The 57671-nt window shown below is 66.1% G+C and carries 49 protein-coding genes (2 of these 49 cut by a window edge); 24 read left to right on the plus strand and 25 right to left on the minus strand.

Features of this window, described 5'->3' with window-relative positions; translation table 11 throughout:
- The 20 genes from NFG57_RS19975 to flgB form a co-directional block, all read right to left on the minus strand.
- Nucleotides 1-2630, minus strand: partial view of a cellulose synthase subunit BcsC-related outer membrane protein gene (locus NFG57_RS19975; RefSeq protein ID WP_348815037.1) — the 5' portion only. 1285 nt of this gene lie to the left of the window's left edge; 2630 of the gene's 3915 nt are visible here — the first part of the coding sequence; the start codon lies at nucleotides 2628-2630; its stop codon lies off the left edge, out of view.
- Entirely contained in the window at nucleotides 2627-7237 is a 4611-nt protein-coding gene (gene bcsA, locus NFG57_RS19980; RefSeq protein WP_348815038.1) for a UDP-forming cellulose synthase catalytic subunit, read from the minus strand. Before bcsA ends, NFG57_RS19975 begins: the two co-directional genes overlap by 4 nt.
- A gap of 7 nt (nucleotides 7238-7244) precedes the next feature.
- On the minus strand, nucleotides 7245-8021 hold the full coding sequence (gene bcsQ, locus NFG57_RS19985) for a cellulose biosynthesis protein BcsQ (RefSeq protein ID WP_045994298.1): 777 nt from the start codon (nucleotides 8019-8021) through the stop codon (nucleotides 7245-7247).
- Nucleotides 8018-8560, minus strand: a complete 543-nt coding sequence (locus tag NFG57_RS19990; protein ID WP_348815039.1) for a hypothetical protein — start codon at nucleotides 8558-8560, stop codon at nucleotides 8018-8020. Before NFG57_RS19990 ends, bcsQ begins: the two co-directional genes overlap by 4 nt.
- Nucleotides 8561-8999: 439 nt before the next feature.
- Entirely contained in the window at nucleotides 9000-9827 is an 828-nt protein-coding gene (gene cysQ / locus NFG57_RS19995) for a 3'(2'),5'-bisphosphate nucleotidase CysQ (RefSeq protein ID WP_348815040.1), read from the minus strand.
- Between the two features lie 164 nt (nucleotides 9828-9991).
- Complete coding sequence (locus tag NFG57_RS20000) at nucleotides 9992-11299, minus strand: arsenic transporter (protein WP_348815041.1); 1308 nt, start codon at nucleotides 11297-11299, stop codon at nucleotides 9992-9994.
- 13 nt (nucleotides 11300-11312) lie between these two features.
- The gene (gene arsH, locus NFG57_RS20005; protein WP_222516316.1) at nucleotides 11313-12041 is read right to left on the minus strand and encodes an arsenical resistance protein ArsH; all 729 of its coding nucleotides are present in this window, start codon (nucleotides 12039-12041) and stop codon (nucleotides 11313-11315) included.
- Complete coding sequence (arsC, locus tag NFG57_RS20010; RefSeq protein WP_348815042.1) at nucleotides 12038-12463, minus strand: arsenate reductase (glutaredoxin); 426 nt, start codon at nucleotides 12461-12463, stop codon at nucleotides 12038-12040. Before arsC ends, arsH begins: the two co-directional genes overlap by 4 nt.
- A 43-nt stretch (nucleotides 12464-12506) precedes the next feature.
- Complete coding sequence (locus NFG57_RS20015; RefSeq protein ID WP_348815043.1) at nucleotides 12507-12869, minus strand: metalloregulator ArsR/SmtB family transcription factor; 363 nt, start codon at nucleotides 12867-12869, stop codon at nucleotides 12507-12509.
- A gap of 197 nt (nucleotides 12870-13066) precedes the next feature.
- Nucleotides 13067-14299: a flagellar hook-associated protein FlgL gene (gene flgL, locus NFG57_RS20020; protein WP_348815044.1), complete on the minus strand. Its 1233-nt coding sequence runs from the start codon at nucleotides 14297-14299 to the stop codon at nucleotides 13067-13069.
- A 12-nt stretch (nucleotides 14300-14311) separates the two neighbouring features.
- On the minus strand, nucleotides 14312-15955 hold the full coding sequence (gene flgK, locus NFG57_RS20025; RefSeq protein ID WP_348815045.1) for a flagellar hook-associated protein FlgK: 1644 nt from the start codon (nucleotides 15953-15955) through the stop codon (nucleotides 14312-14314).
- Nucleotides 15956-16192: 237 nt separating this feature from the next.
- Nucleotides 16193-17293, minus strand: coding sequence for a flagellar assembly peptidoglycan hydrolase FlgJ (flgJ, locus tag NFG57_RS20030; RefSeq protein WP_348816207.1), 1101 nt, complete (start codon nucleotides 17291-17293; stop codon nucleotides 16193-16195).
- 110 nt (nucleotides 17294-17403) lie between these two features.
- Nucleotides 17404-18495, minus strand: coding sequence for a flagellar basal body P-ring protein FlgI (locus tag NFG57_RS20035; RefSeq protein WP_274601887.1), 1092 nt, complete (start codon nucleotides 18493-18495; stop codon nucleotides 17404-17406).
- Between the two features lie 58 nt (nucleotides 18496-18553).
- Nucleotides 18554-19276 carry a flagellar basal body L-ring protein FlgH gene (locus NFG57_RS20040; protein WP_124804608.1) on the minus strand — a complete coding sequence of 241 codons (723 nt, stop codon included), beginning with the start codon at nucleotides 19274-19276 and terminating at the stop codon, nucleotides 18554-18556.
- A 96-nt stretch (nucleotides 19277-19372) separates the two neighbouring features.
- A complete protein-coding gene (gene flgG / locus NFG57_RS20045) occupies nucleotides 19373-20155 on the minus strand; it encodes a flagellar basal-body rod protein FlgG (RefSeq protein WP_045992588.1) in 783 nt (260 codons plus the stop codon).
- A gap of 73 nt (nucleotides 20156-20228) precedes the next feature.
- Nucleotides 20229-20984, minus strand: coding sequence for a flagellar basal-body rod protein FlgF (gene flgF, locus NFG57_RS20050; RefSeq protein ID WP_045992587.1), 756 nt, complete (start codon nucleotides 20982-20984; stop codon nucleotides 20229-20231).
- 59 nt (nucleotides 20985-21043) lie between these two features.
- Nucleotides 21044-22300, minus strand: coding sequence for a flagellar hook protein FlgE (gene flgE / locus NFG57_RS20055; RefSeq protein ID WP_108132051.1), 1257 nt, complete (start codon nucleotides 22298-22300; stop codon nucleotides 21044-21046).
- Nucleotides 22301-22356: 56 nt separating this feature from the next.
- The gene (gene flgD, locus NFG57_RS20060) at nucleotides 22357-23052 is read right to left on the minus strand and encodes a flagellar hook assembly protein FlgD (RefSeq protein WP_045992585.1); all 696 of its coding nucleotides are present in this window, start codon (nucleotides 23050-23052) and stop codon (nucleotides 22357-22359) included.
- 4 nt (nucleotides 23053-23056) lie between these two features.
- The gene (flgC, locus tag NFG57_RS20065) at nucleotides 23057-23461 is read right to left on the minus strand and encodes a flagellar basal body rod protein FlgC (RefSeq protein WP_045992584.1); all 405 of its coding nucleotides are present in this window, start codon (nucleotides 23459-23461) and stop codon (nucleotides 23057-23059) included.
- A gap of 39 nt (nucleotides 23462-23500) precedes the next feature.
- Nucleotides 23501-23917: a flagellar basal body rod protein FlgB gene (gene flgB / locus NFG57_RS20070; protein WP_108132049.1), complete on the minus strand. Its 417-nt coding sequence runs from the start codon at nucleotides 23915-23917 to the stop codon at nucleotides 23501-23503.
- A gap of 252 nt (nucleotides 23918-24169) precedes the next feature.
- Here flgB and flgA point away from each other — a divergent pair, with 252 nt between their 5' ends.
- The 3 genes from flgA (at nucleotide 24170) to flgN (ending at nucleotide 26024) form a co-directional block, all read left to right on the plus strand.
- Nucleotides 24170-24943, plus strand: a complete 774-nt coding sequence (flgA, locus tag NFG57_RS20075; RefSeq protein ID WP_348815046.1) for a flagellar basal body P-ring formation chaperone FlgA — start codon at nucleotides 24170-24172, stop codon at nucleotides 24941-24943.
- A gap of 329 nt (nucleotides 24944-25272) precedes the next feature.
- The gene (gene flgM, locus NFG57_RS20080) at nucleotides 25273-25578 is read left to right on the plus strand and encodes a flagellar biosynthesis anti-sigma factor FlgM (RefSeq protein ID WP_348815047.1); all 306 of its coding nucleotides are present in this window, start codon (nucleotides 25273-25275) and stop codon (nucleotides 25576-25578) included.
- Entirely contained in the window at nucleotides 25575-26024 is a 450-nt protein-coding gene (gene flgN, locus NFG57_RS20085; RefSeq protein ID WP_348815048.1) for a flagellar export chaperone FlgN, read from the plus strand. The genes flgM and flgN overlap by 4 nt, the downstream gene beginning before the upstream one ends.
- Before the next feature lie 158 nt (nucleotides 26025-26182).
- On the opposite strand, the gene NFG57_RS20090 is transcribed toward flgN, so the two are convergent.
- The 5 genes from NFG57_RS20090 to NFG57_RS20110 all read right to left on the minus strand — a co-directional run bounded on the left by NFG57_RS20090 (nucleotide 26183) and on the right by NFG57_RS20110 (nucleotide 31691).
- Nucleotides 26183-28000 (minus strand): EAL domain-containing protein, encoded by a 1818-nt coding sequence (locus NFG57_RS20090; RefSeq protein ID WP_348815049.1) that lies wholly within the window; start codon nucleotides 27998-28000, stop codon nucleotides 26183-26185.
- A 133-nt stretch (nucleotides 28001-28133) separates the two neighbouring features.
- Nucleotides 28134-28880 (minus strand): SDR family oxidoreductase, encoded by a 747-nt coding sequence (locus NFG57_RS20095; RefSeq protein ID WP_213230184.1) that lies wholly within the window; start codon nucleotides 28878-28880, stop codon nucleotides 28134-28136.
- A gap of 3 nt (nucleotides 28881-28883) precedes the next feature.
- Nucleotides 28884-29171, minus strand: a complete 288-nt coding sequence (locus tag NFG57_RS20100; RefSeq protein ID WP_348815050.1) for a fumarylacetoacetate hydrolase family protein — start codon at nucleotides 29169-29171, stop codon at nucleotides 28884-28886.
- A 298-nt stretch (nucleotides 29172-29469) separates the two neighbouring features.
- Nucleotides 29470-29736: a hypothetical protein gene (locus NFG57_RS20105; RefSeq protein WP_348815051.1), complete on the minus strand. Its 267-nt coding sequence runs from the start codon at nucleotides 29734-29736 to the stop codon at nucleotides 29470-29472.
- A gap of 206 nt (nucleotides 29737-29942) precedes the next feature.
- The gene (locus NFG57_RS20110) at nucleotides 29943-31691 is read right to left on the minus strand and encodes a flagellin (protein WP_348815052.1); all 1749 of its coding nucleotides are present in this window, start codon (nucleotides 31689-31691) and stop codon (nucleotides 29943-29945) included.
- Between the two features lie 649 nt (nucleotides 31692-32340).
- On the opposite strand from NFG57_RS20110, the gene NFG57_RS20115 reads away from it, so the two are divergent.
- The 21 genes from NFG57_RS20115 to flhB form a co-directional block, all read left to right on the plus strand.
- Nucleotides 32341-36333: an EAL domain-containing protein gene (locus NFG57_RS20115; protein WP_348815053.1), complete on the plus strand. Its 3993-nt coding sequence runs from the start codon at nucleotides 32341-32343 to the stop codon at nucleotides 36331-36333.
- A 129-nt stretch (nucleotides 36334-36462) separates the two neighbouring features.
- Nucleotides 36463-38214, plus strand: coding sequence for a PilZ domain-containing protein (locus tag NFG57_RS20120; protein WP_348815054.1), 1752 nt, complete (start codon nucleotides 36463-36465; stop codon nucleotides 38212-38214).
- A gap of 118 nt (nucleotides 38215-38332) precedes the next feature.
- The gene (gene fliD, locus NFG57_RS20125; protein ID WP_348815055.1) at nucleotides 38333-39739 is read left to right on the plus strand and encodes a flagellar filament capping protein FliD; all 1407 of its coding nucleotides are present in this window, start codon (nucleotides 38333-38335) and stop codon (nucleotides 39737-39739) included.
- A gap of 36 nt (nucleotides 39740-39775) precedes the next feature.
- Nucleotides 39776-40186, plus strand: a complete 411-nt coding sequence (gene fliS, locus NFG57_RS20130; protein ID WP_045994764.1) for a flagellar export chaperone FliS — start codon at nucleotides 39776-39778, stop codon at nucleotides 40184-40186.
- Between the two features lie 16 nt (nucleotides 40187-40202).
- Entirely contained in the window at nucleotides 40203-40646 is a 444-nt protein-coding gene (gene fliT / locus NFG57_RS20135; RefSeq protein WP_348815056.1) for a flagellar protein FliT, read from the plus strand.
- A complete protein-coding gene (locus tag NFG57_RS20140) occupies nucleotides 40643-41998 on the plus strand; it encodes a flagellar hook-length control protein FliK (protein WP_348815057.1) in 1356 nt (451 codons plus the stop codon). Before fliT ends, NFG57_RS20140 begins: the two co-directional genes overlap by 4 nt.
- Nucleotides 41995-42285, plus strand: a complete 291-nt coding sequence (locus NFG57_RS20145) for an EscU/YscU/HrcU family type III secretion system export apparatus switch protein (protein ID WP_045994767.1) — start codon at nucleotides 41995-41997, stop codon at nucleotides 42283-42285. The genes NFG57_RS20140 and NFG57_RS20145 overlap by 4 nt, the downstream gene beginning before the upstream one ends.
- Nucleotides 42286-42575: 290 nt before the next feature.
- Nucleotides 42576-42902 (plus strand): flagellar transcriptional regulator FlhD, encoded by a 327-nt coding sequence (locus NFG57_RS20150; RefSeq protein WP_045994768.1) that lies wholly within the window; start codon nucleotides 42576-42578, stop codon nucleotides 42900-42902.
- On the plus strand, nucleotides 42899-43486 hold the full coding sequence (gene flhC / locus NFG57_RS20155) for a flagellar transcriptional regulator FlhC (protein WP_045994769.1): 588 nt from the start codon (nucleotides 42899-42901) through the stop codon (nucleotides 43484-43486). The genes NFG57_RS20150 and flhC overlap by 4 nt, the downstream gene beginning before the upstream one ends.
- Nucleotides 43487-43819: 333 nt before the next feature.
- Nucleotides 43820-44692: a flagellar motor stator protein MotA gene (gene motA, locus NFG57_RS20160; RefSeq protein WP_045994770.1), complete on the plus strand. Its 873-nt coding sequence runs from the start codon at nucleotides 43820-43822 to the stop codon at nucleotides 44690-44692.
- Entirely contained in the window at nucleotides 44689-45660 is a 972-nt protein-coding gene (motB, locus tag NFG57_RS20165) for a flagellar motor protein MotB (protein WP_083970640.1), read from the plus strand. Before motA ends, motB begins: the two co-directional genes overlap by 4 nt.
- Nucleotides 45661-45683: 23 nt before the next feature.
- Complete coding sequence (cheA, locus tag NFG57_RS20170) at nucleotides 45684-47924, plus strand: chemotaxis protein CheA (RefSeq protein ID WP_348815058.1); 2241 nt, start codon at nucleotides 45684-45686, stop codon at nucleotides 47922-47924.
- Nucleotides 47921-48424, plus strand: a complete 504-nt coding sequence (locus tag NFG57_RS20175) for a chemotaxis protein CheW (protein ID WP_045992359.1) — start codon at nucleotides 47921-47923, stop codon at nucleotides 48422-48424. The genes cheA and NFG57_RS20175 overlap by 4 nt, the downstream gene beginning before the upstream one ends.
- Nucleotides 48425-48489: 65 nt before the next feature.
- Nucleotides 48490-50244, plus strand: coding sequence for a methyl-accepting chemotaxis protein (locus NFG57_RS20180; protein ID WP_348815059.1), 1755 nt, complete (start codon nucleotides 48490-48492; stop codon nucleotides 50242-50244).
- 92 nt (nucleotides 50245-50336) lie between these two features.
- On the plus strand, nucleotides 50337-52484 hold the full coding sequence (locus tag NFG57_RS20185) for a methyl-accepting chemotaxis protein (protein ID WP_348815060.1): 2148 nt from the start codon (nucleotides 50337-50339) through the stop codon (nucleotides 52482-52484).
- Nucleotides 52481-53353, plus strand: a complete 873-nt coding sequence (locus NFG57_RS20190; RefSeq protein WP_108132027.1) for a CheR family methyltransferase — start codon at nucleotides 52481-52483, stop codon at nucleotides 53351-53353. The genes NFG57_RS20185 and NFG57_RS20190 overlap by 4 nt, the downstream gene beginning before the upstream one ends.
- Nucleotides 53354-53422: 69 nt before the next feature.
- A complete protein-coding gene (locus NFG57_RS20195) occupies nucleotides 53423-54481 on the plus strand; it encodes a chemotaxis response regulator protein-glutamate methylesterase (RefSeq protein WP_045992355.1) in 1059 nt (352 codons plus the stop codon).
- A 41-nt stretch (nucleotides 54482-54522) separates the two neighbouring features.
- Nucleotides 54523-56256: a methyl-accepting chemotaxis protein gene (locus NFG57_RS20200; protein WP_348815061.1), complete on the plus strand. Its 1734-nt coding sequence runs from the start codon at nucleotides 54523-54525 to the stop codon at nucleotides 56254-56256.
- 41 nt (nucleotides 56257-56297) lie between these two features.
- A complete protein-coding gene (gene cheY / locus NFG57_RS20205) occupies nucleotides 56298-56687 on the plus strand; it encodes a chemotaxis response regulator CheY (protein WP_045992353.1) in 390 nt (129 codons plus the stop codon).
- A 26-nt stretch (nucleotides 56688-56713) separates the two neighbouring features.
- Entirely contained in the window at nucleotides 56714-57376 is a 663-nt protein-coding gene (cheZ, locus tag NFG57_RS20210; protein ID WP_045992352.1) for a protein phosphatase CheZ, read from the plus strand.
- 161 nt (nucleotides 57377-57537) lie between these two features.
- Nucleotides 57538-57671, plus strand: partial view of a flagellar biosynthesis protein FlhB gene (gene flhB / locus NFG57_RS20215; protein WP_348815062.1) — the 5' portion only. 1045 nt of this gene lie beyond the right edge of the window; the window shows 134 of its 1179 coding nt (coding positions 1-134); the start codon lies at nucleotides 57538-57540; its stop codon lies beyond the right edge, outside the window.

Below are 57671 nucleotides of genomic sequence, written 5' to 3' on the forward strand. Positions count from 1 at the left end.
CCAGCCCCTGATCCCGTCCCTGAGCCAGCGCCCGCGGACAACGAGCCGCCAGGCAGCCAGGCGGGTCGTCCGCCACCAGCGCCACCACTGGCGTTCTCGAAGGGGTTGTCGCCGGTGGTCGAGGCCAGCGCCAGCGACTGCTGCGGATCGGCGCGCAGCTCGCTGCGCGCCTCACGCAATAGCGCCAGGGCCTGGCGGTCCTGTCCCTGGGCCCGGGCCAGCCCCGCCCGCGACAGCAGCCAGCGAGGTCGATCCTGAGCGTTGGCCGGCGGCGCCACCAAAAGCCGCGACGCTCGCATGCTATCGCCCTGGGCCAGGGCCGCATCCGCGGCCCCCAGGCGAGCGTCATCGCTCTCGGGAAAACGGCTCAGCGTGTAGTCGTAGAGCTGCCCCGCCTGACGCTGGCGCCCCCCGTCCTGATACAGCCGCGCCATCGCCAGCAGTAGCGCCTGATCCTCGGGGCGCTCGCGCAGGGCGCTGGCCAGCACATCATAGGCGCTGGCCAGCTGGCCCTGCTGGCGCAGCCGGTCCGCCTGGGCGACACGGGCGCCGATCATCGCTTCGTCCAGCGCCGCACGCGCCGCCAGGCCAAAGTCGTCGCGCGCCTCGAGTCGCTGCACCAGCGCCTTGGCCTGGCGGTCGCGGCCGGCGCTCGCCAGCACCGCCACGTAGCCGGTGTAGGCTTCCACCGGCGCGTCCAGCTCGCCGGCGGTATCGGCCTCGACCAGCTCGAGGGCCCGGCTGGTCAGGCCCATCTGCTGATAGCGCTGGGCCACCTCGGCGCGGACTCCCGGATCGCTGGTGCTGGTCAGTACCTCATCGAGACGCTCCAGCGCCGAGGCGCGATCTCCCCGGTTCCAGGCCGCTTCGGCGGCCGCCAATGCCGACTGAGCCTCGGCCTGATCGGCCAGTCGCTGGATGTCCTCGTCGCGCAGCGCCAGCGGGATCGCCGCCAGATAGCGTCGGGCCTGGTCCCAGTCGCCCTGTTCACTGGCATACAGCGCCGCGGCCTGAAGCTGGGGCGCGCTGGCCTCGCTCAGGTTGAGCGGGCGAACCAGGTGACCAGCCTCGTCGACGCGCCCCTGGCGGTCCAGCAGCCGAGCCAGATCCAGACGTACCCAAGGATCCGCGGGTGCCAGCGCCAACGCTTCGCGAAGGGTCGCTTCCGCCTCGCTGGCGCTCTGACCGGCGGCCTGCTGCCGCAGCGCCTGGGCCCGGGCGGCGCCCAGGTCGCCAAGCTGGGCACGAGCGCTGGCCGGCAGACTGGCGGCCAGCGCCTCGGCCTCGGACCAGCGCTGCTGGCGTCGATAGACGTCGACCAGACCGAGCCGTGCCGAGGTGTCATTGCCCAGGCTGAGGTAACGTTGTTCGGCCTGATCGAGACGTCCCTGGCGCTTGAGCAGATCGGCCTGCAGCAAGGTCGCCGCCCGCGCCCCGTCGCCACCACCGCGGGTCAGCGGTGTCACCAGTTCGAGCGCACGATCCAGTCGTCCCGCCCTGGCCTGGGCCCGCGCCTCCCCCAGTCGAGCATAGAAGGCCGCGCTTTCGTAGGCGGCCTGCCATTGGTCGCGTCGCTCGGGTGCCAGCCGGATCGCCTGCTCCAGCGCGTCTCGCGCCTCGGCGAAACGTTGCTGGCGCAGCAGGGTCAGCCCCAGTCCGCCCTGGGCGTCGGCGTCGTCCGGGGTCTGCTCGAGCACCTGCTGGAACTGCGCCTCGGCCTGGTCCAGCCGCTGCTGCTCCAGGCTGTCGTACCCCTGAGCCCTGGCCTGGGCCGCCTCACGTTCCGGCGGCAGGGTCATCTTGTCGGCGAACAGCTCGGCGATCTGGCTATCCTCAGGGTGCGCCTGCTGATAGGCGGCATACAGATGTTCGTCTGCGGGGGTCGCCTCGAGCCACTCCAGCGCCTGACGCCAGGCGCGATCGGCGGCCGCATCGCCGGTCGCAGCGCGCTCGGCCAGGCGCTCGATACCCTGGCGACGCGTGGCTTCACGATAGCTCAGCACCTGGCCCAGCGCGGTGGCCAACGCCGGCTCGTCGGGATGTTCACGCGCCATCGCCGCCAGGCGGTCGCGAGCCTCGCTCCAGCCATTGTCGGTGCCGGCCAGGGTCAGGTAGACCTCCGGCGCCAGCCTCGGCGGAACCGCGTCGCCCTCGAGCACCGCCCGATAACTGGCCATGGCCTCGGCGTAGTCGCCCGCCGCCGCCTGGGAGCGGGCCTCGGCCAGCCGCTGGCCGTCGGCACGCCGCAGCTTCTGTTCCTGCGCCAGCGCCTCGACCCGGTCATCCTCCGGGGCCACCTCGGCCAACCGTGCCTGCCAGCGGCTGGCCTTCTCCATATCGCCATCGGTCAGCGCATATTCCGCCAGCAGGTAGAGGGCACGCCGGTTGCCCGGGTCGGCATCGAGCACCCGCTCGAGGGACTGTTCGGCCAGATCGGCGCGCTGCCGATCCCGCCAGAAGCGAGCCTGCTCGAACAGCGGCGCCAGGGCCTGATCGGTCCCCTGGGCCTGGGCCGGACTCTGGTCCTGCGCCAGCACCGGAAGGGAAGACAGCGTCAATGACAGCAGGGAGCACGACAGCAGTCCTGCCGCACCGGCGCGGCGAGCCTTGAACAAACGCAAGTGTTTCATCGGCGTGGCGCTCCCCTGGTGTTGTCACTCTGTCCCTTGCCGTCGGCCACCGGGGTGTCGACGCGGCCTCCAGGAGCGTCGGCCTGGTCTTCAGGAGCGTCGGCCTGGCCCCCCTGCAGGCGCCGTGCAGCACGGCGAGCCAGTCCCCGGTGGCAGACCAGCCCCAGCAGTGTCACCACCACCAGCAGCAGAACCGCCATGGCCACCAGGTTCTGGCCCAGCATCCAGCGCAACCTCATGTGCCAGGGCATCTCACCGACGCCCTGACGCGGCCCTGCGCGAAAGCTCTCGGCACTGCCCTCGACAGGAATCAGCGCCAGATCGCCATACACCGAGCGGCTTACCTCATCGTCGCCCAGTCGCGCCACCAGCGACGGCAGCGCCTCGGCGTCGTCGGCGACCGCCGCGACCACGAAGCGCGAACGGTTCAAGGGTGACGGCAGGCTGACCAGCCCCTGGGACACCTCGCTGTCCTGCAGCGCCTGGGCGGCCTCTCGCCACAGCGGCCGCCAGTCACCCAACAGCCAGTAGCGCCAGCGTTCCATCCAGGGCACCTCGGCCACCGTCAGACGCCCTTCGTCGGCCCGGTAAACGCCGGCGTCGAACAGCGACGTCTGCGCCAGGCTGGCGAGGTCGGCGACCACCAGCAGATCCTTATCGACCAGATCACCGGTGAGGGAAAGTCCTCGACGCACCTCGATGCCAAGGGCGGGATAACCGGTAGCGCCGGCGATACGGCCCACGCTGGTCAACAGCGCCGACAGCTCGCTCTCGTCGGGGGCCTCGGGCACCAGCGCCACGCTGGCGCCAAGATCCGCCTGACGCGAGAACGGAAACCCCGCGCTGACGAAGGACGACAGCGACGGCATGACGCTGAAGTGCTCTGCCCGCCGCAGGTCCAGCGTGGTGGTGGGCAGGATTCGGCTGATAGCGTCCTCACCCAGCCCGGGCGCGCAGTCGACCCCGTCTGCCACCGCCAGGTGAAAGTAGAACTGCAGGCGATTGTTGCCGTAGAGCAGGTCCCTGGGCAGCAGGACCTCGGCGCTCTGCTCCCGGCCGGCGCCTACCAGGCGTTGCCACAGCCGCTCCAGCGCCTTGCCCGACTCCACCGGCAAGGCCGCGAGATATTCGCCGTTGAGGCTGACATCGAGGCTCGAGGCGATGGGGTCGAGCCAGGGCTCGTCGGGAAAACGATAGTCGACCCTCAGCCGATAGTTCTGACCGGGCCACAGAAACAGATCCGGCGGCACCCTCAGGCTCAGGGCGTGCTCCCGGGCGGACAGCCCGCGTGCCACGAAGCCCTCGGGTTCGCCCAATGTGGCCAGGCTGGCCGGGGTTTCGACATCGACCCAGCGCGGCGCGTCATAGGGCTCGCGAGGGGCTGGCGGGCTCAGTCGTTCGTCATCCAGGCGCAGCCGTTCGCCGCTCAACGTCACCGGCGCTGCGCTATCGCGACTCTCCCCGAGTCCCGACAGCGCCAGGCCGCGGGCGGCCCGGGCCACCTCGACGTCACTGTTGCCCACCACCAGCAGCAGCTTGAACAGCGGGTTGCGCGGATTGGGACGCATCAACAGGGTCGGCCCCTCGACCTGCGGCAGGGTCAAGCCCGCCAGGCGCTGTCCCGAGCGCCCGATCACCACCGCGTTGTCCAGCGGCAGGCGATCGTAAAGTGCATCGACCTGTAGCTGCCCGGCCTCGGCGTAGCGTCCGAAGTGCGAGGCAATGATGGCCGCCCCGCGCAACTGGGCCTCAGACGCATCGCGGGCCATCACCATCGCCACCCGACTGACATCCGCCGTCGCGGCATCGATGAAGGGCCTCGGCAGGCGGGCCAGCTCGTCGGGGGTCGGCAGCCGCTGCAGGGTCAAGGCCAGCCTGGATTCGGGGGCGATCTCCACCCTGCCGACGGCCTGGTCATCACCGTGGCACTGCTGGGTCGCCTGCCCCAGCAGGCGAAACTCCAGGCGATTGAAGGGCAGGATCAGGGCCGAAGGGATATCCAGGCGCTGGGTCATGCCGCCGGCGTTGAACTGGTCAAGGTCGATGGTCTGAAGCGTCTCGCCGTTGAGCAGCACCCCGAGTTGGCTGCCGGCCGGCAGGTCACTGTGTGACAACGACAGCGACAGCGACGCAGCCACCGCCACCTCATCATCGCGCAGCGAGAATGCAGTGCCCGAAAGCCGGGTGTTCGGGGTCAGGCGCAAGGTCTCGTCAGCGGCCAGCAGCGGGATCGACAACTCGCGCCGGGTCGGTTGCAACGGCTGGCTGACACTGTCCAGATCCAGCCGGCCGTCCTCGCCGAAACGCAGCGGAGGCAACGTCTCGCCCGGTACCGAGGTGTCACCCGGCACGTCACCAAAACCGCCTGCCTCGTGCGTCACGCCGATCGTCGGCGCCGGGACCTGGGCCCAGACCCGGTGCGAGACCATCAATACCCCGAGCACGATGGTGGCCACCAGCATCACCGGCGCCAGCCAACCTCGGCTAAAGCGCCCCTGGGTCAGCCCCCGCACAGGGCTACGGAAGTGCAGCCCCTTCTGCTGCCACTGGTGGAAGAACAGTCCCACCACCGAGCGCACCACATGCCACAGTGACGCCAATGGCCGGTCCTGGGGGTGCGGTGCCTCGGGAATCCAGGCGTCGGCACGCCCCATGACCACCCGCACCAGTTCTCTGCGCTGACGCAGCGGCAACTCATCAAAACGAAAGCGCAGTGAGTCATCGGCACCGGAAGCATTGACCGAACACACGGGGAACATCAGCCCCCGTCGATTGAAGGTGATCTCCAGGCACTCCACCTCGCTGCCCAGGGCCGAGCGCTTGCCCTCCACCAGGGCGCCCCCCATGGACAGGTTGGCGGTCCAGCTCTGCACCGCATGGCCACTGGCCAGGTGCAACACCACCGGAAGACGCGCCTCGACCCGCACCGAGCGCCGCAGCTGGCGCGTTTCCCGCGCCACCGCGATGGCCGCCAGCAGCACCAGAATGCTGACGGAGGCCCACATCACGTTGAACAGCATGACGCTGGTCTGGACATCGAACAGATCATTCCAGAAGACCCGCACCAGCCCCCACACCACCGCCGCCACCAACAGGCCAAGCACGAACAGATGGGGACGCACCGCCTCACCGTCGAAGTAGCCCTCCTCCAGCAGTCCGCCCTTTTCGGTGACATTGAACTTGCCCCGACGCGGGCTGAGCAGAGTCACCAGGGTCGGCTTGAGCAAGTGAAAGGCCAGCACGCTTTCGTAGATCTCGCCCCAGAAGGAGTAGCGGAAGCGCCCCACCAGCCGCGAGTTGGTGTAGATCGCGTGAAACAGATGCGGCAAAGCGTAGACGGCGATCATCTGCGGCGACGAGGCAATGACGTGCAGATCAAACAACAGGTAGGCCAGGGGTGCGGTCAGGAACACCAGGCGAGGCATGGCGAACTGGAAATGCAGCATGGCGTTGAGGTAGCAAAGCCGCTGCGGCAGGCGCAGACCACGCCCCCACAACGGATTGTCCAGCCGGAAGATCTGGGTCATGCCCCTGGCCCAGCGGGCCCGCTGGCCGATGTGCAGAGACAGTCGCTCGGTGGCCAGGCCAGCGGCCAGGCGCACCCCCAGGAAGGCCGTGTTCCAGCCACGCCGCTGCAGCTTGAGGGCGGTATGGGCATCCTCGGTCACGGTTTCCACCGCGAAGCCGCCGATCTCTTCCAGCGCGCTACGCCGCATCAGTGCACAGGAACCACAGAAGAAGGCCGCATTCCAGTAGTCGTTGCCCTTCTGCACCGGCCCATAGAACAGCTCCCCTTCGTTGGGGATGTCCGCCCCGGCGACGAGGTTGCGCTCGAACGGATCCGGGGAATAGAAGTGGTGAGGCGTCTGCAGCAGTGCCAACCGCTCGTCGGCGACAAACTCCCCCACCGTGGCCTGCAGAAAGGCCCGGGTCGCCACATGGTCGCAGTCGAATACGCAGATCAGCTCGCCGTCTGTCAGCCCCATGGCGTGATTGAGGTTGCCCGCCTTGGCGTGGCTGTTGTCTTCCCGGGTGATGTAGCCGACGCCCACCGCCGCGGCGAAGGCGCCGAACTCGGGTCGCTTGCCATCGTCCAGCACATAGATACGCATGCGATCCGCCGGGTAATCGATGTTCTGGGCGGCCAGCACCGTGTCCCGCACCACCTCGAGACTCTCGTTATAGGTGGGGATGTAGATGTCCACCGTCGGCCAGCGCGTCGCATCCGGCGGCATCGGCCGGATCGCCCGCTCCAGCGGCCAGGCGATCTGGAAGTACCCCAGCACCAGGATCACCCAGGCGTAGCACTCGGCGGCCAGCAGACCGTAGCCGAACACCGCCTCGACCTGGGTATCGAACACCAGCGTCTCGCTCAGACGCCAATACAGGTAGCGGGTAGAGACCAGCACCGACAGCAGCATCATCGCCTGGCGTACCCAGCCACCACGAAGGCGAGCCAGCACCAGCAACGCCAGCATGCCGACACCGGCGAACACCAGCTGGCGCTCCAGGGTCAACGGCGTGGTGACAAGCAGGGCAGCCAAAGGCGCCCCCAGGATCAGCGCCAGCAGACGCGCGCCCAGTGACGCAGAGGAAGAGACGTTCATGGGCATCCTATAGCGCCGGGGCGACCACCCCATGGGACTGGAGTGAGGGGAGCAGACGACTGACGCTGCGGGCCAGGGTGTCGATATCGTGGGCCGCCGCCGAGGCTGGCGCGTAGTCGAAGATCGACTGCTCACAGGCCAGCGCCTCGGGAATCGCCTCGTCACGATGCACGTTGCCGAGCAACGGACTGCCCAGGCGATCCTGCAGGAAGTCGGCCACGTCGCTGGAAAGCCTGCGGCGTCGATCCACCTGATTGATGATGTAGTAGGGTCTGACACCAGGCCCCATGAAGTCGCCGCCTTCGATACGCGGCAACACCGACAGCGAGGCACTGTCGGCCAGCAGCACCGCCACCTGGATGGCATCGGCAGCGCCCATGGCGGTTAGGCTCGGCGACGGCCCAGGCGGTAGATCCGCCAGCACCACACAGCGTGGCTCGTTCAGCAGAGGCCCCAGACGCTGGGCCACCGCTTCGGGGTGCGCGCTGAGCCAGGACTCGAACGCCAGGCGCTGGGCGTCGCTGACCTCACCATAGGGCAACAGCTCGATACCGCTGGCACTGGGCACCAGCAGGCGTCGCCAGTCATCGATCTCCACGGCCTGGGCGACAAAACCTCGCCCCTCGCCGAATCCCAGCCCGAAGTGCAGTCGCAGAGCGTTCTGCACGTCGAAGTCGATGACCACCACCCGGTGCCCGAGACGCTTGAGGGCGTGAGCCAGATTGGCGGTCAGCGTTGTCTTGCCGACGCCGCCCTTGGGCGACGACAGGGAAACCAGATTCATTGAGAGATTCGTTTGAGCAGAGGTTTCAGCGGCGTTTCCTTGCCGGTAGCGGCCTCGGACGACGCCTTGTCCGAGGCACTGCGAAACAGATGGCCAAAGCGCCCGGCAGGCGGCACACGAGCCTCCCCCGGAGGCGAGGCCTCGCCCACGCTCAAGGCGTTGGTGGCAGGCGCCTGGTGCTCGACCCGCCGCCCAGCGGGTGGTTCGCTGCGCTCAGCGACGGCAGAGGGGGCGGGCCGGGCGGCAGGACCAGAGGCAGGCTCGGGGGCCGGGGCTGCGGGAAGCTTTTCCAGCGTCGCCCAGGCCTTCCCCTTGCGCGCAGGGGCCACCTCGGCTGCCGTTTGCAAGGGCTCTGGGCGAGCACCTGACTCGGCGCGTGACGGCCTGTCACCAGGATCGACGTCGTGGCCCGAGAGCTGGCCAAGCAGCCCCCAGCGTGGCTGCCCCGCCTCCTCATTGGTGCGACCAAACGCCTGGTAGCCTGCGGTATCGGAACCGGTCTTGCGCAGGAAATCCTGGATATCGTCCGAGGCACTCATCTTCCGTCTCCAACGGGCCAAGGCACGCATCTCCCATGCCTGGTCCGTCACGGCACCGGCAAGAGAGAATGCGGGAAAGATGCTTCGACCAACGAAGCACATGTCGACCAAAGAGGCATATTACTACCACTTTTGTGCCGCTACCGCAGCAAGCGATCTCTCAACGCGCCTTGCGACAATTGCCTGATTCCTCGCCACTTCTCAAGCAAAGCCACGCCAGAGCCTACCTTCAGGCGGGCCGACGGCCGCGCCTCCAGTAAGCAAAAACTCAGAAAAATGAGTGAGAAACCTATAGGGCCAGGACAGCCAGGGATAGCGTACCGCCAAGGGCCACAGCCCTCGGGACACCTGAAACCGCAGAAAGAAAACGATCGATGTGGCAAAAAAAGGCCGATCCGAGCCATGGCCCGAATCGGCATAATTTTCTAGAATTCAAGCGCTACTGTGCCAGGGCGGCAACCAATGCCTGCTCCCAGCGCGCGTCGCGCTGGCCACACACGACAAAGAACGGATTGAGCAGCGACTCACCACGATTGCAGCGCAGCGGCTCCAGGGTCCCTGCGTCCAGCACCTGTCCACCGGCGGCGGTGACCACCGCCTGGGCAGCGGCGGTGTCCCACTCGCAGGTCGGTGCCAGGCGCGGGTAGAGATCGGCCTTTCCCTCCGCCACCAGGCACAGCTTCAGCGAGCTACCCATCGAGGTGCACTCGGTGGCCGGCAAGCGTGCACAGAAAGCTTCGAAGGCCTCGGCACCGTGGCGGCGGCTACCCACCACCACCCAGGGGGACTCGGCGGGGTTCGGCAGTTCACGCGCATGGATCGGCTCGCGCGACTCGCCCTCGGATCGCCAGGCGCCATTGTCCTGTTCACCGAACCAGGTCACCCCCAGCACCGGCGCGTGGACCACCCCGAGCACCGGGACGCCATGCTCGATCAGCGCCACATTGAGGGTGAATTCACCGTTGCGATTGACGAACTCCTTGGTGCCATCCAGCGGGTCCACCAGCCAATAGCACGACCAGCCGAGACGTGTCTCGGTGGCGATCTCCCCGGATTCCTCGGACAGCACCGGCACCTCCGGCGTCAGTCGTCCCAGCAGCGCCACCAGGGCGTGGTGGGCGGCCAGATCGGCCTCGGTCAATGGGCTATCGTCGTCCTTGTGCTCGACCTCGAAGTCGCGCTGATAGATCTCGAGCACCAGTCGACCGGCCTCTTCCACGCCGGCAACCAGGGCATCCTTGTGTTCACTGCTCAGAGAAACGGGCACGCAAGACTCCTTGATATAAGGCCCGGTCGGGGTCGACACGACGGGCCGATACACAGTACCGGGAAGGCCAGGCCTTCCCGGAAATCGATGGTGCCAAGCTTAGCGTGAGTGGCGTATCGAGCGCAGCGCTGCAAGCGGATCGGCACGGGTCCGACGCCGCACCCTCAGGACGAGATCAGCGGCAGCCACAGCCATAGCGCCAGCAGTGCGGCCAGCAGCACCGGCGGGGTCAGCTTGAGCCCGACCTTCATGTACTGACCCCAGCTGATGTGGGTGCCCTTTTCCGCCAGCACGTGCAGCCACAGCAGGGTGGCCAGGCTACCGATGGGGGTGAACTTGGGCCCCAGGTCGTTACCGATGACGTTGGCGTAGATCATCAGCTCCCGGGTCAGGTCGCCGACCTGGGCCTGGTCGATGGCGAGTGCCCCCACCAGGGTGGAGGGCATGTTGTTCATGATCGAGGCCAGCAGCGCCGAGGCCACACCGGTACCCAGCGTCGCCACCAGGGTGCCCTGCTGGCCGAGCCAGGTCAGCAGGGCGCTGGCATCCTCGGTCAGCCAGGCGTTGCCGAGCCCGTAGACCACTAGGTACATGCCTACCGAGAACAGCACGATCTGCCAGGGCGCGCCCTTGAACACCCGCGACAGCGAGATCACCGTGCTGCCCCCGGCCTGGTGCCAGCGACCGGCCAGGGCGACCAGCACCAGCGCCGCGCTGCCGGTCACCAGCGCCACCGGCACGCCCAGCGGCGCGGTGACGAAGAACGCCACCAGCAACGTCGCCAGCACCGGGAAGGCGGCGCGGAACACCAGCGGGTCGCGGATGGCGTGGCTTGGCGCCTCTAGGCGTTCGACGTCGTACTGCTCGGGTATATCGCTGCGGAACATCCAGGTCAGCACCAGCAGGGTCGCCCCCAGCGAGACCAGGTCCACCGGCACCATCACCATGGCGTAGTGGTTGAACGAGATATCGAAGAAGTTCGCGCTGACGATATTGACCAGGTTGGAGATGATCAGCGGCAGGCTGGTGGAGTCGGCGACGAAGCCGGTGGCGATGATGAAGGCCAGCGACGACTGGGGCGAGAACTTCAGGCGCAGCAGGATCGCCATGACGATGGGGGTCAGCAGCAGCGCAGCCCCGTCATTGGCGAAGAAGGCCGCGATCACCGCCCCCAGCAGCACGATCAGCGGAAACAGGCGGCGTCCGTTGCCACCGCCCCAGCGCGCCACGTGCAGCGCCGCCCAGGAGAAGAACCCGGCCTCGTCGAGGATCAAGGAGATCAGGATCAGGGCGACAAAGGTGAAGGTCGCGTCCCACACGATGTCCCACACCACCAGCACATCGGGCAATTGCACCACCCCGACGGCCAGGGCCACCGCGGCGCCCCCCAGGGCGCTGGTACCGATACCTAGGCCCTTTGGCTGCCAGATCACCAGCACCAGGGTCACGACGAAGATGGCGAATGCCAGCATGGAAAACTCCCTGTCAGAGACTGTCCTGATTGACCCGCGAAGACACCTGCTCGGCGCTTTCGACCCGCTCGGAGTAACGCTGGGTCAGGTAACCGTCACGGCCACGGTTGAGCCAGGTGAACTTCATCAGCTCCTCGCACACGTCGACCACGCGCAGATACAGCGGGGACAAGCGCATCCGCCCCGCCTCATTGAATTCGTTGAAGGCCTTGGGCACCGACGATTGATTGGGGATGGTCAACATGCGCATCCAGCGCCCCAGCTGGCGCATCTGGTTCACCGTGTTGAAGCTCTGGCTGCCACCACACACCTGCATCAGCGCCAGGGTCTTGCCCTGGGTCGGGCGAACCCCGCCGAGTGACAGCGGAATCCAGTCGATCTGGGCCTTCATCACCGCCGTCATGGCGCCGTGGCGCTCGGGACTGACCCACAGCATGCCCTCGGCCCAGCTCGCCAGATCGCGCAGCTCGGCGACCTTGGGGTGGTCGGCCTCGGCGCCATCGGGCAGCGGCAGCCCCTGGGGCGAGAAGGTACGCACCTCGGCGCCGAAGGCCGCGAGCAAGCGCCCGGCCTCCTCGGCCAAGAGCCGCGAGTAGGAACGCTCGCGCAGCGAGCCGTACAGCACCAGGATGCGAGGCGCATGGCGTGGCGCGCTGGGCGGGGCCAGCTCGTCCACGGCGATAGGCCGCCACAGCTCCGGATCGATGTTGGGCAGGTCCTTGAGCAGGGTATCGGGGCTCATGTGCGGTTTGCCTCCAGCGTGACGGTCTCGCCGTCTTCCTTGGTGAAGCTGTCGCCCTCGATGGCCGACAGCGGCGCCTCGACCAGCGCCAGTACCCGCTCGGAGGGACGGCACAGCGCCGCGCCCCTGGTGGTCACCACGATGGGTCGGTTGATCAGGATGGGGTGAGCCATCATGGCGTCGATCAAGGCCTCGTCGTCGAGGCGGTCATCGCCGAGGCCCAGCTCGTCGTAGGGCGTGCCCTTCTGGCGCAGCAGTGCCCTGGGCGTGATGCCCATGGCCTCGATCAGCTCGCCCAGCCGCTCGCGGCTGGGCGGTGTCTTCAGGTATTCGATGACCTCGGGCGATTCGCCGGAGGCCTTGAGCATGGCCAGCACGTTGCGCGAGGTGCCGCAGGCCGGGTTGTGGTAGATCAATGTCATGGGGTCTCCGGGAGGCGCTCTTGGCTATCGAGGCTGTCGTGGCTCAGAAGGTCCTGGTGTCGTCACCGGTGGCGGGGCCCAGCAGGTCGGCCAGGGGGTTGCACACCTCGGGCCGGCTGGCGCAGCAGTCGCGCACCAGAAAGTCGAGGGTGGCCACCATGTGCGCCAGGTCCGCCCGATAGACGATGGAGCGGCTTTCCCGGCGCTGGCTGACCAGCCCCGCCCGGCTGAGCACGCCAAGGTGGGCCGACAGGGTGTTGTGGGGCACCTCCAGGCGGCGGGCCAGCTCGCCGGCAGGCAGGCCTTCGGGCTCGTGGCGCACCAGCAGGCGAAAGGCAGCGAGCCGGGTGGGCTGAGACAGCGCAGCGAAGGTGTCGAGGGTCGGTTGCAGATCGTCTTTGTCCATATGTCCGGAATTATGGACATATTGATGTGCGGGTCAAGTACTTCTTGATCCAGGGCATCTCGCTTGCCGTCATCCTGGCCAAGAACGACAAAGCGGCGACGTCCAGGGAAGGACGCGCCGCTTTTTGGTTGAGGGGGCTGTCACACGACAACGGTCGAGTCGTGCTACCTGCGCGCTATACCAGCGCTACATCGACCCTACATATAGTTGAACAGCGACAGGTCGCGGATGCCGATAAAGGCCTGCTGGGCGGCCTGCATGCCCACCTGACGCATGCTGTACTCGGAGATTGCCTGGTTGTAGTCCAGATCGACCAGATCCGACATGGTCTGGGCGTAGTTGAGCTCGCGGTTGCCGCTCACCGAGTCGATGACGTCGAGCTCGTTGAGCCGCGCGCCGACCGAGGCCCGCTTGGTCAACACGTTGTCGAGACTGGCGTCCAGCTCGCGCATGGCGCCGTTCAGGGTGTTATGCAGCGTCGCCTGCTTTGCGGGGGTGTCGGCCGGGGCTTCCAGCACCGCCAGCACCTTCTCGAAGGTGGTGAAGACGTTGGTGTTCATGGTGTCGGCGGGGCCGAAGGTCACGCTGTCATCGGTCGCAGGCGCGCCTTCAAGCTCCAGGCGCAGGCCACCCACCTCGACGCTGGTGCCTTCGGGGTCGTAGGGCTGATCTTCCAGGGCCGCACCGGCGCTGACCCAGGAGCCATCGTCTTGTTCGACCTTGACGCTGTAGGTGGGAGCGTCGTCGGTACCACCGAACTCCACCTGGTAACGCTTGCCGTAGCCGGCGTCGCTGTTGTCGACCACATCGGGGCCGGCGAAGGTCACACTGCCGCTGTTGTCACCCTGCTCGGCCACGTAGCCCGCACCGCTGGGCACGCTGGTGAAGATGTCGGCGCCGGTATCCCCCACCGACATCAGTCGCGAGGCGTCCACCTGCTGCTCGCGCACCTTGTCACCGCCCACGTACTCGATGCCGTTACCGCTGTCGGTGAAGGGCTCGGCGCCATCGGCGTAGCCACCGAACAGGTAGCGACCGTTGCCGTCGGTGGCGTTGGCCTGACCGATCAGCGTCTCGTAGACGCCGCGCAGTTCACTGGCGATGGACTGCCGGTCGGCATCGCTCAGGGTGTCGTTGGAGGCCTGGATCACCAGCGCCTTGGCGCTGGCCAGGGCGTCGCTTGCGCTGTTGAGCACGCTTTCTTCCTGGGACAGGGCGTTGCGCGCGCTGACCCGGGCATCGGTGTACTGCTGGGTCACCGCCTGGGCCTGGCTGACCGCCACCGCCCGGGACGCCGCCTGGGGGTCGTCGGAGGGATTGACCACCCGCTTGCCGCTGGCGAGCTGCTGGCTCAGGTGAAGAAACTCGGACTGCTGACGGTTGAGCGAGCTGACGCTCTGGTCGTACATGGTGACGGTGCTGATACGCATGCTCTGCTCTCCTTAGCCGCGCAGTCCGAGGATGGTGTCGACCACCGAGGTGGCGGTGTCGATGACCTTGGCGTTGGCCTGGTAGTACTGCTGATAGCGGATCAGGTTGGCCGCTTCCTCATCCAGGTTGACCCCGGACTCGGACAGCTTCACCGCGCTCAACTGCTCGGTCAGCCCCTGCTGGGCCGCCAGATTGACCTGCACCACGTTGGTACGGTTACCCACGTCTCCGACCAGCGAGGCGTAGGCCTGGCTCAGGGTGGCACTGCCGCCCACGCTCATCTCGTCCTGCAGCCCCTGCAGGGCCAGGGCGTTCTCGTTGTCGCCGCTAGCGCCGGTTTCCCCGGCGGCGGCGATCTTGTCGGGATCGCTGATGGCGGTATCGAAGCCACCCGCGGCGCGGCGCACCGGCTGCACCTCGAAGCGATCGCCGTCGGCCAGGGCGCTGGGGTCATCGATGCCGAGCGTCACGCCGCCAAAGGTCAGGGTGTTCTCGGTGGCGTCGAAGCTCGCGTCCACCGCCTCGCCGGTGTCCTTGCGGGTGACCTCGAAGGTCGGCGGCGAGGCCGAAGCGTCGCTGACCTTGACCTCGTAGTCGGCCGCCTCGAGGTCTTCGATCTTGTCGATGTTGAAGCTCGCGGTGACCGTGGCGCCGCCGCTGTTGGCGTCGTTGGCAAAGACCCGCGGTTCGCCGATGTCGAACATGTCGCCACCGCTATTGCCATCCAGATCGTAGCCATCGGCGTGCTGTTTATTGAAGGCCACCGCCATGGACACCGCCAGCTGGCCGATCTGGTTCTGGGTGCGATCCAGGGTCTCGGAGCGGAACTGGATCAGCCCGCCGAGCGAGCCGCCCTGCAGGCTGGCCTCATCGAGTCGCTGCAGGCCGCCGCCGGGGTCCTGGTAGCCCACCACCACCCGCTGGGGATCGCTGGCCGAGGCCACCGCTTTCAACTGGTAGGACTCGGTGCCGGCCACCAGCGGCTGTCCGCCGGGCAGGCTGACCCGATAGGAGGAACCGTCCTGCACCGTCAATTCCACCCCGATACGCTCGCTCATCTCGGTGACCAGCTGGTCACGCTGGTTGAGCAGCGCGTTGGGGGCCTCGCCGGTCTTGGCCTTGGCCAGGGAAATCTCGCGGTTGAGCGAGGCCAGCTGCTCGCTCTGGTTGTTGATCTGGGTGATCTCGTCGCGGATCTGGCTGTTGATACCGTCCTGCATGTCCTGCAGGTAGCTGTCGAAGGCGCGGAACTGGGCGCTCAGGGTGTCCGCCGCGCCCAGCACGCCCTGACGGGCGGCAGGGTCCGAGGGGGCCGAGGCCAGGTCTTCCAACGACGAGAAGAAGTTCTGCATCAGCGGTGCCAGACCGGCGTCCTGATCGGCCAGCAGGCTGTCGATCTGGTTGATCTGGGTCTGGTAGGCGTCCAGCGCCGAGCTTGAGCTCACCGCACCATTGAGCTGGTCGGCCACGTACTGGTTGAACTGACGCTCGATGTCGTTGACCTGGACGCCCTGGGTCCCGCCGCTGCCCTCGCCCAGCACCGTGATCTCGCGGTTGTAGCCCGGTGTATAGACGTTGCTGATGTTGTTGCTGGTGGTGGTCAGGGCGTTCTGGGCGGCATTCAGGCCGCTCAAGCCGATGGAGAACATGCTCATGGTGGAATTCCTTTCGCCGATAGCCTGTTTATCGGCCGAATGGCCGCTGGCTTGAGAGCCTCGGTGCCGCAAAAACCATTAATTTTCCGGGCGACTAGGCGCTGTCCGAAAAGTCGACGAGCGAAGGTTAGACAAGGCAAAAATCGGTGAGAAAGCGCAGTTTACGGGGTGTGAATGAGCATTTTGATCCGATTTTTAACGCCGTATTACCGAGCGCAGGCACTTTTCAGACAAGCCCTAGAAGACCTGGGTGGGGTTGGCGCTTATATCCGCCCTGGCCAGCCAGTCGCTGCCACGCTCACCCGCGGTGGCACCCGCATCCACCTTCTTGGCGGCTTCTGCTGGCGATGCGCCGACATTCGCGGGTCGAGCCTCGCCGGCCGCCACGCGGGTGGCGCCTGCGCCGTCATCGATCGGGCCGAAGGTGTGCATCACCGCGATCAGCTTGGCGGCGTAGGCCGGGTCGGTGGCGTAGCCGCCCCGCTGCAGCGCGTGGGCCGCGGCCTCGGCGTCCGGCGCGGTGGTGACCTCGGCGTAGCGGGAGTTGTTGCTGATCAGCCTGGCGTAGTCGGTGAAGGCTTCCTCGAACGAGCCGTAGACCCGGAAGTCATCGCGAATACGCTGGCGCTGGCCGTCTTCCACCTCATGGGTGGTAATACGGGTGGTGGGGCCGTCCCAACTGCTGCCGGCCTTGATGCCGAACAGGTTGTGACTGTTGTTACCGTCGGCGGTGGCGATCTCGTGGCGGCCCCAGCCGGTCTCCAGTGCCGCCTGGGCCAGGATCAATTCCGCCGGCACGCCGGAGGCGCGGCTGGCGGCCTGGGCCGGGGCGGCCAGCTTGTCGAGGAAGGCCTGGACGTGCGCCGGGGTGTCGCGGGCCTCGCGCCCGCTGATGCGCTCCTCGGCTTGGGCGGTGGTCATGCCCTGGCTGACGGCGCCCAGCTCGTCGAGGAAGTTGGTCGGCGCCTCGACCTCGCTGTCTGCCGGCGCGTCCGCTCTCAGGGCGTTGGACAGCGGACGCGGCGTGCCACGGGGAATCCCCGCGATCAGTGCCTCGACATCCTTGGCCTGGCTGGCCTCGGGGCCACGTAGCTGGGCCATGAGCTGGTCGGCCAGGCCGATGCCGCGGCTGGCCATGGTCTGGGACCACTGCTGGTCGAGCAGCGTCTGGTAGAACTGGGTCTGCTTCGAGTCGGTCAGGCCAGAAGACGGCACGGCGTCGCGCATGCTCTTCATCATCATGTTGATGAACATCGCCTCGAACTGGCGCGCCGCCTCCGCCGCCGCCGCCGGGTCCTGCTGGCGGGCGCTGGTCTTGAGTCGCGCCAGCCCCTGCATGTCCAAGGCGAAGCCGGCCTGGCCGACGCTGCCGGTGGCCCGGCTGGCGCCGGACAGGGCAGCACCCGAGAGTCCTGTTGTGGACCCAGATGAAAGATCCGAGATAGCCATCAGATGATCTCCAGCTCGGCTCTGAGCGATCCCGCGGCCTTGAGCGCCTCGAGGATCGACATCAGGTCGTTGGGGGTCGCGCCGAGGGCGTTGAGGGCGTCCACCACGTCGAGCAGATTGGCGCCTTCGACCACCTGCAGGGTGCCCTGACCCTCGTCGATGGTGATATCGGAGTCCGGTACCACCGTGGTCTCGCCGCCACGGCTGAAGGGCGCCGGCTGGCTGACGCCGAAGGCGGTGTCGATGACGATGGACAGGTTGCCGTGAGCCACGGCGGCGCGCTTTAGCGTCACGCTGCCGTTGAGCACGATGGAGCCGGTGCGCGAATTCAGCACCACCTTGGCCCGGGCCGGCATCGGGGTGACGTCGACGTTCTCGACACGGGCCATGAAGTTGACCCGGGAGTTGGCGTTGGTCGGCCCGTTCAGGGCGATGACCCCGCCGTTTCTGGCCGAGGCCACCGGGTAGTCGAAGGTGTCGTTGATCGCACGGACCACGCGCTCGGCGGTACCGAAGTCGGCCTGGTTGAGCTGCAGTTCCAGCACGCCGTCACGGCTGCCCAGCGCCAGCGGCACCGTCTGCTCGACCATGGCGCCACCGGCGATGCGCCCGGCCGCCTGGTGGCTGATCTGCACGCTGGAGCCGGCGGACTCAGCGCCGGCGCCGTTGATCAACAGGTTGCCCTGGGCCAGGGCGTAGACGTCGCCATCGGCGCCCTTCAATGGCGTCATCAACAGGGTACCGCCGCGCAGGCTGCGGGCATTACCGATGGAAGACACCACCACGTCGAGGCGCTGGCCGGGCTGGGCGAACGGAGGAAGGTCCGCGGTGACCATCACCGCCGCCACGTTGCGCAACTGCATGTTGGTGCCCGGCGGCACGGTGATGCCGAGCTGGGACAGCATGTTGTTGAGGCTCTGGCCGGTGAACGGCGCCTGCATGGTCTGGTCACCGGAGCCGTCCAGGCCCACCACCAGGCCGTAGCCCACCAGCTGGTTGTCGCGCACCCCGGCGAAGCTGGCCAGGTCGCGGACCTTCTCGGCGCGAGCCAGGTGGGAGAAGGCCGACAGCGCGATCAGCAACACCAGCATCAGGCTGCCGAGGGTCAGGGTGGGGCGACGGGAGACAGGGTTTCTCATCATGCTCGGCCTAGAAGGGGGAAACGTTCAGGAAGAACCGCTGCATCCAGCCCATGTGCTGCGCCTCGTTGATGTAGCCGTTGCCCACGTACTCGATGCGCGCATCGGCCACCGCCGTGGACGGCACGGTGTTCTGGGTGGTGATGAAACGCGGATTGACCACCCCGCCGAAGCGGATGAACTCGGTGCCCTGGTTGATCGCGATCTGCTTCTCGCCGCGCACCCTGAGGTTGCCGTTGTTCATCACCTCGATCACCGAGACGGTAATGGTGCCGGTAAAGGAGTTATTGGCCTCGGAGCCACCGCCGCCCTCGAAATCTGTATCGCCGTCGATCTCGAAGCCGTAGTCCATCAGTTCCTCCAGGCCTTCCGGCACCTGGGAGAAGGTCAGGCTGGAGCCGCCGTCACGGTCGGCGTTGGAGCGGGAGTTCTTGCTGGCGCTGACCTCTTCGTCCAGCACGATGGTCAGGATGTCGCCGACGCTGCGCGGACGACGATCCTCGAACAGCGGCTGGTAGCCCCGGGCCTTCTGGAAGATCGAACCATTGGCCACCGGCAGCGGCCGATCGGGGATCTCGATCTGCTCCTGCTCGCCCACCACCGAGGCGTGGGGAATCTGGGCGCAGCCGGCAAGCGTCAGCAGCACCAGGGCCAGCGTCAGCGTCGCCAGGCGCAGAACAGCATGAGCCCCACCGTGTGGCGCGCCAGATGATGAGGTCGTGTCAGGGTGCATGGCCGTCTCCAGTGCCACCGCAGAATTTATTATCAGAGTCGTGACTAGGCGCTATCCGAAAAGGGTCGATGAGCGCAGGCACTTTTCAGACAAGCCCTAGAGTTGTGCCAGGCGTGCCAGCATCTCATCACTGGTCTGCACCGCCTTGGAGTTGATCTCGTAGGCGCGCTGGGTCTGGATCATGCTGACCATCTCCTCCACCACGTTGACGTTGGAGGTCTCCACATAGCCCTGGAGCAGGCGGCCGGCACCGTTCATGCCCGGCATCAGTTCGTTGCGCGGCCCGGACGAGCTGGTCTCGAGGTACAGGTTGCCGCCGATGGACTGAAGGCCGGTGGCGTTGACGAAGGTGGAAATGGTGATCTGGCCCACCTCGTCGGACTCGCTGGTACCGGGCTGGGTCACCGAGACCACGCCGTCCTCGCCGATGTCCACCGACAGGGCGTTGTCGGGGATGATGATGGCCGGCTCCAGCGGGTAGCCGTTGGCGGTGACCATCTGGCCGTTCTCGTCGAGCTGGAAGCTGCCGTCACGGGTGAAGGCGGTGGTACCGTCGGGCATCAGCACCTGGAAGAAGCCCTTGCCGTTGATCGCCAGATCACGCGAGTTCTCGGTGGCCTCGAGCCCACCCTGGGTGTGCAGGCGCTCGGTGGCCACCGGACGCACGCCGGAACCGATCTGCATGCCCGAGGGCAGGCGGTCCTGGACGTTGTTCTGGGCGCCGGGCTGGCGCATGTTCTGGTACAGAAGGTCCTCGAACACCGCCCGGGACTGTTTGAAGCCGTTGGTCGAGACGTTGGCCAGGTTGTTGGAAATCACGTCCAGCTGGACCTGCTGGGATTCGAGTCCGGTCTTGGCCGTCCACAGCGACTTGATCATCGTTCTTCTCTCCCTCGGTCAGGAGGCTCCCCTGACCGCTCAATAATTCGGCCCTGGCCGTCGGTTGAAGGGGTCAGCCGTTCAACGACAGCAGGCTGTTGGCCTTCTGGGCATTCTCGTCGGCGGTGCTGATCATCTTGGTCTGCAGCTCGTAGCGCCGCGCCACATCGATCATCGCCACCATGGACTCCACCGGATTGACGTTGCTGCCCTCCAGCGCCCCGCTGACCACCCGTACCTGGTCGGAGGCCGCCAGGGCGGCAGGCTCGCCATTCTCTCCGATGGAGCGAAACAGACCGTCGCCGCCACGGGTCAGCTCGCCGGGCTGCGGCTCGACCAGCTTGAGCCGGCCGATCTCGGCCAGGGCGTCGGGGTCCTGGCCCATGCCGATGGCGCTGATGGTGCCGTCGGCGCCGAGGAACAGCTCGGCCTCCAGCGGCACCTGGATCGGTCCGCCCTCGCCGATCACCGGGCGCCCAACCGAGGTCAGCAGGCCGTTGCCGTCCACCTGCAGGTCGCCGCGACGGGTATAGGCCTCGCTGCCGTCGTCGCTTTCCACCGCGAAGAAGCCGTCACCGTCGATGGCCACGTCCAGGGTGCGACCGGTACGGGTGATGGCTCCGGGGGAAAAGTCCGCTCCCGGGGTCGAGGCGGCGGTGGACACCCGGGTGTCGAGACGCGCCTCGCCCTCGACCGGCACCGCGCGCATGGCGTGAAGCTGGGCGCGAAAGCCCGTGGTCGAGGCGTTGGCCAGGTTGTGGCTGACCACCGACTGCTGCTCCATGGTCTGGCGTGCGCCGCTCATGGCGGTATAGAGCATGCGATCCATCTACGACTCCCCTGGAAGGTGTGAGAGGCCGCCGCCCGAGGCAGCGGCCGGCGTGGTCATCAGCGCAGGTTGATGGCGGTCTGCAGCACTTCGTCCTGGGTCTTGATGGTCTGCGAATTGGCCTGGTAGGCGCGCTGGGTGACGATCATGCTGACCAACTCCTTGGCCATGTCGACGTTGGAGGTCTCGATGGCGCCGGACTGGATGCCGCCCAGCAGGCCGGTACCCGGGGCACCGACCAGCTCCTGGCCGGAGGCGTCGGTGGCGGCCCAGGTGTTGTCACCGGCGGGTGACAGGCCCTCGGGGTTGCGGAAGCTGGCCAGGGCGATCTGGCCGGCCGGGCGGGTCTGCTCGTTGGAGTAGCTGCGCACTACGGTGCCGTCACTGTCGATGCTGATGCCGACCAGGGCGCCGGAGGTGTAGCCGTTCTGGTTGAGTGCGGTGGTGCTGGCGTTATTGCCGAACTGGGTGGAGCCGGAGATATCGAAGTCCAGCGTCATGTCATTGGCAGCGCCATTGAAGTAGTCGGCCGAGGCAAAGGTGACCGGAAACTTGCCATCAGCAGGGGTGACCAGTTGACCATTGGTGTCAAACTCCATGGAGAGGGTCTGCGCTGCGACAGGTGTCGCGGTCTCGTCCATCAACACCTTGCCATCCATCGCCATGGTGCCGGTCCATGTCTTCGCGTCCGTCTTCTGGTAGTAGACGGTGACATTGCGCGGGTTACCCAGCGAGTCGTAGGCGGTGAAGTTGTTGGAGTAGTGGTAATCGACCGGGACACTGGCGGAGCCGTCGGAGCCCGCCAGGGTGACGCTGTTGAGGTCTTCGCCGACGACCTTGCGCGAGTCCAGGTTGAAGGTGGTGGACACCTCGGTGGTGGCGCTGGCCGGCATCTCGTCGGCCTCGATCTGCAGCACCTCGGGCTGGCCGCCCACCTGGACCGCACCGGCGGCGTTGACGCCGTAACCCATGATGCGCGCGCCCTGGGCGTTCTGCAGGTAGCCGTCCGGGGTCATGGTCAGCTGGCCGTTGCGGCTGTAGACCACCTGGCCGTTCTGTTCCATGCGGAAGAAGCCGTCACCGCTGATGCCCAGATCCAGCGGCCGGTTGGTGGACTCCAGGTTGCCGCCGCTGAAGTCCTGCAGCACGGTGGAGACCTTGGTACCCAGGCCGATCTGGGAGTTGGCGAAGACGTCGGCGAACTGCGCACTACCGCTCTTGTAGCCCACGGTCTGGGAGTTGGCGATATTGTTGCCCAGCACGTCCAGGCTATCGGCGGCGGCGTTCAGACCACTCAGCGCTTGTGAAAAACCCATGTCACTCTCCTTATACGTTTCCCTGCGTCGATGACCCGACGGTCATCCTGCGTTCGCTACAGAATCTGGCGGATATCGCTCAGCGCCACCTGCCCGTAGACGGCACCCAGATCGAGTTGCACCTGGCCGCTGTCATCCGCCGGGGACACCCCGCCGACCTGGGCGTAGTTGAGCGCGGTCACCGCAAGCTCCTCGCCCTCGACACCGGTGGCCTCGATGCTGACGTGATAGGCACCTTCGGGGGCCGCCACGCCTTCACCGGTCATGCCGTCCCACTGGAACGACTCGGTCCCGGCGGAGGCCGGGCCCAGGTTGTAGCTGTTGATGACCTCACCGGACTCGTTGGTGATGGTCACCTTGACCTCGGCGGCGGGGCTTTCCAGCTCGACGCCAAAGGGCGTGGAGACCGGCGCGCCTTCATCGTTGTGGGCCATGACGATGCGATCCCCCGGCACCAGCACGCCCTTGCCGATCAGCCCGGTGGCCTGCAGCGCCTGGCCGGCGTTGATCTGGCCGGTGATCGACGACATGGTCTCGTTGAGCGACTCGATGCCGGAAACCGTGTTGATCTGGGCCAACTGCGAGGTCATCTCGCTGTTGTCCATGGGATTGAGCGGATCCTGGTTCTGCAGCTGGGTCACCAGCATGGTCATGAAGTTGTCGCCGAGCTCGTCGGACGCCTGCTTGGAGCTGGCCTGAGCGGTGGCGGCGTTGACCGATTGGTAAACGCTTGCATCGATGGTGTTGGCCATGGGATCAGCCCTCGCCCAGGGTCAGGGTCTTGAGCATCAGCTGCTTGCTGGTGTTCATGACCTCGACGTTGGCTTGATAGGAGCGGGAGGCGGAGATCATGTTGACCATCTCGCCCACCGGGTCGACGTTGGGCATCGCCACGTAGCCGGCGTCATCGGCCAGCGGATGCTCGGGGCGATACTCCTGGCGCAGCGGCGAGGGGTCCTCGACCACCTCGCGCACACCGACGCCGCCGATGCCGTCGCTGGCGGCGCGGGACTCGAACACCGCCTGGCGGGCGCGGTAGGCCTCGCCGTCGGGGCCGGCCACGCTGTCGGCGTTGGCCATATTGCTGGCGGTGACGTTCATGCGCTGGGCCTGGGCGGACATCGCCGAGGCGGAGATATCGAAGATCGAAAACATCGACATGGGGCGCTCTCCCTGCTTGGAAACTGAGATGGACCGGGCTTACTGCTCGGGCTGCATGGCCTGCTTGAGGCCCTGGATGCGACTGTTGAGGATCGTCAGCGCGGCCTGGTAACGCACCGAGTTGTCGGTGAAGGCGGCCCGCTCGCGGTCCATGTCCACGGTGTTGCCGTCGAGGCTGGCCTGCTCCGGTACGCGGTACTTGAGCTCGCTGCCGCCAAGCGACATCGCCTGGCCATGACCCGACAGGTGGTGACTGGACGTCCGCGCCAGGGCCAGACCGGGCTGATTCGCCCCCTTGGTCGCGGCTTCCAGGGCCTGGGAAAAGTCCATGTCGCGTGCCTTGTAGCCGGGGGTATCGGCATTGGCGATATTGCTGGCCAGGACCTTCTGGCGTTCCTGTCTAAGCGACAGGGCCTGCTGGTGAAAAGCGAGCGAGGCCTCGAGCTGATCGATCATCCCGGTGCGCTCCGTAAGCAAGGGAACAAAGAGACAAGGGGTTCGACGATGAAGAATACCCAGCCCCCTGTCTGCACAAAGCCGTGAACAGCCCCCATTACCACGCCCATTTCAGACCATGCGTCGATGCCGGCTTCTCTACACTGGTGTGCCATGGCCCTTGAATGGCCAGGCAAGCGCCCTTGAAAGGCCAGGAAAACGCCCTTCAAACGGCCCCGGGCGCTAAAGATCGCACCGACCACCGGTATCCCGATGTCTCGATCCTCATCTCTTGTACAAGCCACTGCTTCCCTGTCCTGGATCATCGCCCGGGCGGCGCTGGTGCTGTGTGTCAGCACAGGCTTTGCCGCCAGTACCGCCCAGGCCAGCGGCCAGGCGGTCGATGACGGCGGTGTCGATGCGGGCACCGGCGAAGCGCTGACACGGGTGGAGAGCTTTCTGTTCGAGCAGGCCCTGGCCGACGGCGCCCGTCCGGGCGATCTGGAGATCCAGGTATTCCCGCCGGCGGCGAGCCTGGCCGACTGCCGCCAGCCCGAGCCCTTCCTGCCCCGGGCGGGGAGCCGACTGGCCGGACGCGTCTCGGTGGGGCTTCGCTGCGAGGGAGAGCGTCATCGCAGCCGCTATCTGCAGGCCGAGATCACCCGGCTGGGCGAGCGACTGGTGGCGGCGCGGGACATCGCCCCCGGCGAGCGCCTGAGCGCGGACATGCTGACCAGCGAGCGCTTCGACGTAAGCCGCCTGCCGTCCCAGGCGCTGACCGATCCACAAGCGGCCATCGGTCAGATCGCCCGACGCGGGATTCGCCAGGGCCAGGCGCTGTCGGCCCATCAGCTGACATCACCCAAGCTGGTGAGACGCGGCGAGCAGGTCGCAGTGGAAGCCAGCGGACGGGGCTTTCGCATCAGCCGCCAGGGCGAGGCGCTGGAGGCCGGCGGCCTCGGCGATATCGTGCGGGTAAGGGTGGATCGGCGCCAGATCCTCGACGCCCGGGTGGTGGAACACGGCCGGCTGGCGGTAACCTACTAGGACATTGATGAAAAGTGCCTGCGCTCGGTAATACGGCGTTAAAAACCGGCTGGTGCGCCAGCCCGGTCAACATACTCATTTACTGCTAGTAAACTGCGCTGTCGCTCCGATTTTTGCCTTGTCTAACCTTCGCTCGGCGACTTTTCGTAAAACGCCCAGGACATGTCCACGAAGCGGCTGCGCTCGGCAATACGGTGTTAAAAATTTGGCTGGTGCGCCAGACCTAAAGTTCTTGTTCTTGCGGCCGATGATGTACATAGACGCAGACATTCGGATCAACGGCGACAGCCAGCGCCTGGTCCCATCGCCATTCTCGTGAGGCCTTGCCCGTGAAGATCGATTCGCAACATCCTCTGACACGCCCCGCCCAAAGCGAGGGGCCGCAGCAGAGCGACAAGCTCCAGCAAAGCGAGACGCAAAAAACCGCTGGCGCCGGCGTCGAAGCCGGTGCCCAGGCCCACCTGAGCCGCCCGGCGGCGGACACCAGCCAGGACATCGACAGCGCCCGGGTCGAACAGATTCGTGACGCCATCCGCGAGGGACGCCTGGAAATCCATCCTGAACGCATCGCCGACGGCCTGATCGACAGCGTCCGCGACATGCTCGGCGATGGTTCAGAGGGCTCGCAGTCGTGAGTCTGGCCCGACTGCTCGACCAGCAGCGTGAGCGACTCGCCGAGCTGCTGGCCCTGCTGGGCGAGGAACAGGAGTGCCTGGTTCAGGGCCAGGTCGACAGCGAGGCGCTGGTGGCGCTCGCCGGCCAGAAGTCCGAGATCCAGCAAAGGCTTGCCGAGACGGAAGCGCGCCGCCATCAGGTGCAGTGCCGACTGGGCTACCCCGATGACCGCGAGGGCACCCTGCAAGCCGCCCGTGACGCCGGCTGCGAAGCCGCCTGGAAGGCCACCATGGCACTCGCCAGGGAAGTCTCCCGCGCCAATCTGCGCTGTGGCGAACTGCTGGCCCTGCGCATGGAGCACAACCAGCGCATGCTCCACCAGATCCACCGCATCGCCAACGCCAGCGTCTACCAGCCCGACGGCCGCACCCGGCTGCAGCCCTCTCGGCTCAACGTCTCGGCCTGATTTCCTGGTTCAAGGTCTTGGCTCGCAGCTTAGGCTCGCAGCTTGGACTCTCGACATCGGGCCTGACGCCTCCTCTCGGAAACACCTGCCCGGCTCTGCCACCTTGCCGGCACCGCCACCTTGCCGGCACCGCCACCTTGGCGGCATCAATGGCTGGCTCAGATCGCTATCGCGGGATGCGCGCCGGAGGCCGCCCAGCCCACCAGGGCCTCGCTTTCCAGCGGCGCACCGACAAGACGCCCCTGAATCCGGACAAGCCCCAGCGCCTTGACGGTATCGAGCTGTTCGGCGGTCTCGACCCCCACCGCCACCGCGACGAACTCCAGCGCCTCGAGGCAGCGCATCAGCGCTGCCACGCTCTGGCGCATGCTGGTGGAGGGATCGGCCAGGGTCTTGAGGGTCTCCGGCCCCAGCTTGCCCAGGGTCACCGGCAGCGAGGCCATGCCGAACAGGTCCACCGGGGAGCGGCCCAGCCCATCGACGCCGAGCCGCACGCCCAAAGCGACGATACGCCTTAACAGGTGGGACTGGCGGTGGCCCACCTCGAACAACCCCGCGCCATCCACCTCCAGGCACAACCAGTCGAGGCACTCGTGGCGATAGTGGCCGCCCGCCTCTTTCTCGGCACCCGCCTCCCCCTTTGCGCCAGACTCGCATAGCTGGCGCAGGTAGAGATCCAGGGCGCGGCCATCGAAGCCGTCCTGATCCAGCAGGCAATGGTGAATGTTCACCGAGATATCCCAGTCACCCAGCTCGGAGCCGGCCTCGCGCCAGCGCCTGCGCTGGGCCATGACTTCCTTGAGCACCCAGCGATCTAGCCGGTCGACCAACTGCATTTCGGCGGCGAGTGCGACAAATTCCCCCGGCGCGACCTCGCCACGCTGGGGATGGCGCCAGCGCACCAGCGCCTCGAGCCCGCAGCAGCGCCGGGTGAGCAGATCGAACTGGGGCTGATACACCAGATAGAGCTGCTGATCGGGGAACATCAGCGCTTCCTGCAGCTCGTGACGGAAGCGCTGCTGGCGCTCCATCAGACGCTGCAGGCTGCCGTCGTAGAAGGCGAAACCACCCGGTACGGCCTCTTCCAGCGCCTTTTCGGCGTGGGCCAGCAGCTCGCCGGTTTCCTCGCCGTCTTCCGGACACAGGACGATGCCGATACGCGGCTCGATCAGGGCGGGCTGATAGCCGGACAGGGTAAAGGGCGGTTCCAGCGCCTCGAGGCAGCGGTCGGCCACCAGTTGCAGGGTCTCCGGCGTGACGGGGTGCTCGAGCAGCACCCCCCAGCGTTCGCGATCGACTTGCACCACGCTGTCTTCCCGGCGCAGCACGTTGACCAGTCGGCGTCCGGCCCGGCGCGACACCCGCGACGCCATCTCGCCACCATGGTCCACCAGGATGCGCGACAGGCCGTGCAGCTCGACCAGCATCACGCCGAGGCGCTGACCAAGACGGTCGGCACGATCGAAGGCGTGGGACAGGCGGTCCTCGAAGATCCAGGTACTGGCCACGTTGCCGATATCGGCATGGCGGCGATCCAGTACCGCGTCGGCGTCGGCGTCGAGATCGACGAAGGTGACCAGCCACATCAGCGGATCGGTGCCGCTGTCCAGAGACGCATCCGCGCCTCGGTCGAAGGCCACGCAGGACATCAGCCCCAGCCGGGCGCTGGCGCTGTCATCCACCGCAAGCCAGGCCTGCTGCCAGTCCTCGCCGGGTGACAGGGTATGGTAGCTGCCCCGCTCCCCCAGCAGATTGACGAAGGGGCGAAACAGCTCGTTGAGGTTGCGGCCCTGCAGCTCGCCGCCGGTGGGACAGGCCAGCTCCGTCAGCGCGGCGTTGGCCCATACAAGGCGGTCGTTGGCATCGATCAGCGCCAGCCCCACCGGGGCGCGGTCAAGCACCAGCCCCGCCACCACCGAGGGGTGATGGGCGACCTTGCCGGCGGAGGCCGCCTGCAACAGCGTCGTCGGGCCCAAGCCCGCTGATCGATCCTTAGCCATGAGCCCTGCCCAGATAGAGGTAAGCGGTGCGCATTACCTAATATAACCACTATCGGCTAGGCCGGCGTACTCTTGAGGGCCGAGATGAACGGTTTTTACATGAACAGGGCTAGCGCGGACGCAGGCGCAGGGCGTCCATGCCACCGTCCACCGGCAGGCAGACCCCCACCGTCGAGCGATTGGCGGGATCGGCCAGATAGGCCACCGCCTGGGCCACCTCGGCGGCGGCGACCAGCCGTCCGTGGGGCTGGCGGGCCTCCAGCGCCGCACGCTCGGCCTCGGGGTCAGGCGCCTGCGCAAGCAAGCGGCCGATCCAGGGGGTATCCGCGGTGCCGGGCGAGACACAGTTGACCCGAATGCCCTGTTGCAGGTGATCGGCCGCCATGGCTCTGGTCAAGGCCAGCACGGCGCCCTTGGTCGCCGAGTACAGGGCCCTTTGCTGAATCCCCACGGTGGCGGCGATGGACGCCATATTGACGATGGCGGCGGCGTCCGACTCGCGCAGATGAGGCAGCGCCGCCCGAGACACCCGCGCCATGCCGGCGACGTTGACCTCCCAGGCACGCGCCCACTCCTCATCCGGGTTGCCCGCGACATCGCCCTGGGCACCGATGCCTGCGTTGTTGACCACGATATCGATACGTCCCAGCGCACTGGCGACCGCCGCCACCGCGCGCTCTACCTGCTCGCTGCTGGCGACATCGCACGCTTCCCAGTGGTGTTGAGTGGCGGGATCTTCGCGATCCAGCACGGCGACGCGGGCGCCTTCAGCGGCCAGGCAGTCGGCGATCGCCGCGCCGATGCCAGAGGCGCCGCCGGTGACAATGGCCACCCGTCCTTCGAATCGAGCTGTCATGGATTAGCCCTCCCAGGCACGAAAGGTCTGACGCTGGCGGCCCAGGCCGTCGATCTCCACCTCGACCACGTCGCCCGGCTTGAGGTAGTCGAAGCGCCCCGAGACCGCTACCCCTTCGGGGGTTCCGGTGGAGATGACGTCGCCGGGCTCGAGCTGCATGTACTGCGACAGATCGCGTACGATCTCGGCGCAGCCGAAGATCATGTCCGAGGTGCGGGAGTCCTGGCGCGGCTCGCCGTTGACCCAGGAGCGCAGGCCCACATTGGCGGGATCAAAGGCGTCGGCGGTCACGAAGCAGAGAGGACGAGATGAAGAGAGGCGAAAAGAGGAAGTGAGCGTGCAGAAGGAAGTCAGAGGGTAGACAGAGGGTTGAGAGAAGGAAGAGAAGCAGGGATGCGGAGGCGTCACACCGGGGCGGGGAAAGGCTCGACAAGCGCAGACACTTTTCAGACAAGCACGAGGCTTTGTACGACAAGCCGGCGAGCGATGGTTAGACAAGGCAAAAATCGTTGAGAAAGCGCAGTTTACGAGGTGTAAATGAGTGTTTTGACCCGATTTTTAACGCCGTATTACCGAGCGCAGGCACTTTTCAGGCAAGTCGCAATGCCAGCTCCGCCTGCCCCACCAAGGCCTGCCGATGGATTTCGAGCAGATGGCGGTAGTCCTCGCCAAGGGCGTCCTGCATACCCGTCGCCTCAAAGCGTTCGATCAGATCGCCGGCCCAGGCCACTACCTCCTGATACCGGGAAAGCGCGTCCAACAGGGCCTCATCGGAGACAGCCTCCACGGCGCCTTCGACCAGGGCATCTTCGATCAGGACATCCTGCGAAACACTTAACGGGTTGGCGCTATTCATTCGTGACTCCTGGGGCCAAGACGGCTGTTGATGGGGGCCTGTGACCGAGATTGCCGTGACCGAGCCTACCGTGACCAAGATTGCCGCAACAAGGTTGGCCGGGCCTATAAATGCCGACAGGCGCCAGAGGCGCCTGTCGGGGTTGGGCCGCAAATGCGCGACCCGCTGAGGAGCACGTCAGCCGAGGGCTGACAACCCACCTAGCCTTAGCCCAGCAGAGACAGCACGGACTGCGGCACCTGGTTGGCCTGGGCCAGTACGGAGGTGCCCGCCTGCTGCAGAATCTGCGCGCGGGTCATGTTGGCCACTTCCACCGCATAGTCAGCGTCTTCGATACGCGAACGGGCGGCAGACAGGTTGGTCTCGGTGGTACTCAGATTGGTGATAGCAGACTCGAAGCGGTTCTGGATCGCACCGAGATCGGAGCGCAGGGCATCGACATCACTCAAGGCCTTGTCCAGTACCTCGAGCGGATCTTCAGTCTTACCACCCTCACTTTTAGCTTCAAACGTGAGCTGACCAGCGTCTGTTACGTAGAGCGTGGCACCATTACCATCTGCAGCATCGGTAACAGAACCATCGTCACCCACGTACAAATTGGTTTCGTATGAGGCATCGGTAGTGGCTTCAAAACCGTCTTCGGTACCATCAACATACAGCTTGGTAGTTCCGTCGGTAGTTACTTCACCATCCCCCGAAATTTCAATTGCTGTGTTACCAGTATCAGCAAGATTTGCAGTAATATTCGTTCCGCTTGACGAAGATGCCGCCAACAGGTCTTCAGAACTGATTTTTGCACCAGTTACTGCAACCCCATTACCCGCATCAGTAGCTGCAAAGTTAGCCCCCTTCAATTCACCGCTGGTGATTGTCAGGTTTGCTCCAGAAGCAGCATTTAAGGTGCCTGCAGTACCACCAGAAATCTGGGCATCATCAAATGCTTCCATCAGATTATCAATGGTTGCATCGACAGTAGTTCCAGCATCATTCTGCGAGAGGTTGCCATCGTCAGTGATGTAAAGCTTATTTCCGTCCGTAGTTGTGATATTACCCTGACTATCGATATTCACATCGATGGTATTACCAGAACCAAGCTCATATGTTGCAGTGACAGATCCACTACTAGGCTTAATAGCAGAAGCTACAGTGTCATGAGTGTCAGTCGCAGCGTTGACGTCGTAACTGAAAGAATCGCTTTCAGAATCGTAAGCATAGACACCAGTGGCCGCCGCACCGAAAGGATTATTGGTGCCTGTGTAGGAAACTTCGTCATCTTTAAGATTTGAAAATGCTTGCGCTGAACTAATCTCTTTGTTGTCAGTTGTCAGGACATAATCCCATGCATCGCCGGAGCCTGCAGTTGCGATACTATCTCCTGCAGCAGCTTTAACGTCATCCTCGGTCGCCTTAGTATTAGCCACTGCAGTGCCATCAACATTAAACCCAGTCAGACCAAGCGTTTCAGCATTAATTTTCTTGAGATCGATTTCGATAGCCTCACCATCATTCGCACCAACTTGAATATTGAGGCTGTTATTTTCTTGAAGAACCTTGACGCCGTTAAAGCTAGTTTCTTCGGAGATGCGGTTGATTTCGTTGAGGCGCTGACCGATTTCATTCTGAATGGAGGTCAGGTCGTCCTGAGAGTTGGTGCCATTCTGAGCCTGCACGGACAACTCACGGATACGCTGGATATTGTCGTTAACCTGATTCAGCGCGCCTTCCGCGGTCTGTGCGACAGAGATACCGTCGTTGGCGTTACGCTGAGCCTGGGACAGACCAGTGATCTGGGAGGACATGCGGTTGGCGATGGCCTGGCCGGCGGCGTCGTCCTTGGCGCTGTTGATGCGCAGGCCGGAGGACAGGCGCTCCATGGAGGTGGTCAGGGCGCTCTTGGACGCGTTGAGGTTCTGCTGACCAATCATGGAAGTGATATTGGTATTGATCACGGACATGGTGTCATCCTTCCTTAAAGAGTTGGGCTCCATTGGCGGACCGTCTTGGCCTGCCGCAACGGCGCCGTTGGCCGTTACCCTCTTTATCGGTGGCTCGCCGAAAAGCTTTAGCCCTGGCCTGCAAATTTCTTTGGGAGGCCTCTTTCCAGGGGTCCTGCCTGGGCTCTTCCTGGACTCTTGCCAGGGCTCTGGCTTGACCGCCTGCTGGGCCACCAGCGGCTGCTCTTTACCGGGTCTGCGCCGGCTCTTTACCGGCTCTTTACCCGCCTTCCATCGGCTCTGTGACTGTTCTGCATGCTTTCCTGTGCCTTGTTTGTGCCTATTCGCTGACGCATCTTCTCTACGGTTGTCCCCCTAGCGTCCTTACTGGACGCTGACTCTGGTGGTGGATGCTGACATCAGGGGCTAGCACTCGCGGGTGATTGAGGTATGTTGAAGACTGTTTTGGTGCCATTTCGAGCAAACGCGTCCAGGGATACCGGACCGATCGTCCAAAGGCGCCTTTGCCTCGGGCGGCAGACGCACCACGGTGGCCGCTATCAACGCTGTCGCCTGCCATGCTGTGAGGATGGCGAATCTTCGTCATAGCGTCGGAAGGACAAGGAAATGAGCGCCCGGAAACAGGGTCGCCAAGGGGGTCGTGGGTAGGATGCCGTTTAGACTGCGCGATGTGGCGGAAGATGCCTGGCTGCTGATGGCCTCCAGCGGACTGCTGATGGTCGGCGCTGCGGGTCTCGCCGCCTGGTTGATCCACCCGGTGGAACAGCCGCTGCTGGTCCCCGATGTGGCGCTGGCAAGCCTCGCTGGCGGCGGCGGCCTGTTGCTGCAGGTGCTGCGCAGACCGCGTGGCCGCAGCGTCTGCGGTCTGATGATGATGCTGCTGGCGCTGTACGCCATCGTCCATGATCTGGTCGCCAGCGGCCCTGCCGACGTGCAGTCGCTGTTGACCGGCGGCCCGCGCATGACCAGCTGGGCGGGGCTGACGATGCTGCCGGGCTGCGTGGCCCTGATGATCGGGGTGCAGCATCGCCAAGGCCCCTTCTGGTGGCGGTTGTCGGGGGGGCTGCTGCTGCTGATCGGCGCGATCTTTACCGTCTGGCTGGTGATTCCTGGCCAGGCACCCAGAGTCTGGGAGGTGACCCGCAGCACCTCGCCCATGGCGGTGTGCCTGCTCTACCTGATCGCCGGCCCGGCCTCGCTGGTGTCGGCCTCACGCCCACCCCACCGCCCGCTGCGCCTGCAGCGCGCCAGCATCGCCGTAGCCTGCGCCGGGGTGCTACTCAGCAGTCTAGCCTGGCTGTCGCTCAATCATGTGCGCCAGAGCCACGTCCAGCAGGACGCCGCCAACACCCTGACCAACATCGAAGAGCGCGCACGCGGCCAGATGGCGCTGCACCAGCGCTGGCTCGACCGCCTGGCCAACCGCACCGGCGAGCAGACGACCGACGCCAATGCCCTGGCCGACGTCATCACCTTCTACCTACGCGACGTGCAGAGCCTCGAGAGCCTGGCGCTGTATCGCGGCGACGAGCGGCTATGGCTGCGCTCACGGCGTGCTCAGGACAGCGTCTGCCACTTGAGCGAGGCACTGCCCAGACCGGCCCGTGGCGAACTACGGCTGGAGTTGCCCGACAACCCGCTGGCGGCGTCGGCACGCATGGTCAGGACCCTGGCCGATGAGGACCTGCGCCTGGTCGCCTGCATCGATCTGCCCGGCACTCTGACCCCCAACCACCGCAGCGTTGCCGACCGCACCCTGCTGGCCATCACCGACAGCCAGGGCGTCTGGTGGTGCGGTTTCGGCGACGACACCTGGGAGGTCAAGGACCCGACCCTTCCCCGGCTGGCCGAGAACACTCTGGAACTGGACGGCCGCACCCTGTCCCTGCGCGCGCTGCCAGGCCCGGACAGTGACTGGTGGCTGGCCGGCAGCCTGCCGGCGCTGATCACCCTGATCGGGTTGATCATGTCCTACAGCCTGGCCATCAGCCTGTCGCTGATGCGCACCCTGCTGTGGCAGACCCAGAGCCTGGTGGCCGCCCAGGACCAGCTCGAAAGCTACCAGGGCATCCAGTCGATGATCGCCAGGGAGGCACCACTGACCGAGACCCTGGAGGCCTGCTGCAGGCTGTTCGAGGGTCACCTGCCCGACGCCATCGCCACGGTCCTGACGCTGGACCCCGGCGGCGAGACCCTGAGCCTGGTGGCGGGTCGCAGCCTGCCGTCTGAGATGGCGCCGCTGCTCGCCAGGACCCCGGTGGGCGGCACCTTCGGCACTTGGGCCAGCGCCGCCGAGGCGAGGGCCCCACGGGCCAGCGACGACATCCCCGAGGACCCGGCCTGCGCCGGCGTGCACCCGCGCCTGCGCGACGGCGAGCTGAAGGCCTGCTGGGCCTACCCGGTCATCGCCAGCGATGAACGTCTGCTGGGGGTGGTCAGCCTGTTCTTTCGTCACGAGCCGACCCGGCAGGCCGAGCCCAGCCGGCGTATCGAGCGCTGCCTGGAGCTGGTCGCCCTGGCGGTGGAACGCGACCAGGACCGCCAGGCGCTGTTCCAGAGCGAGCAGCGCTACCGTTCACTGTTCACCTACAACCCCGACGCCATCTATTCCCTCGACCACGAAGGCATCTTCGTCGCTGCCAACACCACCTGCTCGACCCTTACCGGGGTACCACTGGGCGACATCCTGGGGCGCCACTACGAACTCTTCGTCAAGGAATCGGATCGCTCCTGGGTGCGCGACGCGGTGCGCAAGACGCTCAAGGGCGAGGTCACCCGCTACACCCTGCCCATCACTACCCCCCTGGGCAGGCGGGTGATGGACATCACCAACCTGCCGATCATCATCGATGGCGACATCAGCGGTACCTTCGGCATCGCCAAGGACGTGACCGAGCGCCACGCCCAGGAGACCCAGCTGCGCATCCTGCAGCGCAGCGTCGAAGCCAGCATCAATGGCATCGTGATCGCCGATGCGCGCTCGCCGGAGCTGCCGATCATCTACGCCAACCCGGCCTTCATGCGCATGACCGGCTATCCAGAGGAAGAAGTGCTGGGGCGCAACTGTCGCTTCCTCCAGGGTGAGGAAAGCGACCCCCAGGTGGTGGCACGCATTCGTCGCCAGCTGGCAAACCACAGCGAAGTCCGCGCCACCCTGCTCAACTATCGCAAGAATGGCGAGGCCTTCTGGAACGACCTCTATATTTCGCCGGTGATGGACACCGATGGCGAGGTCTCTCACTTCGTCGGCGTCCAGCACGACATCTCCGAGCACAAGGCATACGAGGAAAGCCTGGCCTACCATGCCAGCCACGACGCCCTGACGGGCCTGGCCAATCGCGCCCTGTTCGAGGATCGCCTGCGCCACGATTTCGCCCTGGCCAAGCGCCAGTCCCACCATCTTGGCGTGCTGTTCATCGACCTGGACGAGTTCAAGCCGATCAATGACAGCCTCGGCCACGACGTCGGCGATAAGGTGTTGATCCAGGTCGCCCAGCGGCTCACCGAGGCGCTCAGGCCCGGGGATACCGTGGCCCGCTTCGGCGGCGACGAGTTCGTGGTGCTGCTGCCGGACCTCGACGAGCCCGAGCAGGCGGTGACCCTGGCCGAACGCCTGCTGCCGAAGGTGGCCCAGGCCTACCGGGTCGGCGAGCATGAGCTGCACGTTACCGCCAGCATCGGGGTGGCGGTGTCCAGCGACGTCACCATCGAACCGATGCAGTTGCTGCAGCAGTCCGACATGGCCATGTACCAGGCCAAGCACCAGGGACGCAATGCGCTGCAGCACTTCAGCCAGGACATCACCTGGGGGGTAAACGAGCGGGTGGCGATGCGCCATGACCTGCAGGCCGCCATCGACGGTGAGCAGCTACGCCTGCACTACCAGCCGGTGTTCGACAACCACCGGGCGATCATCGGGGTCGAGGCGCTGTTGCGCTGGGAACATCCGGTACGCGGCCAGGTGCCGCCCCAGGACTTTATCGCCCTGGCCGAGGAAACCGGCCAGGTCATCGCCATCAACCACTGGGTGCTGACCCGCGCCTGCAGCGACCTGCAGCTCCTCAACGAGGCCGGCCTCGAGGGCCTGGCGGTGGCGGTCAACCTGTCGCCGCTGCAGTTCCGCCGGGCCAACTTCCTCGAGACCGTACGCGACACCCTGAACCAGACCGGCATCGAGGCCCACCAGCTCACCCTCGAGCTGACCGAGGGCATCCTGATGCACGACACCCCGAACGCCATCGAGACGCTGCAGTCGCTGCGCGACATGGGTGTCGAGGTGGCCATCGACGACTTCGGCACCGGCTTCTCGAGCCTGGGCTACCTCAAGCACCTGCCGGTCAGCACGGTGAAGATCGATCGCACCTTCGTCCAGGGGCTGCCGGATAACCAGGAGGATGGCGCCATCCTTCAGGGGATCATCGCCATGGCCCACCACCTGGAGTTGATGGTGGTGGCCGAAGGCATCGAGCACGAGGCCCAGCATGAGTTCCTGCTGCGCCATCACTGCGACGCCTTCCAGGGCTTTCATCTGGCCCACCCCATGCCCTTCGAGCGCTTGACCCGCTTTCTCGGCGAGCACCGCCTGGCCAGCCAGCGCGACGCCATCGACCGCTCCCGGCGCAAGCGTCACTCCCAGGCCTGACAACGCTTGACCTGTGTCAGCATCCCCGCCGACTGATTAGCCAGAGCAAGGTTGCCAGCCTAAAGATCCGGCACATTCTGCCGATACTCCGAGACAACGTATGCCAGATGTCGTCGAGGAGTCCCGCTGGTGCCGGACCAACAAGAATTCGAAGAAGTACGCGCCCCCCAGGAAATCGCCAGGCTGCTGGACTGCTTGAGCGGCCCCCAGGGGGCAGGGCTGGCGTGGGAGGAAGGCAGTGGAACGCCGACACCGGTGCTGCTGATGGAGGTTGCCCCGGGGGAATCCATCACCCTGGACATCACCGCGGTGGAGGGCCTTCACCGCCAGCTTAAGCAGGGCAAGTCCTTTCGTCTGGTCGGCTACTGCGAGGGCATGATCACCCGCACCCCGGCACTCACGGCCGCCGACGGTGAGGTGACCACGGCGCCGAGTGAGGCAGAACTGTCGCGGGAAGCCAGCCGCTCCCCCGGCCAGGGCGTGCCGCTGCGCCGGCTATGGCGCTGCCCCTATCCGGACCAGCTGGAGCGGCTGCAGCGCCGTCGGAGCTTTCGCGCGCGCCTGCGCCTGGGCATGTCCGCCGAGGCGGTGCTCAAGATCGACGATGGTCAGGAATTGCATGGCGACCTGATCGATCTGTCGGTGGACGGCTGCCGCCTCGACCTCCCGCGCACCGCGGCTCCGGTGCTGACCAACAGAGAGCTGCCGGTGCCCCTTGAGCTGGGCTTTCCCGATGGCACCCGTCTGGCGCTCCAGGCCGTCGTGCAACATCATCGCTTCGACCCCGAGCGGCGCCTGGTCGAGGCCGGCTTTCGCTTCGTCGGCGTCGGGGCCCACCAGGATCGCACCCTGTGGAAGCTGGTACGCGAGGTCGAACGCGAGGCCGCACGCATCGCCGAAGGGGTGGATTCCAGGCGTCCGCCATCGCCGTTGTTCCAGCGACCGGCAGGGCGCCGCGGCCCGCGCCTTGGCCGTCGCGAGGCGGAAACCTACCCCACCGTCATGACCCAGCGGCTGTCGCGGGTAGCCGGCTACCTGCACGCCCAGGCGATGGAACTGGTCCAGGGCGGCTGCATCCATGGCCCGCGCCTGTCGCGCCAGGCCGACCATCTGCTGGCCCTGTACGACGAGGACCGCGATGGCGTGCTGTTCGCGCTGAGGTTCCTGACCCGGGAGTCCTGGCCGGTACGCCACGGCCTGTCGGTGGCGATCCTGTTGATCGATCTGCTGGAAGACAGCCTGCCCGGCGAGCTGCGCAAGTCCATCGTCGCCAGCGCCATGATCCATGACCTGGGCAAGGTGCTGCTGCCCGAGCCCCTGCGCCTGACGCCGACCTTCGGTGACGCCGAGCGCAATCGCCTGGTCCAGCACGTGGGCTGGCTGCGCGAGCGCCTCAGCCACTGCGCCTGGATCAACGACTCGGTGTTCGAGGCCACCGCCTGCCAGATCAACGAGCGCCTCGACGGCAGCGGCTATCCTGCCGGCATCCGCGACGACGAGCTGCGTGAGCTGGCCCGGGCCAGTGCCGTGGTCGACGCCATCGATGCCATGCGTGCCCAGCGCCCCGACCGTCCGCCCTGGCGTCTCGCGGCGATCTACCGCTACCTGCTCGACCATCCCGACAAGTTCGACACCAGCTGGGTCAAGCGCTTTATCCGGCGCTTCGGCCTGTACCCGATCGGCTCGCTGGTGCGCTTTGACGATGCATCGCTCGGCTGGGTGCTGGCACTGGACGACCAGGGCCGGCCCTCGCGGGTGCAGCGCATGGCCGGCAAGCCGCCCAGCCAGGTCCCGCGGGAGCCGCTGATGGGCCCCGTGGTGGAAGGCGAGACGCTGGCCGCGCTGGGCGAGATCCAGGCCGAGGTGATCATCGGCGCCTGACCCTCAAGTCCGATGAGCAACCGCCGATAACCCGATATACCAAGCACAAGGACGCCTGTTCGAGCCACTGGCCTGCCGGCGTTCTGTCACACTGCCCCCATCACACAGGAAGGACGACATGGCCTCGATCTCATCGCTCGGCATCGGTTCCGGTCTCGACCTCAACGGGCTGCTCGATCAGCTCGAGGCGGCGGAGCAAAAGCAGCTGGAGCCCATCGTGGCCCAGCAGGCGAGCTATGAGGCCAAGATCTCCGCCTACGGCACCCTGGAAGGCGCGCTGAATAGCTTCCAGGAGGCGGTCGACAAGCTCGGCGACCCGGCGCTTTACCAGAGCCTGTCCAGCAGCGTCGAGGGCGAGGGTATCAGTGCCAGCGCCAGCGAACTGGCGACCCCCGGCCGCTACGACGTCGAGGTGACCCGGCTGGCCCGAGCCCAGAGCCTGGCCAGCGACGGCTTCGACGCCAGGGACAGCGAGCTGGGCGCCGGCACACTGAGCCTGACGGTGGGTGACAGCGAGCCCGTCGAGATCAGCCTGAGCCAGGAAGACAGCACCCTGGAGGGTCTGCGCGACGCCATCAATGACGCCGAGGCCGGCGTCAGCGCTTCGATCATCAATACCGGCGACGCCGACAATCCCTACCGTCTGGTGCTGTCCAGCGACAAGACCGGCTCCGAGGCGTCGATCAGCGCCGTGAGCTTCGTGCCGGATGACGCCGCCGACACCGAGCTGCAGACCAAGCTGGCCTTCGACATCTCAAGCCCCGACCCCGACGACACCGGCGCCGGCATGCACCAGTCGGTGGCCGGTGAAGACGCGGCACTGACGGTCAACGGCATCGCCATCACCAGTGCCTCCAACAGCGTCGAGGGGGCCATCGAGGGCGTCGACCTGACCCTGACGGACGTCGGCGAGACCACGGTCAAGGTCGAGTACAACAACCTGGCCCTGCGTGAAGCGGTCAGCGGCTTTGTCGACAGCTACAACGAGCTCAAGGACACCATGGGCACGCTGACCAGCTTCGACGCCGAAAGCGGTGCCTCGGGCGAACTGCTTGGCGACGCCACCCTGCGCAGCATCGAATCGCGGCTGCGCGGCACCCTGTCCGGCGGCGTGGCCCAGGGTGACTTCCGCACCCTCAGCGATATCGGCATCACCCTGCAGCTCGACGGCACCCTTGAACTCGATGACGAGCGACTCGACGAGGTCATCTCCAGCGAGCGCGGCGACCTGGCCGACTTCTTTACCGGTGGCGAGGACGGGGTAGGTCTTGCCGACAGCCTCGACGACACCCTGGGCGCCATCCTCGATGACGGCGGCCTGCTCGACAATGCTACCAGCGGGCTCGAGACCCGCATGGAAAGTCTCGATCGCCAGTACGAGCGCACCGAGCAGAGCATCGATGCCACCGTGGAGCGCTACCGCAGCCAATTCGGGCAGCTGGACAGCATGATCGCCAGCATGAACCAGACCAGCAGCTACCTGACCCAGCAGTTCGATGCGCTGAACGCCCAGCTGAACCAATAGCCCTGAGCCCGCCAGACCCAGCCGAGGAGACAACCAATGACACAAGCACAGGCCACCTATGGCCGCGGCGCCGGCGCTTACGCCCGCATGGGGGTGGAGAGCGGCGTGATGTCGGCCAGCCCCCACCAGTTGATTGTGATGCTGTTCGACGGCGCCCAGGCGTCGATTCGCGCCGCCCGCCTGCACCTGGAAGACGGTAATATTCCGGCCAAGGGCGCCGCCATCTCCAAGGCACTGGATATCGTCAACAGCGGCCTGCGCGCGGTGCTGGACGGCGAGCAGGGCGGAGAGGTGGCACTGCAGCTCGACAGCCTCTATGACTACATAGCGCGCCGCCTGCTCGACGCCAACCTGCGCAACGACGCCAGTGGCCTCGACGAAGCCGAACGCCTGATCGAGGATATCGCCTCGGCCTGGCGCGAGATCGGCACCACCACCCACTCCTGAGCGCTTGAGGTCCTAGATGCCACCGCTTGCCGAGTACCACGGCCCAGATACCCAAGGCCCAGATACCCAAGGCCCCCTGCTGTCTCGCTATGAGGCGCTGCTGGCGATGACCGAACGGATGCTGTCGCTGGCCGCTGACCACGCCTGGGACGAGCTGATTGCTATTGAGGGCGACTATGTCAGCCAGGTTGCCGCTCTCGACAGCACTGCACGTGATGGAGCGACACTCGATGGCGCGGCACCGATGGCAAGCCTCGACGCCGACGAGCGCCAGCGCCTGGGCAGCCTGCTGGAGGCCATTCTGGTCAATGATCTGGCGCTGCGAGAAAAGCTGGTTCACCGCCGTGACGAACTCGGCGAACTGCTCAAGGTGTCGCGCAACCAGCAGGACCTGCACCGCGCCTACGCCGGTGGCCGGGTGGTCAACGCCGGCACCCGCTTTCGACGCGAGACGCCGTGAGCGGCATCACACCGCTGATCGATACCCTGCTCCACCAGGTGCTGGGCAAGCGTGTCGACGTGCCCCCGACCAAGGACCCCAACGCCCCGGTCCAGCCGGTGGACCCGGGACGGGGGCCAGGCGCGGTCCATAGCGACTCGCGCCTGGACGCACGGCGGCCCCAGCAAGCCGCCGCCACCACCGGCCAGCGCCCGGCAACACCGAACGCCGAGGTCCCCACCGACAGCGATCGTCCCGCCTCCACCATCACCCGATTGAGCGCACCGGGCGCTCGCATCGCCGAGCTGCTGGCGCGTTTTCCGGCGCCGCCCTCGGCGTTGACATCGACGGGTCCCCTGCTGACGGCGAGCCCCGCCCAACAAGCGCCCCAGAGCGCGTCGCCGTCGACGCTAGGCGCCACACACGGCGCCCCGGCCACCACGGCAACCACGGCGACCAGCGCAACGGCCGGGCTGGCCACTGGCCCGTCAGGGCCCGCCGTCACGATACTCGCCGAGCGTCTGGGCGAGCGCGTGCGCGACAGCGGCCTGTTCTACGAGTCCCACCTCAATCGCTGGTTTCACGGCAACCTGGACCGCGCCCAGCTGGCACGGGAGCCCCAGATGTGGCGCGCCCTGGTGTTTCGGCCAATGGCCAGCGAGGCGAATGCTCAGACCTCTGGGCACTCCCCCGCTTCAGGCTCTGGTCGGCTCTCTACTCAAGCGGGCGCAATGGCCGGGCAACCGAGCGCTCAACCGAGCTCTCAACCGGGCACTCAACCGAGCTCTCGACAGAACATGGCGCCCGCCTTCCCGCTGGCGCCCTGGCGCAGCTCCCAGCCGGCCGGCTATCTGCCCAGCCTGGCGACGACGATCGCCGCCGATGCCCAGGGCGTCTCGAGCACGTCGGACGATGCCGCCGCCGCCCGTCGCGAGGGCGCATCCCCAAGCGGCGTCCACGAGAGCCTCGCTCCGCTGGTGCGCCACCAGCTCGAGATGCTGGCCACCCCGGTGCTGCGCTGGGAAGGCGACGTCTGGAGCGGACTGTTCATGGCGCTCGCCATTCATCCCCCGCAACGGGAGCCGGATCATCAAGGCGGCGGCAAGGGCCGCGACGACAGCAAGGACGAGGAACACGCCTGGCGCACCGAGCTGGAACTGGAGCTGGCCGAACATGGCTCGCTCAGGGTGTCCGCGCTGCTCGGTGAAGAGCACCTGAGCCTGCGCCTGGCGACGTCCGCCGAGGGCCTGAGGGATCGACTCGAGCAGGGGCGCGAAACACTGATACAGCGCCTCGAGGGTCATGGCTTCGCCCGGGTGGAGCTGACCATCACCGATGGTGACAGCAGGTCTGCCGAGGAGCTTCCGAAGTGAGCGATGACCAACCCGCACCCTCACGCCGCCATGCGGTGGCGCTGAGCTATGGTGAAAATGATCAGGCACCGAGGGTGATCGCCAAGGGCTACGGCGATATTGCCGAGCGCATCATCGACGAAGCCCGCCGCCAGGGAATCCACGTCCATGATGAACCGGCGCTGGTGGGCCTGTTGATGCAGCTCGATCTGGACGAGCAGATTCCGCCTCGTCTCTACCAGGTGATCGCCGAACTGCTGGTGTGGGTGGGCGAGCTAAATGCGAGCGACTCGCGAAACAGAATGTAATAAAATGTACAAGGCTAATTAAACTTGGGTTTTTTTGGCGTCGTAAATATCGGTTTTCTTTGAATATTCACTTTTCTTGATACACATCAAACGGACACCGTTGAAGCTTTTTCCTCCCTCCTGGCTTGCGCCACACTGATAGCAATCGACAATACCTCGAATGGTGGACACGGACCTGACACTTAAACGTCAAAAAGTTCCGATAGTGTCCGTCCGCACCTATTCAGGTATATCGGCAATACCTAAAGCTGGCGATGATCAGCAAAAAAAACGATCAAGGCAGGGAACCCATGAGCAATCAGTCACTGATCGACGAGATTCAGGAGTTGAATCTTGCCTATCTTCTACTGGCCCAACGTCTGTTGGCCGAAGACCGCACCACCGCCCGTCTACGTCTGAACATCAGCGAAGAACAGGCTGAGCTGCTGGAAAGCTTCAATGCACGCCAGCTGACCCGGCTGTCACGCACCAACCAGCTGCTCTGCCAACTGGGGCTCGGCTCCACCGAGCAACTGCGTCAGGTGGTGGACAACCCGCGGGAACAGGGCCTGGCTCACCTCCACTCCTCGCTGTTGATGGCCTGCAGCGCGGCCTCTACCGGAGGCGCGCTGACATGAGCACCAAGAGCCTGGTCCAGGAGATGCATCAGGTGCAGCTCGCCATCGACCTGATCGAACTCGGTGCGCGTCTGCAGGTCCTGGAAACCGAGACCGACCTCAGTCGGGCCCGCCTGATCCGGCTGTTCAAGGAGGTCCGCGGCATGTCACCGCCCAAGGGCATGCTGCCGTTTTCCACCGACTGGTTCATCACCTGGCTGCCGAACATCCACTCGTCGCTGTTCTATGCCTTCTATCAGCGCCTGCAGGACCAGGGATGCGAGCGCATGGAGGCCTTCGTCAAGGCCTACCGGCTGTACACCGAGCAGATCGACATCGACGCCGCCGAGCCGGTGCTGGGGCTGACCCGGGCCTGGACGCTGATCCGCTTTTTTGAAAGCGACCTGCTGCAGTTGACGCCCTGCACCCGCTGTCATGGCAATTTCGTGGCCCACGCTCACTCGCCGAGCCACGACTACGTCTGCGGCATCTGCCAGCCGCCGTCACGCGCCGGCAAGACCCGCCGTCGCCAGGCGCAGAAGGACGAGGCCGCCAAGGCCGCAGAGACGCCAGCGATTGCAGGGCCGGTCAAGCATCTGGCTTGACCCCTCTTTACCACCGCAGGCCGCAGGGCCGCTCCTTGTCGGGGCGCCCTGCGGCAGTCCAGTCTGCGGTTATCCGCCCTGTTTCACTCGCCCTACTCCCTTCTCGCTAGGCCCCACCCCCTCGCCCTCTCACTCTCTTACCCTCTCTTTCTCCGCTCTCTCCCTCTCTACCTCTCTACCTTCACTCTGTCTTTACTCTCTCCCCCTTCTTCCTTGGGCCCACCGATCCTGCATATTTTTTCGTTGAACGGTGATTTCACGGCTCAAGTCTGTCGCCGGCACGCCGATAACTGAAGCAGAACGTCTTCCACGTCTCTGCAAAGGATAGTCGTCGTGCTGATACCTATTGGATTCGCGGTCGTGCTGCTGTCGGTATTCGGGGGCTTCGTGCTCTCCGGCGGCAGCCTCGGCCCGCTGTTCCAGCCGACCGAACTGCTGATGATCGGTGGCGCCGGCGTTGGCGCCTTCATCGCCTCCAACCACGGCAAGGCGCTCAAGGCGACCTTCCGCATCTTTCCTCGTCTGAGGCGCTCCAAGCGCTACGACAAGGCCATGTACATGGAGCTGATGGCGTTGCTTTACCGGCTGCTGGCCAAGGTGCGCCGCGACGGCATGCTGGGCATCGAGCGCGACATCGACAATCCCGCCGAAAGTGCGCTGTTCAGCGAGTACCCCAAGGTCGTCGCCGACCCGATGATCATGAACTTCCTGACCGACTACCTGCGCCTGATGGTGGCCGGCAGCATGGACCCGATGGAAATCGACGAGCTGATGCTCCACGAGATCGAGATGTTCGAGCAGGAGGCGCATATTCCTGCCGACGCCATCGCCAAGGTCGGCGATTCCATGCCCGCCTTCGGTATCGTCGCCGCGGTGATGGGGGTGGTGAAGGCGCTGAGCGTCACCGCCGCCGATCCCGCCGAGATGGGGGTGATGATCGCTCACGCCCTGGTCGGCACCTTCCTCGGCATCCTGCTCGGCTATGGCTTCATCAGCCCGCTGGCCTACCGCATCGAACGCCAGACCGGCGAGTCGATCAAGATGCTGCAGTGCCTGAGGGTCACCCTGCTGGCCAGTCTGCACGGCTATCCGCCGCAGCTGGCGGTGGAGTTCGGCCGCAAGGCGCTGCACACCAGCGAACGCCCGAGCTTCAAGGAGCTCGAGGACCATGTGCGTGACGCCAAGGCCAGCGCGGGGGCCGCATGAGCAGCCCCAACCAGCGCCGACCGATCATCATCCGCCGCAAGAAGGTGGTGCATCGCCACCATGGCGGTAGCTGGAAGATTGCCCTGGCTGACTTCATGACGGCGCTGATGGCGCTGTTTCTGGTGATGTGGATCCTGTCTTCCGCCAGCCGCGAGACCCGCGAGGGCGTGGCCGACTACTTCAGCATGCCGCTGCTGGCCGCCATGACCAATGGCGACAGCGTGGCCATGAGCCCCCAGGTCATCCCCGGCGGTGGGCCCGACGTGACCAGCCAGCAGGGCGAGCGCATGCGCATCGACCTCAAGCGCCAGACCCGCCCCAGCGAGCAGCAACGACGCGCCTTCCGAGACCTGCAGCAGCGCATCGAGCTGGCCATCCAGCAGGACCCCAGCCTGCGCGGACTGCGTGACCAGCTGCGCTTCGACATGACCCAGGAGGGGCTGCGCATCCAGTTGCTGGACGACGAGCAGCGGCCGATGTTTGCCCTCGGCAGCGACCGCGTGGCGCCCTACCTGCGCAATCTGCTGCGCACCATGGCGCCGCTGCTCAACGACCTGCCCAACGACCTGAGCATCAGTGGCCATACCGACAGCCTGGCCTACCTGAACGGCCGGGGCGGCTACAGCAACTGGGAGCTTTCCTCGGACCGCGCCAACGCCTCGCGCCGGGAGCTGCTCGATGGCGGCCTCGAGGGCGACAAGCTGCTGCGGGTGGCAGGCCTCGCCGACCAGGTGGTGATGCCTGGCACCGACGCCGATGACCCGATCAATCGACGTATCGAACTGGTGGTGCTGTTTCCCAGCGTCGCCGAGCTGATTCGCCACCCCGGCACCCTCGATCCGCGAGCCCCCAGGCCCGCCAGGGGCGGCGGTGAGGCCCAGCTCGCCGGTCCCCTCGAGGACATCGAGGCACGCTTTCACACCGCCCTGGCCAATTCCCCAGCATCGCCGCCAGACGAGCCGCACTGAACCAGAACAAGGGTGACACAGGCATGGATATCACCGACTTCTACGACACCTTCTTCGAGGAAGCCGAAGAACTGCTGGCGGACATGGAACGCCATCTGCTGGAGCTGGACCCAGCAGCGCCGGACACCGAACAGCTCAACGCCATCTTCCGCGCCGCCCACTCGATCAAGGGCGGCGCCGGTACGTTCGGCTTCGAGATCCTGCAGCGCACCACCCACCTGTTCGAGAACCTGCTCGACCATACCCGGCGCGGCGAGCTGCGCCTTCGCCCCGACATCGTCGACACCTTTCTGGAAACCAAGGACATGCTCAACGACCAGCTCGACGCCTACCGCAACGAACAGGCGCCGGACCAGGAGGCCTACGAGCGCATCTGTCAGACCCTGAAGACCCTGGCGCTGGAGGAGATTGGCCAGGCGTTGGACGGTGGCGCCGAGCCTGCGGCACCGGCGGCGCCAACTGTGGTAGCAGCGGCCGATCCGGCCCCCGCCCCGGCGGCGACGGCTCCGCCCGCCGACTCGCCCGCGGATCAGGCCGCCACCAGCGAAACGCCGGCACAGGACGACGGCACGGCCCTGGTGGTGGCGCTGATCGACGTCGCCGACAAGGACCGCGAGCTGCTGGTGGAAGAGCTGGCCCAGCTCGGCGAGGTGCTGGAGCGACGCGGCGACGCCCAGCGCCATGAGGTGGTGCTGTCCACCAGCGTCAGCGCCGAGGATATCGAGGCGGTGATGTGCTTTATCGCCGAGGCCGACCAGGTCGAGATAGGTCCCTGCCAGAGTGTCGCTGACACAGCCCCCGTTACCGGCACTGACAGCGCCCCGGAAAGCGCCGGCGACAGCGCAGAAAAAGCCCCCGCCGCCCCAGCGCCTGCGGCCGAGCCAGTCGCTGCGACGCCCGGCGCTGATGCCGGCCCCGCCGCCGCTGCTGCCACTGCCCCCGCCGCCGCCGCCACTAGCGCGGATGCCGGCTCGTCCCCGCCGCGCCAGCAGCGCAAGACCAGCGCCAAGCCGGTCAAGGAGGCCAGCTCCATCCGCGTCTCGGTGGACAAGGTCGACCAGATCATCAATCTGGTCGGTGAGCTGATCATCACCCAGTCGATGCTCGACCAGACCGTCAGCGAGCTCGACGCCGCCGCCGATCCGCGCCTGCTCAACGGCATGAGTCTGTTGCAGCGCAATGCGCGGGATCTGCAGGAGGCGGTGATGTCGGTCCGCATGGTGCCGATGGACTACGTCTTCAGCCGTTACCCAAGGCTGGTCCGCGACCTGGCCTCCAAGCTCGACAAGGACGTGGAGCTGACCACCGAGGGCGAGTCCACCGAGCTCGACAAGAGTCTGACCGAGCGCATCATCGACCCCCTGACCCACCTGGTACGCAACAGCCTGGACCACGGCATCGAGTCGCCCGAGGCGCGTCTTGCCGCCGGCAAGCCGGCGACCGGGCGGCTGACCCTGTCGGCCCAGCACCAGGGCGGCAACATCCTGATCGAGGTGATCGACGACGGCGCCGGCCTGGACCGCGAGCGCATCCTGGCCAAGGCCCGCGAAAGCGGCCTGAACGTCTCCGACGCGATGAGCGATGACGAGGTGTGGCAACTGATCTTCGCCCCCGGCTTCTCCACCGCCGCCCAGGTCAGCGACGTGTCCGGCCGCGGGGTCGGCATGGACGTGGTCAAGCGCAACATCCAGGCCATGGGCGGTCACGTCGAGATCCTGTCGCGCCAGGGCCAGGGCACCACCACCCGCATCGTGCTGCCGCTGACCCTGGCGATCCTCGACGGCATGTCGATTCGGGTCGGCGAGGAGACCTTCATCCTGCCGCTGTCGGCGGTGCTGGAGTCGCTGCAGCCCTCCCGCGACAACCTCTACGCCATGGCCGGCGACGACCAGGTACTGCAGGTGCGCGACGAGTACCTGCCGGTGGTGGCGGTCCATTCGGCGCTGGACGTGGCCAATGCCCGCACCGAGATCACCGAGACCATCGCCGTCATCGTCCAGGGCGAAGGGCGCCGCTACGCCCTGCTGGTGGACGACCTGATCGGCCAGCAGCAGGTGGTGGTCAAGAATCTGGAAACCAACTACCGGCGGGTGCCGGGTGTGTCCGCCGCCACCATCCTGGGTGACGGCAGCGTGGCGCTGATCCTGGACATTGCCGACCTGCACCGCCTCGACCGCGAGAAGAAACAGCGACGCCACCACGATACTCGCGGCGCCCACCTTTTGCCTGAATCCCAGCCCCTGACGGAGGACCTTTCAGCATGAACCAGCACACCGATCTGGCAGCACAGGCGGCCACCGACCTGAGCCACCGTGAATTCCTCGTGTTCTCCCTGGGCGACGAGGAATACGCCATCGACATCCTCAAGGTCCAGGAGATCCGCGGCTACGAGAACGTCACCCGCATCGCCAATGCCCCGGCCTTCATCAAGGGCGTGACCAACCTGCGCGGGGTCATCGTTCCCATCGTCGATCTGCGCATCAAGTTCCGCCTGGAGCGGGTCGAGTACGGCGGCCAGACCGTGGTGATCGTGGTCAACGTGGGCACCCGCGTGGTGGGCATCGTGGTCGATGCGGTATCCGACGTGATGACCCTGGCCCCGGAACAGATCAAGCCGGCCCCGGAGTTCGGCGTGACCCTGTCGTCGGACTACCTGAGCGGCCTGGGCAGCCTCGAGGACCGCATGCTGGTGCTGGTGGACATCGACAAGCTGTTGACCAGCGACGAAATGGCCCTGGTCGAACACGCCGGTGACGGCGCCTGACGCCCTCTGCTCCCGATCTATCCGGTCCCTGGACCCTTGAAACGACGCCCGTACAGGAAAGGCACGTGAAGCGACTCAATGACATGACGGTAAGGCTGAGCTGGACGCTGGTACTGGGCACCTTCGCCCTGCTGGTGGCGCTGCTCAGCGCCCTCGGCCTCTATATCACCTCGCTCAGCGAAGACTCGATCCAGCGCCTGAACGAGGTCAACGTCGACCAGCAATCCGCCCTCAACCGGGCCAACTCCCAGCAACTGTTCCTGCAGCTCGAGCTACGCGACATCCAGGCCGGACTGCTCGACGCGGTGTGGCCGGAGGAGCGCGAACCGCTGATCGAGGCGGCGGCTGCCCTCGACGACGACCTGGCCACCCTGGAGGCCACCTTCGCCGAGTTCATGGCACTGCCGAGCCGCCCCGAACAGGCCGAGCGCATCGCCGGGGTGGAAGCGGCCTTCCGCGCCCTGATCGACCAGGGGCTGATCCCGCAGCGGGCGGCGCTGGCAGAGGGCGACACCGACGCCTTCACCCAGAATCGTGAAGGCCTGATCGCGCTCAGCGACGCCTTCTACCAGGCAGCCGTGGACTTCTTCGTCGCCGCCGAGAGCAACGGCGCCGCGCTCTACGACACCTTCCTCGAGAACATGGGTCTGCTGCAGTGGGCCATCGTCGCCGTGCTGATCGTCGCCGCCCTGACCATCGGCGGCGTGCTGTGGGGTGTCACGGTCAACGTGATTCGTCCGCTGGGACGGCTGGTCGGCTACTTCGAGGCGGTGGAATCCGGTCGCCTGGACCTGCAGATTCCCGAGCGCGGCAATAACGAGATCGGCCGTCTCTACGCCTCCCTGGCCAAGATGCAGGCGGGGCTGGCCGGCACCGTGGGCGCGGTACGCGACAGCGGCAACCTGATCTACCAGGGTGCCCAGCATATCGCCGGCGGTAACAATGACCTGTCCGCGCGCACCGAACAGCAGGCCGCCTCGCTGGAGGAGACCGCCTCGAGCATGGAGGAGCTGTCCTCCACCGTCAGCCAGAACGCCGACAACGCCCGCCAGGCCAGCCAACTGGCCAACGAAGCGAGCAGCGCCGCCGGCCGCGGCGGCGAGGTGATGCAAAGCGTGGTCACCACCATGCACGACATTCGCTCGGGCTCTCATCGGGTCGCCGACATCGTCGGCACCATCGACGCCATCGCCTTCCAGACCAACATCCTGGCGCTGAACGCCTCGGTGGAGGCGGCGCGTGCCGGTGAGCACGGCCGCGGCTTTGCGGTGGTCGCCGAGGAGGTGCGCAAGCTGGCCAGCCGCTCGTCGGAGGCGGCACGGGAGATTCGCGAGCTGATCGACGCCTCGCTGAATCAGGTCGGCTCGGGCACTGAACTGGTGGATGAGGCCGGCCAGGTGATGCAGGAGCTGGTCACCTCGGTCACTCGCGTCAGCGACATCATGGACGAGATCGCCTCGGCCACCAGCGAACAGAGCCACGGCATCGGCCAGGTCAACGACGCCATCAACCAGATGGAACAGGTGACCCAGCAGAACGCCCAGATGGTGCAGCAGGCCGCCTCGGCCTCCAACCAGCTCGAGGCCGAGGCCAGCCGTCTGGCCGCCACCATGAGCCGCTTCCAGCTAGCCGACAGCGGGGCCAATGCCGACCACAGCCAGGACGAACTGGCCCGCTGGATGCCGGCACTGCGATCGAGCCAGCGCGACGCCGAGGCCAGCCGCCACGCCGGGCAGCGGTCCGTAGCCGGCCAGACAAGCAGCAACACCAACACCAGCCAGCACGACAGCAGCAGCGACGAAGAGTGGGAGTCGTTCTGACGACCTCACCCAGGGCTGCCCGGGGACACCCCTAATGCCCCCGGGCAGCGCCCGCGACAACCACACAAGAAAACGACCATGCAGGGGGCAAGATGCGCAACAATCAACCGACCACCCAGCGGGAATTCGTGCTCGATGACGATCATTTCCTGATCTCCCGCACCGATCTCCAGGGCCGGATCACCTACGCCAACCCGGCCTTCATCGAGGTCAGCGGCTTTGCCCGCGACGAACTGATCGGCGAACACCATAACGTGGTGCGCCACCCCGAGATGCCGCCGGCCGCCTTCGCCGACCTGTGGAAGTGCCTGCAGGCCGGCAGGACCTGGCAGGGACTGGTCAAGAACCGCCGCAAGAACGGCGACTACTACTGGGTCAGGGCCAGCGTCTCGCCGCTGGAAGAAGGCGGCGAGGTGGTCGGCTACGCCTCGGTGCGGGTCAAGGCATCTAGCGACGAGATCGCCCTGGCCGAGCGCGCCTACGCCGACTACCGCGCCGGCAAGCGCCGCCCCCGCTACGCCCTGCGCCAGGGCCAGCTGCGCCGGCGCGGGCTTTTCGGTGCCCTGGGACGACTGAACCTCAAGAGCATGAAGGCGCGTCTGATCGGGCTGATCGGGGTGGCGGCGGTGCTGCTGGCGGCCAGCGGTGCGATCGGGCTCTACGCCGAGCGTCAGTCGGTGGGCTATTTGGCGTCCATCCACCAGGACGGCCTGCAGGACGTGGCCAGCCTGCAGCGCATGGATCAGCTGATCACCCAGGGGTATTCGTCGCTGGTGGGCAAGGAGCGCATGGCGCTGATGGACAAGCGTGAGGAGCACGCCGCCGAGCTATCGGTGATCCAGCAGAGCCTCGGCGGACTGTGGGAGCGCTATCGCGAACGCGAGGTCAACCAGACCGCCCTGGCCGACATCTTCGAGCGCCAGCTCAATGAGTACCTGGAGAACTCCCTGGGCAAGTCGATCGAGATCCTCACGGGTGAAGACAGCTATGAGGTGTTCGTCGCCCTGCCCAACCACATCGGCGTGGTAGAGGCCGAGGGCAAGGCGCTGTCCGATCGGGTCACCACCCTGATCCAGGACAAGCAGGCCGCCGCCAACGCCCTGGCGGCAAAAGCCAGTCAGATGCAGCAGACCATGCTGATGGTGCTGGCCGGGGTGCTCGGTGCGGGCCTTTTGCTGCTGGTGCTGATCGGTGGCCTGACCCTGCGTGCCATGCTCAAGCCGCTGCGCGAAGTGGAGCGTTTCAGCCTGCAGATCGCCTCAGGCAACCTGGGCGCCGAAGTGCCCAGCGCCCGGCGCGACGAGATGGGCCGCGTGATCGCCGGTCTCGACGTGATGCGCAAGAGCCTCGGCAGCATCATCGGCGACGTCAACAAGGCCATCGGCCAGGTCACCCCGGCGGTAGCCGATATCGCCAGGGGCAACGAGGACCTGTCGGCGCGTACCGAGCAGCAGGCGTCGTCGCTGCAGCAGACCGCCGCCAGCATGGAAGAGATGACCACCACCGTCGCCCACAACAGCGACAACGCGCGTCAGGCCAGTGGTCTTGCCTCGGACAACGCCGAGCGCACCCAGGCCACCAGCGAGCTGATGCAGCGCCTGGTGGGCAACATGGGCGAGATTACCGAGGGCTCGCGCAAGATGGCGGAGATCATCTCCACCATCGATGCCATCGCCTTCCAGACCAATATCCTGGCGCTGAATGCCTCGGTGGAAGCCGCCCGGGCCGGCGAGCAGGGTCGTGGCTTTGCGGTGGTGGCCGGCGAGGTGCGCAAGCTGGCCGGCCGCAGCGCCGACGCCGCCAGCGAGATCCGTGGGCTGATCGACGACGCCAACCAGCGGGTCGACGGCGGCGCCGAGCTGGTGCGCCAGGCCGAAGCCTCCATGACCGAGGTCATGGAAGCCACCACCCGGGTCAATGACATCATGGCGGAGATCACCGCCGCCTCCAACGAACAGAGCAACGGCATCGTCCAGATCAACCAGGCGGTGACCGAGATGGACCAGGTGACCCAGCAGAACGCCGCCCGTGTCCAGACCTCCGCCGCCGCCGCCTACCAGCTGCGTGCCCACAGCGAGGCACTGGCCTTCGCCATTCGCGCCTTCCGCCTGAAGGGCTCGGCCCAGGAAACGGTGAGCGAGAAGCGCGAGCGTCAGGACCCACGCACCGACGACAGTGCGCCGCGACGCGAGCCGGCGCCAGCCGCCCAGACACACCATGAGGAGTGGGAAGCCTTTTGAACGAGCCCCTGGCACCACCAGGCAGCTGGAGCACGAGCGAGGGGATCCCCTCGCTCGAGCGTGACCTGCTGCTGACCGAGCGCGACTTCAGCCGCATTCGTCAGCTGATCCATGAGCGGGCCGGCATCGTGCTGGCCGAGCACAAGCGCGAGATGGTCTACAGCCGTCTGGCCAAGCGCCTGCGCCATCATGGTCTGACCCGCTTCAGCGACTATCTGGAAAGACTCGAACGACGTCCGGATGCCAGGGAATGGGAGGCGTTCACCAATGCCTTGACCACCAATCTGACGGCCTTCTTCCGGGAGGCCCACCACTTTCCACTGCTGGCCGAGCACGCCAGTGGTCGTACCGGCGGTTACCGAGTGTGGTGTGCCGCCGCCTCCACCGGCGAGGAGCCCTACTCCATCGCCATGACGTTGAGCGATGTCTTCAGCGGCAATACCGGCAAGTTCGAGGTCATCGCCACCGATATCGACACCGACGCCCTGGCCCGGGCCCGCGCCGGGGTCTACAGCATCGAGCAGCTCGCGCGGCTGGACGAGGGCCTCAAGCGGCGCCACTTCCTGCGTGGCAAGGGCCGCCACGAGGGCATGGCGCGGATTCATCCCGACGTCAGCCAACGTGTTGCGTTCCAGTCGCTCAACCTGCTCGCCCCGAGCTGGGGCATGGAAGGCAAGTTTGACGCGATCTTCTGTCGAAACGTGATGATCTACTTCGACAAGCCGACCCAGACGCGGATCCTCGAACGCTTTGCACCGCTGCTCAAGCCCGACGGCCTGCTGTTCGCCGGCCATTCGGAGAACTTCTCCCAGATCAGCGACGCCTTCCGTCTGCGTGGCCAGACCGTCTATCGACTGGCCGGGCGCTGAACGACGTCTAAAGATCCCTTTCCGGTCGCCGATAACACAGATACTGGCCCATCCCCCTAGGAGAGCTGCTTGAGCGCCCCCAAGATCAAGGTGTTGTGCGTCGATGACTCGGCCCTGATTCGCAACCTGTTGAAGGAAATCATCCAGTCCCAGGCGGACATGGAGGTCGTGGCGGTGGCGCCCGATCCGCTGGTGGCGCGGGATCTGATCAAGCGCCACAACCCGGACGTGCTGACCCTGGACGTGGAAATGCCGCGCATGGATGGCCTCGACTTTCTCGAGCGGTTGATGCGGCTGCGCCCGATGCCGGTACTGATGGTGTCGTCGCTGACCCAGGCCGGCTCCGACATCACCCTGCGCGCACTGGAGCTGGGTGCGGTGGACTTTGTCGCCAAGCCGACCCTGGGCATCCGCGACGGCATGCTCGACTACGCCAATGACATCGCCGCCAAGATCCGCGCCGCGGCACGCTCGCGCCCCCGCCAGACGCGCCCGAACCAGGAGCCGCCCAGGCGCCTGTCGGCACCCATCATCGGCAGCGAGAAGCTGGTCGCCATCGGCGCCTCCACCGGCGGTACCGAGGCCATCCGCCAGGTGCTCGAGCCGCTGCCGGCGGCGAGCCCCGCCATCATCATCACCCAGCATATGCCCGGCGGCTTTACCCGATCCTTCGCCGAGCGCCTGGACCGTCTGTGCCAGATCTCGGTCAAGGAGGCCAGCGACGGCGAGCGCCTGCTGCCCGGTCACGCCTACATCGCCCCGGGTGACATGCACCTGGAGCTGGCCCGCAGTGGCGCCAACTACATCGCCCGACTGCACGACGGACCGCCGGTCAATCGCCACCGCCCCTCGGTGGACGTGATGTTCGACTCGGTGGCACGCCTGGCGGGCGCCAACGCGGTGGGCGTACTGCTCACCGGCATGGGCAAGGACGGGGCCGCCGGCCTTGTGAAGATGCGCCAGGCCGGCGCTTCCACCCTGGCCCAGGACGAAGCCAGCTGCGTGGTGTTCGGCATGCCGCGGGAAGCCATCGCCCTGGGAGGGGCGGACGAAACCGTCGCCTTACCTGAAGTGGCGCCGAGGATTCTCGCGCTGGTCGCCGCCGCTGGCCGTGCCCAGCGCGTCTGATGGTCGCCCAGGGACGGGCGTATTCGCTCAAGGAGTTCACCGTGTCACTACTACGCAATATTCGCCTGCACACCCTGATGGTCGTGATGCTGGCCAGCCTGCTGGTCGCCTCGGTCATCGGCCTGGGGATCGGCATGCTGAGCAGTCACAAGGCTGCCGACACCCTGTCGCTGCTCAACCGCATCAACGTCGAGCAGCTCAACGCGGTCAATCGCGGTGACGCCCTGCTCAACGAGGCACTGCTGGAGATCGAGGTCGCTGCCACCAGCCAGCAACTGGATCGGCTGGACAAGGCCCAGGAGCTGATCGTCAGTGCCGAGTCCCACTTCGACCGTTTCGCAGCGGTGCCGCGCACCCCCCAGGGCGAGGCCGTCGGCGGGCGCATCGAGGACCGCTACCCGGTGGTCATGGACGGCGCCGTCAAACTGATCGAGGCACTGCGCGAGGGCGACAGCGAAGGCTTCGAGGCCGGTAGCCTGGCGCTTGCCCCCGAACTTGCCGAGCTCAACCAGGCACTCGATGCGTTCAGCAGCTACGCCGACGCCCGCGGCAACACCATCGTCAGCGACTTCGAGCGTCAGTCACGCCTGGACCGCGGGCTGGAGCTCGCGGCCCTGGCGATGATCCTGCTGGCCATCGCCGGCGCCTACCTGCTGTTGAAAAGCCTGGTGATCAAGCCGCTGGCACGGGCGGTGGAGAGCCTGGACGCCATCGCCCACGCCGACCTGTCGCGACCGATCCAGGTGCGGGGCGACAACGAGATCAGCCAGCTATTTCGTGCCATGCAGGAAATGCAGCACAAGCTTGGCCAGACCGTCAGCGAGGTTCGCCGGGGCGGCACCCGCATGGCCAGCGGCAGCCACGAGATCGCCTCGGGCAATGTCGATCTGGCGACCCGCACCGAACAGCAGGCGGCCTCCATCGAACAGACCGCCGCCAGCATGGAGCAGCTCACCACCACGGTGTCCCAGAACGCCGACAACGCCGGCCAGGCACGCCATCTGGCAAGCCAGGCCTCGACCACTGCCGAACAGGGTGGCCAGGTGGTCAGCCAGGTGGTGGAGACCATGGAAACCATCAGCCAGGACTCGCGCCAGATCAGCGAGATCACCGGGATGATCGATGCCATCGCCTTTCAGACCAACATCCTGGCGCTCAACGCCTCGGTGGAGGCGGCACGGGCCGGCGAACAGGGCCGCGGCTTCGCGGTGGTCGCCGGCGAGGTCCGCAGCCTGGCCAGTCGCAGCGCCGAGGCCGCCGGTCGCATCAAGTCGTTGATCGAGACCTCCACCAGCCGCGTCGACGGTGGTACCCGACTCGCCCGCCAGGCCGGCGAGACCATGGCAGAGGTGGTCAGCTCGGTGCGCCGGGTGCTCGACATCGTCGACGAGATCGCCGTGGCCTCCCGCGAGCAGAGCGACGGCATCGGACAGATCGGCCAGGCGGTAGTACAGATGGACCAGACCACCCAGCAGAACGCCTCGCTGGTGCAGCAGGTGTCACGCGCCGCCGAAGACCTGGCGCTGCAGGCGCGCCAGCTGGCCGCCGAGGTGGAAGTGTTCCGCCTGCCAGCAGGGCTAGAGACAGACGGCCCTGACATGCCGTCAAGCGCTGCGCTGGCAAGCGCGCCGGGGCAGTCGCTGACCGCGAGCACCGGCAGCGTCCCTGACGACCTCGATGACGATGGCCGCAGCACAGACAGCAGCGATGGTCGCCGCGAGCCCGAGGCCCGCGCGAGCCAGCGACACGACGAAACCGAATGGGAGGCCTTCTAGGCCTCCACCCCAAGCGATAACGACGACGAGGACCCGTATCAATGGCCGACAAGAACATGCGCATCCTGGTGGTGGACGACTTTCCCACCATGCGCCGCATCGTGCGCAGCCTGCTCAAGGAGCTGGGCTTCACCAATGTGGAAGAGGCCGAGGACGGCCAGGACGGCCTGGCAAAACTGCGTGAAGGCGGTTTCGACTTCGTGGTCTCCGACTGGAACATGCCCAACCTGGACGGCCTGGAGATGCTCAAGGCCATCCGTGGCGACGATGCCCTGAAGTCACTGCCGGTCCTGATGGTGACCGCCGAGGCCAAGAAGGAAAACATCATCGCCGCGGCGCAAGCCGGCGCCAACGGTTACGTGGTCAAGCCGTTCACCGCCGCCACCCTCGAAGAAAAACTCAACAAGATCTTCGAAAAGCTCGGTATGTGACGCCCTGGCGCCACGAGGAGACAACGATGACACAACAGCAGATCGCCAGCGCCGCCCCCGGGCCCAACGCCCAGGGCGACGACCTGGTCCAGCGCATCGGCCAACTGACCCGCATGCTGCGTGAAAGCATGCGCGAGCTGGGCCTGGACAAGGAGATCGAAAAGGCCGCAGAGGCCATCCCCGACGCCCGTGACCGCCTTAGCTACGTTGCCACCATGACCGAACAGGCGGCAGAACGCTCGCTCAACGCCATCGACCGCGCCCAGCCGCTGCAGGATAGTCTGAGCGAACACGCCAAGGCGCTGGACGATCGCTGGCAGCAGTGGTTCGACGCCCCCAAGGAGCTCGACGAGGCCCGCGACCTGGTCAGCGACACCCGTGCCTACCTGACGATGGTGCCGGAGAACACCCAGGCCACCCAGAAGGAGTTGCTGGAGATCCTGATGGCCCAGGACTTCCAGGACCTGACCGGCCAGGTGATCAAGCGCATGATGGACGTCATCCGCGAGATCGAGGACCAGCTGGTGCAGGTGCTGATCGACAGCGTGCCCGAGAGCGAAGCCCGTGACAGCCTGCGCCGGCGCAACGAGGATTCGTTGCTCAACGGCCCCCAGGTCAAGCCTGAGAGCAGCGACGTGGTGGCGAGCCAGGATCAGGTCGACGACCTGCTCGACGAACTGGGTTTCTAGCCGCCTCGCAGAGGGCCGCGCGCCTACCATCCCTTCCCGGGATCAGACAGGGCTTCCCCCATCAGGGGGTAAGCCCTCTTTCTCGTCACCTTTTCGGGCCTTTGAACTGGCCTGCCCAAGGGACAATGGGCCATACCAGAACTTGTGCCCGTTGATCCCCCATGGCCGACAGCTCCAGCGATCAGGAAAAAACCGAAGAGGCCACCCCGCGACGCCTTGAGAAGGCGCGCGAGGAAGGCCAGGTAGCGCGTTCGCGGGAACTCGCCACCTTCATGCTGCTGCTCGGCGGCGTGGT

The organism is Halomonas sp. H10-59, assembly GCF_040070555.1.
GTDB classification, from domain to species: domain Bacteria; phylum Pseudomonadota; class Gammaproteobacteria; order Pseudomonadales; family Halomonadaceae; genus Halomonas; species Halomonas litopenaei.

Excerpts from the sequence above, each read along its gene's own strand:
- bcsA (WP_348815038.1), bottom strand. The coding sequence starts at position 7,237 with ATGAACGTCTCTTCCTCTGCGTCACTGGGCGCGCGTCTGCTGGCGCTG.
- bcsQ (WP_045994298.1), bottom strand. The coding sequence starts at position 8,021 with ATGAATCTGGTTTCCCTGTCGTCGCCCAAGGGCGGCGTCGGCAAGACA.
- NFG57_RS19990 (WP_348815039.1), bottom strand. The coding sequence starts at position 8,560 with ATGAGTGCCTCGGACGATATCCAGGATTTCCTGCGCAAGACCGGTTCC.
- NFG57_RS20000 (WP_348815041.1), bottom strand. The coding sequence starts at position 11,299 with ATGCTGGCATTCGCCATCTTCGTCGTGACCCTGGTGCTGGTGATCTGG.
- arsH (WP_222516316.1), bottom strand. The coding sequence starts at position 12,041 with ATGAGCCCCGATACCCTGCTCAAGGACCTGCCCAACATCGATCCGGAG.
- arsC (WP_348815042.1), bottom strand. The coding sequence starts at position 12,463 with ATGACATTGATCTACCACAACCCGGCCTGCGGCACCTCGCGCAACGTG.
- NFG57_RS20015 (WP_348815043.1), bottom strand. The coding sequence starts at position 12,869 with ATGGACAAAGACGATCTGCAACCGACCCTCGACACCTTCGCTGCGCTG.
- flgL (WP_348815044.1), bottom strand. The coding sequence starts at position 14,299 with ATGCGTATCAGCACCGTCACCATGTACGACCAGAGCGTCAGCTCGCTC.
- flgK (WP_348815045.1), bottom strand. The coding sequence starts at position 15,955 with ATGAGCATGTTCTCCATCGGCTTGAGCGGCCTGAATGCCGCCCAGAAC.
- flgJ (WP_348816207.1), bottom strand. The coding sequence starts at position 17,293 with ATGCAGGGGCTGGCGCGACTCAAGACCAGCGCCCGCCAGCAGGACCCG.
- NFG57_RS20035 (WP_274601887.1), bottom strand. The coding sequence starts at position 18,495 with ATGCTGGTGTTGCTGATCGCGCTGTCGGCCTTCTCCCACCTGGCTCGC.
- NFG57_RS20040 (WP_124804608.1), bottom strand. The coding sequence starts at position 19,276 with ATGCACCCTGACACGACCTCATCATCTGGCGCGCCACACGGTGGGGCT.
- flgG (WP_045992588.1), bottom strand. The coding sequence starts at position 20,155 with ATGATCAAGTCGCTGTGGACGGCCAAGACCGGACTCGAATCCCAGCAG.
- flgF (WP_045992587.1), bottom strand. The coding sequence starts at position 20,984 with ATGGATCGCATGCTCTATACCGCCATGAGCGGCGCACGCCAGACCATG.
- flgE (WP_108132051.1), bottom strand. The coding sequence starts at position 22,300 with ATGGGTTTTTCACAAGCGCTGAGTGGTCTGAACGCCGCCGCCGATAGC.
- flgD (WP_045992585.1), bottom strand. The coding sequence starts at position 23,052 with ATGGCCAACACCATCGATGCAAGCGTTTACCAATCGGTCAACGCCGCC.
- flgC (WP_045992584.1), bottom strand. The coding sequence starts at position 23,461 with ATGTCGATGTTTTCGATCTTCGATATCTCCGCCTCGGCGATGTCCGCC.
- flgB (WP_108132049.1), bottom strand. The coding sequence starts at position 23,917 with ATGATCGATCAGCTCGAGGCCTCGCTCGCTTTTCACCAGCAGGCCCTG.
- flgA (WP_348815046.1), top strand. The coding sequence starts at position 24,170 with ATGTCTCGATCCTCATCTCTTGTACAAGCCACTGCTTCCCTGTCCTGG.
- NFG57_RS20095 (WP_213230184.1), bottom strand. The coding sequence starts at position 28,880 with ATGACAGCTCGATTCGAAGGACGGGTGGCCATTGTCACCGGCGGCGCC.
- NFG57_RS20105 (WP_348815051.1), bottom strand. The coding sequence starts at position 29,736 with ATGAATAGCGCCAACCCGTTAAGTGTTTCGCAGGATGTCCTGATCGAA.
- NFG57_RS20110 (WP_348815052.1), bottom strand. The coding sequence starts at position 31,691 with ATGTCCGTGATCAATACCAATATCACTTCCATGATTGGTCAGCAGAAC.
- NFG57_RS20115 (WP_348815053.1), top strand. The coding sequence starts at position 32,341 with ATGCCGTTTAGACTGCGCGATGTGGCGGAAGATGCCTGGCTGCTGATG.
- fliD (WP_348815055.1), top strand. The coding sequence starts at position 38,333 with ATGGCCTCGATCTCATCGCTCGGCATCGGTTCCGGTCTCGACCTCAAC.
- fliS (WP_045994764.1), top strand. The coding sequence starts at position 39,776 with ATGACACAAGCACAGGCCACCTATGGCCGCGGCGCCGGCGCTTACGCC.
- fliT (WP_348815056.1), top strand. The coding sequence starts at position 40,203 with ATGCCACCGCTTGCCGAGTACCACGGCCCAGATACCCAAGGCCCAGAT.
- NFG57_RS20150 (WP_045994768.1), top strand. The coding sequence starts at position 42,576 with ATGAGCAATCAGTCACTGATCGACGAGATTCAGGAGTTGAATCTTGCC.
- flhC (WP_045994769.1), top strand. The coding sequence starts at position 42,899 with ATGAGCACCAAGAGCCTGGTCCAGGAGATGCATCAGGTGCAGCTCGCC.
- motB (WP_083970640.1), top strand. The coding sequence starts at position 44,689 with ATGAGCAGCCCCAACCAGCGCCGACCGATCATCATCCGCCGCAAGAAG.
- cheA (WP_348815058.1), top strand. The coding sequence starts at position 45,684 with ATGGATATCACCGACTTCTACGACACCTTCTTCGAGGAAGCCGAAGAA.
- NFG57_RS20175 (WP_045992359.1), top strand. The coding sequence starts at position 47,921 with ATGAACCAGCACACCGATCTGGCAGCACAGGCGGCCACCGACCTGAGC.
- NFG57_RS20185 (WP_348815060.1), top strand. The coding sequence starts at position 50,337 with ATGCGCAACAATCAACCGACCACCCAGCGGGAATTCGTGCTCGATGAC.
- cheY (WP_045992353.1), top strand. The coding sequence starts at position 56,298 with ATGGCCGACAAGAACATGCGCATCCTGGTGGTGGACGACTTTCCCACC.
- cheZ (WP_045992352.1), top strand. The coding sequence starts at position 56,714 with ATGACACAACAGCAGATCGCCAGCGCCGCCCCCGGGCCCAACGCCCAG.